The organism is Bacteroidales bacterium, assembly GCA_014860585.1.
In the GTDB taxonomy this organism is placed as follows: domain Bacteria; phylum Bacteroidota; class Bacteroidia; order Bacteroidales; family 4484-276; genus RZYY01.
On the sequence record JACZJL010000109.1, the window covers coordinates 1 to 50578 of the forward strand.

Annotated in this window: 36 protein-coding genes; 15 read left to right on the forward strand and 21 right to left on the reverse strand. The window is 43.9% G+C overall.

The annotated features are described in order from the left end of the window. The coding region (locus IH598_11630) for a hypothetical protein (GenBank protein ID MBE0639161.1) at window positions 1–975 on the reverse strand (975 nt) is incomplete at its 3' end. A gap of 247 nt (window positions 976–1222) precedes the next feature. On the opposite strand from IH598_11630, the gene IH598_11635 reads away from it, so the two are divergent. After that, window positions 1223–1384, forward strand: a complete 162-nt coding sequence (locus IH598_11635; protein ID MBE0639162.1) for a hypothetical protein — start codon at window positions 1223–1225, stop codon at window positions 1382–1384. A gap of 1 nt (window position 1385) precedes the next feature. On the opposite strand, the gene IH598_11640 is transcribed toward IH598_11635, so the two are convergent. The 6 genes from IH598_11640 to pruA all read right to left on the reverse strand — a co-directional run bounded on the left by IH598_11640 (window position 1386) and on the right by pruA (window position 10164). Further along, entirely contained in the window at window positions 1386–2372 is a 987-nt protein-coding gene (locus IH598_11640) for a glycerol-3-phosphate dehydrogenase (protein ID MBE0639163.1), read from the reverse strand. Next, window positions 2365–3897 carry an oligosaccharide flippase family protein gene (locus tag IH598_11645; protein MBE0639164.1) on the reverse strand — a complete coding sequence of 511 codons (1533 nt, stop codon included), beginning with the start codon at window positions 3895–3897 and terminating at the stop codon, window positions 2365–2367. Before IH598_11645 ends, IH598_11640 begins: the two co-directional genes overlap by 8 nt. Then, a complete protein-coding gene (locus IH598_11650) occupies window positions 3890–4849 on the reverse strand; it encodes a YihY/virulence factor BrkB family protein (GenBank protein MBE0639165.1) in 960 nt (319 codons plus the stop codon). Before IH598_11650 ends, IH598_11645 begins: the two co-directional genes overlap by 8 nt. 18 nt (window positions 4850–4867) lie before the next feature. Further along, window positions 4868–5704: a carboxylating nicotinate-nucleotide diphosphorylase gene (gene nadC, locus IH598_11655; protein ID MBE0639166.1), complete on the reverse strand. Its 837-nt coding sequence runs from the start codon at window positions 5702–5704 to the stop codon at window positions 4868–4870. Window positions 5705–5792: 88 nt separating this feature from the next. Then, the gene (locus IH598_11660) at window positions 5793–8246 is read right to left on the reverse strand and encodes a glycoside hydrolase family 31 protein (GenBank protein MBE0639167.1); all 2454 of its coding nucleotides are present in this window, start codon (window positions 8244–8246) and stop codon (window positions 5793–5795) included. Between the two features lie 289 nt (window positions 8247–8535). Next, window positions 8536–10164, reverse strand: a complete 1629-nt coding sequence (pruA, locus tag IH598_11665) for an L-glutamate gamma-semialdehyde dehydrogenase (protein ID MBE0639168.1) — start codon at window positions 10162–10164, stop codon at window positions 8536–8538. Window positions 10165–10517: 353 nt separating this feature from the next. Between pruA and IH598_11670 the strand changes: the two genes are divergently transcribed. Then, complete coding sequence (locus IH598_11670) at window positions 10518–11876, forward strand: alpha-glucosidase C-terminal domain-containing protein (GenBank protein ID MBE0639169.1); 1359 nt, start codon at window positions 10518–10520, stop codon at window positions 11874–11876. Between the two features lie 27 nt (window positions 11877–11903). Here the strand turns inward: IH598_11670 and IH598_11675 are convergent, their stop codons facing one another. Continuing rightward, complete coding sequence (locus IH598_11675) at window positions 11904–13295, reverse strand: T9SS type A sorting domain-containing protein (GenBank protein MBE0639170.1); 1392 nt, start codon at window positions 13293–13295, stop codon at window positions 11904–11906. 550 nt (window positions 13296–13845) lie between these two features. Here IH598_11675 and IH598_11680 point away from each other — a divergent pair. The 3 genes from IH598_11680 to IH598_11690 all read left to right on the forward strand — a co-directional run bounded on the left by IH598_11680 (window position 13846) and on the right by IH598_11690 (window position 19560). Further along, complete coding sequence (locus IH598_11680; GenBank protein ID MBE0639171.1) at window positions 13846–17049, forward strand: caspase family protein; 3204 nt, start codon at window positions 13846–13848, stop codon at window positions 17047–17049. Window positions 17050–17156: 107 nt separating this feature from the next. Further along, complete coding sequence (locus IH598_11685) at window positions 17157–18545, forward strand: aminopeptidase P family protein (GenBank protein MBE0639172.1); 1389 nt, start codon at window positions 17157–17159, stop codon at window positions 18543–18545. A gap of 43 nt (window positions 18546–18588) precedes the next feature. Continuing rightward, window positions 18589–19560: an HrgA protein gene (locus tag IH598_11690; GenBank protein MBE0639173.1), complete on the forward strand. Its 972-nt coding sequence runs from the start codon at window positions 18589–18591 to the stop codon at window positions 19558–19560. 188 nt (window positions 19561–19748) lie between these two features. Here the strand turns inward: IH598_11690 and IH598_11695 are convergent, their stop codons facing one another. The 3 genes from IH598_11695 to IH598_11705 all read right to left on the reverse strand — a co-directional run bounded on the left by IH598_11695 (window position 19749) and on the right by IH598_11705 (window position 22754). Further along, complete coding sequence (locus IH598_11695) at window positions 19749–20684, reverse strand: tetratricopeptide repeat protein (GenBank protein MBE0639174.1); 936 nt, start codon at window positions 20682–20684, stop codon at window positions 19749–19751. A 141-nt stretch (window positions 20685–20825) separates the two neighbouring features. Continuing rightward, complete coding sequence (locus IH598_11700; GenBank protein ID MBE0639175.1) at window positions 20826–22292, reverse strand: hypothetical protein; 1467 nt, start codon at window positions 22290–22292, stop codon at window positions 20826–20828. 99 nt (window positions 22293–22391) lie between these two features. Then, window positions 22392–22754: a DUF2784 domain-containing protein gene (locus IH598_11705; GenBank protein ID MBE0639176.1), complete on the reverse strand. Its 363-nt coding sequence runs from the start codon at window positions 22752–22754 to the stop codon at window positions 22392–22394. 66 nt (window positions 22755–22820) lie between these two features. Here IH598_11705 and IH598_11710 point away from each other — a divergent pair, with 66 nt between their 5' ends. The 6 genes from IH598_11710 to IH598_11735 all read left to right on the forward strand — a co-directional run bounded on the left by IH598_11710 (window position 22821) and on the right by IH598_11735 (window position 31330). Beyond that, entirely contained in the window at window positions 22821–25394 is a 2574-nt protein-coding gene (locus IH598_11710; GenBank protein ID MBE0639177.1) for a DNA translocase FtsK 4TM domain-containing protein, read from the forward strand. A gap of 2 nt (window positions 25395–25396) precedes the next feature. Continuing rightward, the gene (locus tag IH598_11715) at window positions 25397–26050 is read left to right on the forward strand and encodes an outer membrane lipoprotein carrier protein LolA (GenBank protein MBE0639178.1); all 654 of its coding nucleotides are present in this window, start codon (window positions 25397–25399) and stop codon (window positions 26048–26050) included. Window positions 26051–26100: 50 nt separating this feature from the next. Continuing rightward, window positions 26101–26871, forward strand: a complete 771-nt coding sequence (locus tag IH598_11720; protein ID MBE0639179.1) for an ABC transporter permease — start codon at window positions 26101–26103, stop codon at window positions 26869–26871. Window position 26872: 1 nt separating this feature from the next. After that, complete coding sequence (locus tag IH598_11725; GenBank protein ID MBE0639180.1) at window positions 26873–27790, forward strand: ABC transporter ATP-binding protein; 918 nt, start codon at window positions 26873–26875, stop codon at window positions 27788–27790. Window positions 27791–27934: 144 nt separating this feature from the next. Beyond that, window positions 27935–29380, forward strand: coding sequence for a glyceraldehyde-3-phosphate dehydrogenase (locus IH598_11730; GenBank protein ID MBE0639181.1), 1446 nt, complete (start codon window positions 27935–27937; stop codon window positions 29378–29380). 300 nt (window positions 29381–29680) lie between these two features. Beyond that, the gene (locus tag IH598_11735; protein ID MBE0639182.1) at window positions 29681–31330 is read left to right on the forward strand and encodes a CTP synthase; all 1650 of its coding nucleotides are present in this window, start codon (window positions 29681–29683) and stop codon (window positions 31328–31330) included. On the opposite strand, the gene IH598_11740 is transcribed toward IH598_11735, so the two are convergent. The 4 genes from IH598_11740 to IH598_11755 form a co-directional block, all read right to left on the reverse strand. Then, window positions 31325–31795 carry a hypothetical protein gene (locus IH598_11740; GenBank protein MBE0639183.1) on the reverse strand — a complete coding sequence of 157 codons (471 nt, stop codon included), beginning with the start codon at window positions 31793–31795 and terminating at the stop codon, window positions 31325–31327. The genes IH598_11735 and IH598_11740 overlap by 6 nt on opposite strands. 32 nt (window positions 31796–31827) lie before the next feature. Continuing rightward, entirely contained in the window at window positions 31828–34368 is a 2541-nt protein-coding gene (locus tag IH598_11745; protein ID MBE0639184.1) for a carboxypeptidase regulatory-like domain-containing protein, read from the reverse strand. A 10-nt stretch (window positions 34369–34378) separates the two neighbouring features. Next, window positions 34379–36679, reverse strand: a complete 2301-nt coding sequence (locus IH598_11750) for a patatin-like phospholipase family protein (GenBank protein MBE0639185.1) — start codon at window positions 36677–36679, stop codon at window positions 34379–34381. A 294-nt stretch (window positions 36680–36973) separates the two neighbouring features. After that, window positions 36974–38158: a PLP-dependent transferase gene (locus IH598_11755; GenBank protein ID MBE0639186.1), complete on the reverse strand. Its 1185-nt coding sequence runs from the start codon at window positions 38156–38158 to the stop codon at window positions 36974–36976. A gap of 292 nt (window positions 38159–38450) precedes the next feature. On the opposite strand from IH598_11755, the gene purB reads away from it, so the two are divergent. From purB to IH598_11775, 4 genes are all read left to right on the forward strand, one after another. Next, window positions 38451–39806 carry an adenylosuccinate lyase gene (purB, locus tag IH598_11760; GenBank protein MBE0639187.1) on the forward strand — a complete coding sequence of 452 codons (1356 nt, stop codon included), beginning with the start codon at window positions 38451–38453 and terminating at the stop codon, window positions 39804–39806. Between the two features lie 77 nt (window positions 39807–39883). Continuing rightward, window positions 39884–40978 carry an ATP-dependent 6-phosphofructokinase gene (locus tag IH598_11765; GenBank protein ID MBE0639188.1) on the forward strand — a complete coding sequence of 365 codons (1095 nt, stop codon included), beginning with the start codon at window positions 39884–39886 and terminating at the stop codon, window positions 40976–40978. 2 nt (window positions 40979–40980) lie between these two features. Then, window positions 40981–42180: an L-serine ammonia-lyase gene (locus IH598_11770; protein MBE0639189.1), complete on the forward strand. Its 1200-nt coding sequence runs from the start codon at window positions 40981–40983 to the stop codon at window positions 42178–42180. Between the two features lie 286 nt (window positions 42181–42466). Further along, the gene (locus tag IH598_11775; protein MBE0639190.1) at window positions 42467–45187 is read left to right on the forward strand and encodes a hypothetical protein; all 2721 of its coding nucleotides are present in this window, start codon (window positions 42467–42469) and stop codon (window positions 45185–45187) included. Window positions 45188–45388: 201 nt separating this feature from the next. Here IH598_11775 and IH598_11780 read toward each other — a convergent pair whose 3' ends face one another. The 6 genes from IH598_11780 to IH598_11805 all read right to left on the reverse strand — a co-directional run bounded on the left by IH598_11780 (window position 45389) and on the right by IH598_11805 (window position 50490). Continuing rightward, complete coding sequence (locus IH598_11780) at window positions 45389–45619, reverse strand: adenylate/guanylate cyclase domain-containing protein (protein MBE0639191.1); 231 nt, start codon at window positions 45617–45619, stop codon at window positions 45389–45391. Between the two features lie 605 nt (window positions 45620–46224). After that, a complete protein-coding gene (locus tag IH598_11785; GenBank protein ID MBE0639192.1) occupies window positions 46225–47640 on the reverse strand; it encodes an MBOAT family protein in 1416 nt (471 codons plus the stop codon). Window positions 47641–47642: 2 nt separating this feature from the next. Continuing rightward, a complete protein-coding gene (locus tag IH598_11790) occupies window positions 47643–48680 on the reverse strand; it encodes a hypothetical protein (GenBank protein ID MBE0639193.1) in 1038 nt (345 codons plus the stop codon). A gap of 45 nt (window positions 48681–48725) precedes the next feature. Continuing rightward, window positions 48726–49163, reverse strand: coding sequence for a hypothetical protein (locus tag IH598_11795; GenBank protein MBE0639194.1), 438 nt, complete (start codon window positions 49161–49163; stop codon window positions 48726–48728). Beyond that, window positions 49160–49666: a nuclear transport factor 2 family protein gene (locus tag IH598_11800; protein MBE0639195.1), complete on the reverse strand. Its 507-nt coding sequence runs from the start codon at window positions 49664–49666 to the stop codon at window positions 49160–49162. Before IH598_11800 ends, IH598_11795 begins: the two co-directional genes overlap by 4 nt. 47 nt (window positions 49667–49713) lie before the next feature. Beyond that, window positions 49714–50490, reverse strand: coding sequence for a hypothetical protein (locus IH598_11805; protein ID MBE0639196.1), 777 nt, complete (start codon window positions 50488–50490; stop codon window positions 49714–49716). Window positions 50491–50578: the final 88 nt, after the last annotated feature.

Sequence of the window (50578 nt, forward strand, 5' to 3'; positions counted from 1 at the left end):
CCACGCACCATTCAAATATCCAAACAAACCAAGGTAACTTTCATATTCCCTTTTGATATAAAGCGATTCAATGGTAAAGTTATTTCCATCGTAAGCACCGGAGAACGGATTGATTTCGCTACCAATAGGCTCCCATCCCAGCCCGTTAAACCAGGTTTCGGTTTCTGTGGCATCAATATCAGCAGTTTGAAGGAAGAATTTACCACTAAAGGTATTGCCGGCGTTGGTTTCAACAGATAACCAATAAAGATTTTCAAGACTTGCAATCAGGTAAGGATCTTCCTGGGTTCCTGTTCCTTCAGGTGGTATTGGGGTAGGATCATCAAGCGTGGCCGGTGCCGGGCAGCAAGGCGCAGAAACCGTACCCGCCTCAAAAGGATAAGCCGTAAGGCAAAGTTCAGCAGGTCCGGATAACACATCTGTATCATCCGTATTAACTTCATTGGAAAAAACCGGTGAAGATGTATTGGGTTGTGTGGCAGCAAACGGATCATGTTTGCCCTGGTTGTCACCCTGTATTGTAACAGGGTTTGTGCAAATAAGCATCACCGGCAGAAGAAGCAGAGCGGCGATTAACATCCGAAAGTGAGATTGTTTTTTCATAAGGCTTTTTTTTAAGTGTGAGAAAGATACTACATTTTGGATAAGGCTTTTACCTGCAACGTCAAAAATTCCGAGGTGTGTGTTTCCCGGGGATTGGCAAAAAAAATCTATCGTACTTGCGTTGCCCATCGGGTTCGGGAAAACGGTGATCTGATGCTTTCCGGCTTCAGTTTCGATGGTTGCAACGCTGGGGTTGAGATGAAGGGTATCTTGCCCACAAATTTGCAACGAATCGTTTCTTGTGAGGTTGATAACCCAAACTGAGTCAACAATTGAACTAAAGCCTGAACCAGTGAAACTGATCAGGTAATCTTGTCCGTAGGACTGCAACAAGACGATTACCATGAATAGAATGAAAGTAAATTTCTTCATTTTAAAAGAGGTTAGGTTATTACATCATTTTCTTTGGTAATGTGGAAAACATGAAAACACCAACAGGCAAAGCTCACTGCAGATTCATTTATTTTTTAATAATTTTGGAAAAACAACTGATTCGAAAGATACTAAAAAAAAAAGCAATACACATACATTTAATGCAAATAAAAATTACATCGATTGGGAAAGGTTTAATGAAAAACATTTCTAATGAATCTAACAAAAGGTTGTCAATACCAGGAGAGTGCATGAAATGAACAGCATCCATGAGGAATGGGATGGAAAAATAAACGGCAGCAATGCTTCTGAAGGGGTTTATTTCTGGACCTGCGACTACCAGACCCTGGACAGAACGGGAAAAATTGTGAATCGCTCACAGCAGGGAAGCGTGACGATGCTGAGGTAAACTACCCCTGATGATTCAACAGCTTATTGACAAAGGAGGTGATGTCATAACTGCCGTTAAATACCTGGTGCAACTCGCTGAGGATCGGGTATTCATCAGGCTCAACTCCCTTCTCCTGCAATTCCCTGTAAAAAATATTCACAGCAATTCGTCCTTCCAGCACTACCTTTTCGGAAATATTATCGGTGAAAAACCCTTTTCCAATGAGCAAACCCAGTGTGCGGTTGCGACTTAGATCATTCAGCGAAGTCAGGGCAAAATCGCCAATACCGCAATAGTTAAATAGGGTTTTCTTTTTGCCGCCAAAAAGCAGCAGGATATGCCGCATCTCACTCAGTGCTTTCGTGAAAATCATAAATTTGAGGTTGGGCGATTCAAACTGGGCATCTACCACACCGATGGCGATGGCGTAAATGTTTTTTAAAATGCTCAGCATCTCAACCCCCCGGATGTCAGCCGAAAAATCAATATAAACGGAAGTATTTCTAAAAACCTCCTGAAAGACACTGAAAAGCGCCCCCTCATCAGCGCCAAGTGTAAAAGAAGTCGGCTGGTTATTAATGATCTCCCTGGCAAACGAAGGCCCTTTCAGCGCACAAACAGGGTTGGGCAATTGTTCCTTGAGCGATTCAACAATGGTTTGATGCTGGTTACCAAATCCTTTGGCAAGATTTACAATGATGGAGTGGGGATGAATGTTCTGGTTAGTCAAAAAATCAACGACCACAACCGATGGAATGGCCACAAAGACGATGGCTTCATGTTGCAAAAGCGAAAAATCTGTAGCAGCCTTTAACCGGTTTTCCAGCAGAATGTTGGGGAAATATTTTTTATTGATATGCACGGAGTTAATGGTATCGACGACCTCTTTCTCGATGGTGATCAGCGTGACATCCAGCTCCGGCTTCCTGGTGAGTACATTGCCCAATGCGGTGGCTATGGCCCCTGCGCCGAGAAAATAGATCTTTTTTTGTTGTTGATTATTCATTTTTATCTTCCGTGTTTAATGGATTGACTGTGCCAAAGTGTTTAAGATGATCAGCCCAACGTGCGGGATTCCTCCATTTTAACCAGGCGCCTCTCAAACTGTTTAGTTCAACGGGTTCGTAAAACTTAATTGCAAATAAAAGGAGTGGAAAGATGAGGAGTAACATCGTTTTTACCCCAATTCCTGTCCAGAAACCAAGTGATGCCGTCAACGATGCAACAAAGTAAATTGCAACCCCGGAAAGCAGTAATTTTAAAATTCGTGCAAACTCATAATTTATCGGGTAATACCGCTGCGAATAAATATAAAACATGATGGTCATCATTAGGTTAGCCAACACCGATGCCACTGCAGCGCCCTGGATGCCAAACATAGGGATCATCAATAAATTGATGCCGATATTAAACACTGCCACAATCAAAACAATCACAATGGTGTATTTGGTTTTTTTCACATAATGCAACCCCATCGAAATCACGCTGTTCAGGCCCCTGAAGATCACTGCGAGGCAAAGCATGGGAATTACGTTGTAAGCCAGCAGGTATTCATCGTTGGATGCAGCAAAAACAGCAATCACCTCTTTTGCGTAAAAAATCAGAATCAATGCAAGGCCTGTCATGGCATAGGTGAAATAGGTCGTCACCCGGGCAAAGTAGCGGCGGGCTTCAGGTTGGTCGAAAATTTTGTAGGCCAATGGGGCAAAACCCAGCAGAAAGGACTGAACCATAAAGAGGTGGATGACGCTGGCCACTTTATAACCTACTGAATAGATCCCCACTTGGGAATAATCGAGGAAATATTTGATCAGGTACCGATCGCTCAATGCCAGCGCCATGGTAGCTACCGTAGATAAAACCAGCGGAATGCTGAATAGGCTGAGCTCTTTCAACATGGTCATATTGAAAGAAAACCTCATATTTTTCAGTAAAAACGGGAAAGTGCCCATTGTCACCAGTACGTTGCCAAGTAACTGACTCAGAATGATTCCTTTTACTCCCATTTTTAAAATCACGATAAAATAAATGTTAAGCAGAAGGATAGTCACAAATTTGAGGATAACCAGCGAGATGAACAGCAACGATTTTTCTTTCAGCCTGAAAAGTTCAAATGGGACGCGGTTAATCGCTTCCAGCGCCACCCAAAGCCATAAAATCAGGAAATAATCGGAAAAATTACCATGGTCAAAAAAGAGGTTGGAAAACCAGGAATTGAAAGGATAAAAAGCGACGTTGACGATCACAGCGAGCGTCAGTGTAGCGGCAAAAGTCGTAAATACGATCATTTTGCGCCGGTCTTCATTTTGCTCTGCGGCAAACCAACGCATCATTCCGGCAGTAAGACCGAGGCTCACGATGGTAGTAAAAAACTGGCTGGTTACCTCCAGAATTGAAAAGATACCGTATTCAGCCGTGGTCAGGTGAGTGGTGTATAAAGGCAATAAAATAAGCCCGATGATCTTTGTGCTAAGATTGCCAAGGCTATAGATGGCCGTGTGCTTCACGGTATTTCTCAGGTGATCAAGCATCGTTGAATTGCTTTTGGGCTGTTTTGATGCTTACATTCAACTCAAAACCAATCAGCAGAATGATGGAATTGAAATAAACCCATAACAGAAACACCAACAATGTCCCGATCGAACCATAGAGTGCGTTGTAGCGGTTAAAATTCTCGATGTAAAAGTTAAAAGCATAAGTTGTAAGCAACATCAGGGCTGAGGTAAAAATGGCGCCGGTGGAGAAAAACTTGTATTCCTTCTTTTTGGCCGGGGCATAATAATAAAGGAAAGAAATGGAAAACAGGAAAAGGGAGATAATCAACAACCACCTTGCAATCTGGATGAGGATGATAGTAAAATTGTTGGTTAAAAATCCCTGGATGACAAAAAAGCTAAGAACCCTTCCTCCAATCACAAATAGTGAAATAGCCAGTATCACAAGTACCGAGAGTAAAATCACCAGGAAAAGGCTCACCAGTCGTTGTTGGATGAACGACCTGGTTTCCGTAACATGGATGGAGGAATTGAACCCTTCGATGATGGAGTTGATGCCGTTGGTGGAGAAATAAAGCGCAAGGATGAAACCCAGTGAAAGCAGGTCGCTGCGGGGCTGTGTAATGATGTCTTCAAGTGTGGATGAAACATATATCCAGAGCGAGGAGGGAATGACATCTTCGAGGAAACGAAGCAATTCTTCCTGAAAACCGGTGATCGGGACAAATGGAATAATGGTGAAAAAAAACAACACAGTAGGAAAAAGTGCCAGGAAAAAATCGAAAGAAATGGAGGATGCCCGCAATGTCAACCTGCCCTCAAAAAGTCCCTTGAAGAAGAAAATGAGCACATTTAAGAGCGGAAGTCCTTTGTTTCCCGGTAAAACAATCTTTTTCAGCGACTTAATAATGAATGCCAGCCCATCGCGCAGCGACTGAATGTTCTTTTTTCCAAGCAGGGCAAGATATTTATTATTCGGATCAAGCAAAGTAAAGAAGTTTAATGGTTAAAAATCAGCTTTTAAACTCATGTCCAGACTCTTTATCTGGTGCGTCAATGCACCGGAGGAGATAAAATCAACGCCGGTTTCGGCATATTGCCGGATGTTGTCGATGGTAATTTTACCGGAAGCCTCTGTTTCATAACGACCTGCAATCCTATCAACGGCTTCTTTCAGGTCGGCAAGGTTGAAATTATCGAGCATAATCCTGTCAACACCCCCGGTCTCGAGTACCTGCCCGAGTTCATCAAAATTTCTGACCTCAATTTCAATTTTCAGATGTATTGATTTCTCCCTGAAATAATGATGAACGGCATCAATTGCCGCCTTGATGCCACCCGAAAAATCGACATGATTGTCCTTGATCATGATCATATCGTAAAGTCCCATCCTATGGTTGTATCCGCCGCCGGTTCTTACTGCCATTTTCTCCAGTTCACGAAGGTTAGGTGTGGTTTTTCTTGTGTCGAGCAGCCGTGTATTCAGACCTGCCAGTTGGTTGACCATCAAACGGGTGGATGTGGCAATACCGCTGAGCCGTTGCATAAAATTCAGGGCAAGCCGCTCACCAGAGAGTATAGAAATCACTTTACCGGAAACAGAAAAAGCGACATCTCCGTTTTGTACCGACTTTCCATCTTCCATGAAAGAATTAAATTGCAGATCGGGGTCAATGGCTTTGAAAACTTTTTCAGCAATACCAATCCCACAGATCACGCCCTCTTGCTTAACAAGAAGATTGGCTGTACCGGAGGCTGAGATGGGAATTGTTGCCAGGGAGGTGTGATCTCCGGCGCCAATATCTTCCGCCAAAGCATGCTTTATGATTTCATCAATTGTCATCTGAAAAATTTATTTGCAAAAGTAGACAAACCAAACAACACAATCCATATTAGCATCCTGATTGCCGGCAAATTTGCGAAGTAAGACATTACCAGGTAATAACCATTCTTTCACTATCGTTCGGAAAGATAATTGTAGGGCAGGTGATAGTAGACGGATCCCCGTCCGGCGGCTGTTCCGATGCTTTCCGGAAATTCATTGTCATGGGGTAAATTTTTCGTGGCTTTCCATCAAATTTCACAATATCACCCAGGTTGTCAAAGCCATGAAAAACTAACCGGATGTTGTTGAATTTACTTTGATAACTACCTTCGGTTTTTTTGAATTCGACTTCATTGATTCCAGGTTTGTAGATCATTTGCCGTAGGTGATAATTTCCGCTTTCGAAAGCATAGGTTACACCGTCATCTTCATAATATTCCCATGCAAGATCAGTTGTTTGATTGCTTTTGTACAAGTGGATAATGAGTGTATCAGAGGGTTGCTCGCTGGTATGTTGCACCGGCGATTGCATGGGAATCATGCTTCCGGCCGCAACAAAAACCGGCAGTTTGTCAAGCGGACAATCGGTGAAAATTTCCTGTTTTCCGTCAAATTTCTGATCAGTGTAGAAATCATACCATTCGCCCTCCGGAAGATAGGCTTTGGTGATTTCTTTTGTGCTTTCGACAGGGATAACCAACAGGGAAGGGCCAAAAAGGAACTGGTGTTCGTAGGCAGTTGAATAAATCTTTTCATCGGAAGCATAATTGATGGCTAAACTCCGGTTCATGGGCATTCCGTTGAGGGTTGATTCGCGCATTGAGGTATAAACATAGGGCAACAGGTTGTACCGGAGTTGGATGTAGTTACGGGCAACGTTCTCGGTAAACTCGCCAAACACCCATGGTTCCTGACTTATCGAGTTGTAAGTTGTGTGTCCTCTGAAAAATGGAGTGAATGCGCCGATTTGTATCCAGCGTGCGAACAGGTCAGGCGTGCAGTTCCCACCAAATCCTCCTACGTCTGAACCTGTGAACGAAAGTCCGGACAAGCCCAGGCTGCTAACGAGCTTAACACCCACCATCATGTGATGGTCGGTGGCCTGGTTATCGCCGGTCCAGAGGATCGTGTAACGTTGCATCCCTGCAAAACCGGCACGGGTAATGTTCATCGGCCGGCGCCCGTTGAGCAGCTTTTTCGTACCTTCAAAGGTAGCTCGCGCCATCTGCATTCCATACATATTCTTGGCCTGGCGGTAGGTGGTTTTGTTCCCGTTCCAGTCGAATTCGATCAGATTGGGAACCTGTTGACCCCAGGTGGCAATCTCATTCATATCGTTCCAAAATCCTTCAATACCATCCTCAACATAGCCTTTAAACTTTTCGCCCCACCATTTTCTTCCTTTCTCGCTGGTGTAGTCGGGAAAATGACACCAACCCGGCCACACTTGTGCCGTCCAGTCAGTTCCGTCGGGGTATTTCACAAACAGATTTTGCGCCACACCTTCATCATAAGCCTTGTATCCCTTTTCCACTTTAATCCCCGGATCAACAATCACCGCAGTTCTGAAATTTATCGCTTTCAAATCGTTCAACAACTTTGCCGGTTGAGGAAATTCTACCGGGTTCCATGTAAAAATCTTGTAATTGTCCATGTAATGAATGTCAAGGTAAATGACATCGGCAGGGATTTTCTTCTCACGGAAAGTTTGAGCAATGCGCAACACCTCCGTATCAGGGGTGTAGCTCCACCGGCATTGCTGGTAGCCCAACGACCAGAGCGGCGGCATCTCCATACGGCCGGTCAGCCAGGTATAGGATTTCAGGATGTCGGCTATATTTTTATGATAAATGAAATAGTAGTCCATTTCGCCGTCATCAGCCGAAAAATAGGAAAAGCGGTTGTTTGATGCGCCAAAGTTGAAGATAGTTTTGTGGGTATTGTCAAGGTAAATTCCATAATTTAACCCGTTGTGAACTCCAATATAAAAAGGGATTGAAGCGTAGAGCGGGTCTGAGTTTCCGTCATAATGCGGGTTGTCGGTGTTCCAATGCTCGTAAGCTTCTCCCCGGCGATTGAGACTGCCGGTTTTTTCGCCAAGCCCGATGAATTTTTCACCCTCCTGCATCACTTTATAGGTCGTCACTTCCGTGCCAATCCATGAAGTGCCGAACTTTGGATCATCCTCACTGATTACCCTTCCATCTTTGGTTTTAAAAGTGAACCTCACCGGTTTTTTGGTCATGTGCAGCTCCAGAGAATCAGTGGTAATAAAGAATCCGTTGTTGTCCTCGCCATAGTCAAAGTTACCCCGGATCGGAGATCCAACCACCGAAAAAGAAAAATCCGGAATGAACGTTTTGGCAATTCGGATTCGAATTATATTTTGAGAAAAAATGGTAACAATGGCCGAACCATTGGTGGTTTTGATCGTAAATGTTTGGTTAGCCGGGTTTCGCTCCAATTTCGTGAAATCGCCGAGGCTGTTGTTTAAGTTGTTTTGTGTCATTGCTGAAATGCTGAAAAAGGAAAGGAAAAAAGCTAAAACTCTTGTTTTCATGGATAATAAAATATGTTGAAGAATTCGATTTGCCTGCAAATGTACCGGTTTTCTGCAAAGTCTCATGCAATTTTTTGCACAAAGAGCAGTGTTGAATTGACATTACGACCCCCTGAATAAATAAGAGAAAGGCTACGCTAACTTTAGCAAAATGATCACTTCGTCCGATCTTTTACTCTGAATTCAACAATGGGGTGGAAACAACAAAGGGTTTGTTAAACAGCCTGATATTTTACCCAAATATTTTAAACACGAAAACACCCTGTATTTGGTTTTCAACGACTTCTTTTTATTCTTCTTCCATAAACGGATAGCGATAGTCAGTCGGGGCGTCGAACGTCTCTTTAATTGATCTTGGAGAAACCCAGCGTAAAAGATTGAGGTAGGAACCTGATTTATCATTGGTACCTGAGGCTCTTGCTCCACCGAATGGCTGCTGCCCAACGACCGCCCCGGTGGGCTTGTCGTTGATGTAGAAGTTTCCGGCAGCATTTTCCAGCATCTTTGTGGCTGTTTCGATGGCGTAGCGATCGTGAGCGAAGATGGACCCGGTTAATGCGTAGGGTGAGGTTTTGTTCACCAGATCAAGCGTTTCTTCAAACTTCGCGCCGTCGTAAACATAAACAGTGAGCACCGGTCCGAAAATCTCCTCCTGCATGGTCACATAATGTGGATCCTCAGTGCGGAGCACGGTAGGTTCGATAAAATATCCAACAGATTTATCGTAGTTGCCACCAGCCACCACTTCAAGTCCGTCGCTTTTGGCCCGGGCGATGTAACCGGTTATTTTGTTAAATGCGGGCTCGTCAATCACTGCGTTGATAAAATTCCGGAAGTCCTCCACAGTTCCCATTCTGAAAGATTTGAGGTCGGCAACTAAAAGCCTTTTCACTTCCGGCCACAACGACTGGGGAATATAAGCGCGCGAGGCTGCCGAGCATTTTTGCCCCTGGTACTCAAAAGCACCGCGTGATAAGGCTGTAGCTACCTGTGCAGGGTTGGCCGTATGGTGCACCATCACAAAGTCTTTGCCCCCTGTTTCGCCAACGATTTTGGGATAAGTATTGTGAATCATCACATTATCTCCAATCGCTTTCCACACTTTTTTAAACACCTCTGTGGAGCCGGTAAAATGTACTCCCACGAAATCGGGATGCTCCGACATCACTTTCCCACCCACCGGACCGTTCACGTTTACCATATTAATTACCCCATCGGGCAAACCGGCTTCCCTGAAAATTTCCATCAGGACGGCTGCTGAGTAAATCTGCGTGGCTGCTGGCTTCCATACTACCACATTACCCATGATGGCCGGAGATGAGGGAAGGTTCCCTGCAATGGAGGTGAAATTAAACGGTGTCATAGCATACACAAATCCTTCAAGCGGCCGGTACTCCATACGGTTCCAGACACCCTTCGAGGAGTTGGGCTGCTGTTTGTAAATCTCAGTCATGTACTGCACATTAAAGCGGAAAAAGTCAGCCATTTCACAGGCAGCGTCAATTTCGGCCTGGTAAATATTCTTTGACTGACCGAGCATGGTGGCTGCATTGATCTTTGCCCGGTACTTTCCGGCTACAAGGTCGGCTGCTTTAAGGAAAATGCTGGCCTTGTGCTGCCAGGGAAGCGCCTGCCACTTCTTTCGGGCAGCCAGCGCAGCATCAATGGATTGAATAACATGTTCGCGTTCGCCCTGGTAATAATATCCAAGCAGATGGCTGATCTCATGTGGCGCCCTGATCTCTCTTTTGTCCATAGTTCTCACCTCTTCACCACCTATAAACATAGGAATGTCAACTACTTTCGATTTCATTTCTTTCAGCATTGCTTTAACCTTCACTCTTTCGCTGCTGCCTGGAGCATAATTCAATACCGGTTCGTTGAATGCTTTGGGTACTTCAAAAAATCCATGTGGCATAATTTTGCTATTTATTTGATTTATAATTAATTACTAAACAATTTCAAAAGAAGGTAATCAACTGCAAAATTAGATCATTTGATCTAGCAAGAAAGCTTCAAATGACCCCGATGTTCATAAAATTAGTTAAAGCAGGGGATTTAGGGTTGTTTAAAGAGGGTAGGGGAGCGACGGTTTGCAAATCTCCGTTCATTTGTAAATGGCAATGATTCACTTCTCTCTATCTACAAGTTATTGACTCAAAGTGGATGGAATTGCCAAATACTTTTATTTTTGCAGGTAAATTCTTATTTTATCATCATCGAATTCATCGCATAATCGAAATAAATAATTGATAATCAAAACATTTTGACATGAAAAAAATGATCTATGCTCTCCTGGCATTCAGCTTAATCATCTCAGGCTGCGGGCAGACTACAAGCAATAAAGTTAAAGCACCAGTAAGTAAAGTAACACACCCGGAATGGTCCCAAAACGCCAACATCTACGAAGTCAACCTGCGCCAGTACACCGAAGAAGGCACCCTTGGCAGCTTCATCAAACATATGCCCCGGTTAAGAAATATGGGGGTCGATATTCTCTGGTTCATGCCGATTCATCCGATCGGTGAACTGAACCGCAAAGGCACACTGGGAAGCTATTACTCAGTACAGGATTACAAACAGGTGAATACTGAATTTGGCAGTATTGAAGAGTTTCAGATGGTAGTAAAACTTGCCCATGAATTGGGGATGTATGTCATTATCGACTGGGTCGCCAACCACACCGCATGGGATCATGACTGGGTGACCCGCCACCCCGACTGGTACGCGAAAAACGAAAAAGGGGAAATGTTTTACCCGGCTGACTGGAAAGATGTGGTACAATTGGATTATAACAACATGGAGATGCGCGATGCGATGATCGACGCACTCAAATTCTGGATCACCGAAGCTGATATTGACGGCTATCGTTGCGATGTGGCATCCATGGTTCCCACTGATTTTTGGGAAAATGCACGCATGGAACTCGACAAAATAAAGCCGGTGTTTTTGCTCGCTGAAGCGGATAAGGAAGAATTGCTGATGAATGCTTTCGACATGGATTATGGTTGGAAACTTCACCACATCGCCAATGAGATTGCTCAGGGAAAAGCCAATGCCAACGATTTACAAAGGTATTTTGATGATCTCGACATTACATTCCCTCAGGGCGCTTACCGCATGAACTTTACCTCCAACCATGACGAAAATACCTGGAAAGGCACTGAATTTGAACGACTGGGAGATGCCGCTCAAACATTCTTTGTTTTGATGGCCACCGTCCCCGGAATGCCTCTGATTTACACCGGTCAGGAGGCAGCAATGGACAAAAGACTCAATTTCTTTGAAAAAGATGTGGTAGATTGGAAGGATATACCACTACTACAATTCTACCGGACTTTGCTCAACCTGAAGAAGAGAAGCCAGGCGCTCTGGAATGGCAACGCAGGTGGTCCAATCAAACGTATTTACACTCACCAGGATGAATCGGTGTATGCTTATACACGTTCCAAAGAAAACAACACGATATGTGTAATTCTAAATCTGTCTGGCAAAGAAACCTCATTCCAACTGCAGGGCGAAGGATATGAAGCCATATACAAAAACGTATTTTCCGGAGAAGCTCAACCCATCTCCAAAGAGCAACAATTGACCCTTGCTCCCTGGGAATACCTGGTATTAGAGAAATAAACTTCTGCGTTCGACGATCCGGCAGGTTTAAAGAATCATGATTTTCTGGTTGAAACTTACTTTTCCGCCATTAACGGTAACAATATAAAGGCCTTTCAGGTTGCCGGAAATTGTTTTTGAACTTCCCGGTGTTATGCGGGATTGAAACACGGTTTGCCCTGTAATCGAATAAACAGTGACGTCAAAAAGTTGATCAACCAGCGCTGAATCTTTTGCCTCAAGGTAAAGTTTATCGCAGATGATCCTAGCACGGATCGGAATGCCCGGCATAAATTCGTCAATTTCGGTTGAGCCATCAAGATAAAGCCATTGGTAAGCCTGGCCGAATTGTGTGCGCCACAGCAACTCGTTGTGTTGCCCTCCGGGAACTACTTTCAGGTAAAGTTCCGAATCGTCAAAACCGGCAGCCTGCAAAGTGTCCATCATCAGGTTCATCTGCTGAACGAGGCCGCCGCTCTCGTTGGTTCCCCCCATCATATAATAGCGCATCGGGTATACTTTTCCTGTCTGATAGGCAAAAATGTAACTTGAATCGCTGAACCAGAATGAGGGAGAAAAAACACCAGCTTTGCTTAAGATTTCCTGGTATTTCAACCCGATATAATGAGAGATCAGCCCACCGAGTGAACTCCCCATCACACCGGTATGCTCACGTTGTGGCTTTGTGCGGTAATGCTCATCAATGTAAGGCTTAAGTGTTTCTACGATAAATTTTGCATACAGATCGCCATCGCCGCCTCCGTATTGCTGGTTCGGCCAGGGAGTGTATTCGGCTATACGGTAAGTGCCTCCATTGTCAATCCCAACCACAATTGGCACCTCTTTTCCATTGCTAAAAAGGGAATTTAGCGTTTCATCCACCTCCCATTCGCCGGCAAAAGAAGTGTACAGATCGAAAAGGTTTTGCCCATCGTGCATATAGAGCACGGGATAATCCTTTCCTGATGTTTCATAATCGGGGGGAAGGTACAACCAGATGCGACGTGTACGGTTGAGTTGCGGCATAAAAAACGCATTGTCCATGATCACCACATTTTCTGCTGCCGTAGTCCCCGGTCCGCCAAGGTCTTCCCAACTCAGGATGGTTAGCAACAAGGTGTCTTGAGTACCGAAAGTGAATGTCCGGTTGGGCAGGTACCCGCCTGTTTCGTTTCCCTCCACTGTTGCCCAGCTTCCACGGGTAAATTTAAACTGTATAGTTCCTGTGCCGTTGATCACAATCTGGGGTTGCCCGTTTGTGTTGGATTGAAGGATGAAGGTTGCATTTCCCGGGTCCCAGCCGTTGAAACTTCCAGCTATGAAAATGTTATCCTCCGGTGGAGTATTGGCCGGTATCGAAGTCACAATCATGGTTACCTCTGCAGCCCTGGCAAAAAGCACTATGAGGAACATGAACAAAAGAAAGAAAAAGTTTTTCATGGCGTGTGTATGATTATTTGCTATCCATAAATTTGGACAAAAGTACGGAAAAAGGATGTAACTGATTTCTCCAACAGAAGGTCAGGGTGCTTGTAATTTCAAGACTACGTTTTACAACACTGAATTGGTGAAAACAAAATTGTATGCGATGTGAAAAGCGATTCTTCATCTGTGGATGACTTTCAAGATGAAAGGATTGCAAAATGAGTGTTTCAAATACAATATGAAAAATGACAAGGTCAGGTTTCCCGCCCTCTGTTTTCATCAAGTCCAGCCTGCTATTGCCAAGCTCAAAAAGCACAACTGAAAATCAATATTTATTCTTTCACATTCAAATGCAGTCTGATTTTTTCCAAATTTTTCAATCAATCGCAGCTCTGAACTAACTTTTTCTACTTTTGTGCTCGTGCAGAATGTCATAAATCATGCTTCAGCACTCTGTTTCGGGGAAATTAATCATTAAATCTTTCATATGAAACGGCTCTTTTTCTTCGTGTTATCTTTTCAACTTTTTGTAAACGGGGGATTACTGTCTCAAAACCCTCAGATTATGGTTCAGATGAGGCACAGTGATGAGGTGAATTCAGCGGTGTTTGCTCCCGACGGCAGGGCTGTAGTTTCGGGATCAGCTGATAACACGGTCAAAATCTGGGACACCAAAACCGGATACCAGACAGATACTTTAAACATCAGGTTGTATGTATCCACTGTGGCGGTTACACCTGACGGCTCAAAAATCCTGGTAAGCACTTCGCGTAACCTTATTGTACTTGATTACGAATCTAAGAAAACGTTATTCAAAATCCCGGACCTTAAGAGTGCAGTCCATATTCATTGTTCAGCCGACAGCAAATATGCTGTATTGTCTTGTACAGATGATGTGAGCAGAATTGTGGACCTGGAGGCAGGCAGGGTGGTTTCACAACTTTATTATGAATATGTGGAATGCTCGGTTTTTTCGCCGGATATGAAATACCTTGTAATTTGTGGCGTCAATCGAATTAACGGTGGACTGGGGATACCTGATCTTTATGACATTGAACTTATCCGGGCGCCAAAAAAGATTGGAACACTTGGGTTTGATAACTGCCATGCAGTAACCTTCTCACCTGATGGCAAGTACCTGGCTGCGGGAACTCACAATGGTGCAATTATGATCTACAATATGAAGAGTAAGAAAAAGGAGGGACGAAAGATCGGCAATCATTCTCCAAATAAGGATTATTATGTCAGTTGCATAAGTTTCACGAAAGATGGAAAATACCTGATTTCGGGCTCACAGGATCATACAATAAAAATATGGGATCCTTTAACTGGTAACCTGATCAGAACACTGGATGACTTTACCGATGATATTAACTCAATAGATATATCACCTGATTCAAAGAAGATGATTTCCACGTCCTTCGAAAATGTGATCAGGTATTGGGATATTGAATCAGGAAAAGAAGAACAGGTATTTAAATCGGAGGCCTCGGTGGTTTATGCAGTGGATATTTCGCCCGATGAAAAGTTTTTCATTGCCGGGTGCGGGGATAAGACGGTCAAACTATTCGACAACTATTACGGGAACCTTGTAAGAGTAATGGAAGGGCACAAGTACCTGGTGAAATTTGCCTGTTATTCACCCGATGGCAAATATATTTTAAGCGCTTCAACAGATAAAATTACAGATGATTATCAGGGCGATGTAATTCTGTGGGATGCAGCATCCGGACAACAATTAAAATATTTCACCTGCTCAGGCAGTGTTAACTCAATTGATTTTTCACCGGACTCAAAGCAGTTCCTGGTCTATGATTTTAACCCATTTGTTTATAACGTTTTAAACGGTGAACAAAAATCTTTGAATTTTTCTGACCTGGCAGCCTGGATGCCTGATTCAAAAACAATTTTGGTGGCCATGAATACCAGCTCAGAAAACCTGCGGCTAAGAATTATGGACCCGGTTTCGGGCAACATCCTGAAAACAATGTACGACTTAGGTTCTGGCGGTATTACCTCGCTATTTTTATCGCACGACAGGAAATTTGCTGCCATAACTTCTGACAATAAGCTCACTGTCTTTAATACAGCAAGCGGCAAAGTCGTTTCAACCCTCGACATAGATTCCTATTATGCCCGATCCATTGCTTTTTCATACGATGCTTCCCTGCTTGCTGTTACATCCTTTAAAAGAGTTGATTTCTGGGAAATTGCAACAGCTACAAAAATCAGAAGTATCGGGCTTCATCAGAATTTTGTGGAATCCATCAAGCTAAGCAAGGATGGTAAAACAATGCTGACCGGTTCGCAGGATGGAACCATCAGAAAAACCAACCTGACCAACGACCGGTCAATCGCTTTTATCGGCGACGGCACAGGGAAGGAGTGGATCATGTTTGACAATGACGGATTCTGGGACGCTTCAACAAGGGTGGGAAGTCTGGCTACACTTAATATTCCGGGTAAAATTGCAGGGGTGGATCAGTTTGCTGCATGGACCAACCGACCGGATAAAATTTTTGAAAAATTTGGTCTGCGAGACCAGGAATTGATCACCCATTACAAAAATCAATACCTGAAACGTCTGAAAAGGCAGGGACTCAATGAAAGTCAGCAAACTGACCTTTCTGACATTCCGGTTACAGAAATTAACGAGATGACTCAAAACGGGAAAAATGTTACTTTAACGTTTTCATTTACAGACAACTCGAATGCGATCACTTCGTACAACATTTTTATGAATGATGTACCGGTTTTTGGGGCAAAAGGAAAACTGTTGGCTGATAACCGGACTGCTATTGTTGAGGTTGTTGAGCTGACTGCAGGCGAAAATAAAATTGAAGTCTCATGCACCAACAGCCGCGGGATTGAAAGCTACCGGGCATTAACATCAGCAAAATACGAGGGTGAAGTGGCCAAAAACCTTTATTTTATTGGGTTTGGTGTGTCGAGGTATCAATTTTCTGAATTAAACCTGAAATATGCCGACAAAGACGCCACCGACCTCGAAAAAGTGATGCAGGGAATGAAGGGTAAAGGTTTTGAAAATGTATTCACAATGACGCTTTTAAATGAAGATGTGACGCCGGCGGCGATCAAAAAAGCAAAGGAATTTGTACAAAATGCAAAACCCGACGACACCTTTGTCCTGTTTATTGCCGGCCATGGTATGCACGACAAAGACGCCGACGCCACCTATTATTATCTGACTTCCAATGCCGACCTCAATAACCTGAAAAACACCGCTGCCGATTTCGAAACCATCGAAGACTTGTTGCAGGGGATTCCTCCCCGCAACAAACTTTTCCTCATGGATGCCTGCGAAAGTGGTGAAATGGATGAAGAATTCCAAACCAGCCAGATTGCCCAGGCTGACCTGAAATGGATGCAATCACGCGGTATGAAAAGGATCGAAACGAAATCAACCGTGCAGCCAACCCAATCATCAGGCCGCAGCTATCTTGCACAGAAAGACCGCTTCATTTACAACGATTTGATCCGCCGAAGCGGCGCCATCGTCTTTTCCTCTTCAAAAGGAGGGGAACTGAGTTATGAACGCAGCGATATCGAAAACGGGTTGTTTACCGAATATATTCTAAAAGCCTTTACTACTGACGTAGCCGATACCGACAGCAATGGCCTGGTCAGTACCAGTGAATTGAGGGATTATGTTTCAGCGCAGGTGGCTCAAAGTAGCGGTAACCTTCAGCATCCGACCGTTGACAGGGATAATATATTCCAGAAGTTTGATTTTCAGGTGACAAAATAAGCAGAGTTGAGGTTGACTTCACAAACACAATTGTCATTTAATTTGCCGAAAAAACTAACTTTGCAGGAATTAAAACACCGCAATTCATTCACTAAATTGAAATAACAATGTTTAAACCAGAAGTTTACAAACAACGGCGCGATGCGCTGAAAGCTAAAATGAACAGGGGAATCGCCTTCTTTCCCGGAAATGAAGAATCGCCGATGAACTATGCTGCCAACACGTTTCACTACCGCCAGGACAGCACGTTTCTTTATTTTTTCGGTCTCGATATGCCCGGTCTTGCCGGTGTGATTGACCTTGACGAAGGAAAAGATTACATTTTCGGAAATGATGTGGAAATCGAAGATATCATCTGGATGGGACCACAGCCATTGATGAAAGACAACGCCATGAAGGTGGGAGTAGAGCACGTTTACCCGCATTCCGAACTTGGTAATTTTCTCAAAAAAGCAATGAATCAGGGCAGAACAATTCATTACATCCCCCAATACCGCCCGGATAACAAAATCCTGCTGGAGTCGCTCACAGGAATCAAAATTGCTGACCAGAAAGAGCGCGCTTCAGTTCCCTTGATCAAAGCTATTGTTGATCTGAGGAACATTAAGGATGAAAATGAGATCGCAGAATTGGAGAAAGCTGCAGCCATCGGTTACGACATGCATGTGTTATCAATGAAAATGGCCAAACCGGGCATCCTCGAACGCGAAATAGCCGGCGCCATCGAAGGATTGGCACTATCGGGAGGCGCCAGCGTTTCGTTCCCAATAATATTGTCGCAAAATGGAGAAACCCTCCACAACCACGATCACAGCCAGGTATTACAGGCCGGTCGCCTCATGATTACTGATGCCGGTGCAGAAACAACGATGCATTATGCCAGCGATTTTACCCGGACAATACCAGTTGGCGGAAAATTTTCGCCCAAACAACGGGATATTTACCAGATTGTACTCGACGCCAACAATGCAGCTACTGCTGCTATCAAACCCGGGGTTACCTACCAGAGTATCCATCTGCTGGCCGCACGCGTGATTGCTTCCGGTCTGAAAAATGTCGGACTGATGATGGGTGATGTGGATGAAGCGGTGCGTCAGGGTGCGCACGCGATGTTCTTCCCTCACGGTCTCGGTCACATGATGGGACTGGATGTGCACGATATGGAAAACTACGGCGAAGACTTCGTTGGTTACGACGAGGAAACCAAACGGATAAAACAGTTCGGAACGGCCTACCTCAGGCTGGGACGCAGATTGCAAAAAGGTTTTGTTCTTACCAATGAGCCGGGAATTTATTTTATACCCGCGCTCATCGCACAATGGAAAAATGAAGGTAAGTTCAGGGAATTTATCAACTACAGCAAGGCTGAAGAGTACATTGGATTTGGAGGAATCAGGATCGAGGACGATATTCTTGTAACCGAAACAGGCAGCCAGTTGATCGGGAAAAGAATCCCGGTCACTGTGGAAGAAATTGAAGCTACGATGCGCGGGTAAGTTTTACTTGGCATTTTAGAACGAAACGACAATAATAAAATAAATGGCAAAGACGACATTTTGGGACGTAATCGAAAAGACTGTTGAGAAAGTTGGAACACCACTTTCTGCAAAAGAAATTTGGGACAAGGCAAATGAACTTGGAACCCTTGGCGACCTTTCAACTTCCGGCAAAACACCTTGGGCAACAATAGCTGCTTATTGTTACACCGACATTAATAATAACGGTGAGAATTCAACGGTAATTCAAACAAGCGAGCGACCTGCTCAATTTTTTCTTAGAAAGCTTGCTAACAAAATTGACTTACAAAAGGTTCAGCAACAAAAAGACTCAGAACTAGCTAAAAAAGAAAAGCCTGAAGCCAAGAAATTTAACGAGAGAGACCTTCATTCTCTCCTAGTAGCTTATGCTTTTGGTAATAGTCATTTTAAGGCCAACTTAAAGACTGTTTTTCACGAGAATTCTACGAAAGCGACTAAGGGACAAAATGAATGGTTACATCCTGATCTTGTTGGAGTTTATTTCCCTTTTCGCGACTTCAAGTCTGAAACACTTGAAATACAAAATCATCTTTCAATTACATCAATAAAACTATTTTCTTTTGAGCTAAAAATTTCTCTGAGCTTCGGAAACCTCCGACAATCATACTTTCAGGCTGTTTCAAATTCAAGTTGGGCAAATGAAGGTTATCTGGTGACATTAAATATTGATGATGATCCCACTTTTAAAGATGAAGTAAGAAGACTAAACAATGCCTTTGGCATAGGGATAATTAAACTAAATCCTGAGAATATTTTTGAAAGTGAAATTTTATTTCCGTCAAGAATAAATCAGGAAATTGACTGGGATACAGTAAATCGATTAGCTAACGAAAATTCGGATTTCAGTGACTTTCTTAAATTAATCACAGAAGACTGTAAGCTTGGAAAAGTGAAAAGCCAGTATGACAAGGTTTTAAAAATGGAAGAATTAATGAAATATGTTAAAGACAAAGGGATTAACAACACAAAATAACAGGCATTTGAATAAATGCAGGTGAAGTGGCTTATTCAACCAAAATGTTACTCTATGGCTTTTGAAAAAGCTTACAGGCATTCGGTTCTGCATCAGCTGCTAAGCAAAGCAATCTATTGACATACAAAGCTAAAATCACAAAAGTTTAGAGCTATTGTCCCGGTCAATTTCCATAAAAAATTCAGCTTTCACTCCTCCGGTTTTCCTTCGATTTGGAGAATCAGGTCTTCCTGCTGACGGATGCGTTCACGCAATATAGAGATGTAGGTTTGATTGAGTGAGTCGGGGAAAATCCTGAAGGATTCTTCAGCCCAAACAAGCGCCGGATCGAGTAAACCTTCCATTTCGGCAGCAAGAGCAAGGTTGAAGGCAGCTCTTGCTTTTTTTGTCCGGTCCGAACTTTCTAAAGTAGTTTTCCAGTTTAATGCTGCATCAGTCCAGTTGCCTTCTTCAACCTGCGTATAGCCCCTGCGTATATGCCTGTCCCCGGCTTTAAATATGATGCGCTGAGTTTGCACAAAGTGAGGGGATATCCTGGCGCCGAAAGAAAAGGCAGATTCTTCGGCGGCAGTTTTGAGTAAATCACGGCCAGTTAAATAAAGTCCCTCTTCACTTGTTCCCCAGAAACCCTCAATCCTGTAATAAAGGGTATCATTAATCAGTTTCTGGTCCACTAACCTTGAAGAAAATGGATGAATAAAAAGCCAGCGACTGGTAAGAAATATTGTATAGAGACTATAATACCCCCCAAAAATGCTGGTATAAACCGAGTAATCAATCTTTTTGTCCATTGAACTGAGCAGAATGAGGGCATCAGCTTCATTTTCAATGCACAACGTTTTAATATTTTCGATATGACCGGTGGTAAAATCATCCGGAATTCCTGGAAGAGGAAATCCCAAACTATCGACGGTGACTGCAGAAAACCGGTTGTTGTAGTTAAGCATTCCCGCCAGGTTTTCAACAGCAGCGCGCGCATAAGCCGTGTCATAATACACCGTATCAAAATAGTCGGTGCCATAAATTTCATAAAGGGTATTTTTATTGCCCTCGTTTTCGCTCATATTATTTGCAATAAGCACCTTTTGAATGGACTGAGGAACAATGATTTTAGCCGGTTCCAAAACCTCAATATTGAAAACTTCATAGGTTTTACAGGAAATCATTACCAGGAGCAAACTCGCTAAGAATGCAACTTTAATAGTGATTCTCCACTGATTGACCTTGGTCCGGATGGTATTCATTGCTGCTGGTCAATAAGTTGATTAACGTGGTTTCCGTTCAATCACCGGAACCCATTCATACGCCCCAAGGTCAGGGGTTTTGGTTCTGTCTTCACCCTGGATGTCAACCGGAACTGTAATGGCTATCTCCGGGCTTCCTATGTTTCGGGCAGGCGAGAGGCTGTCGAGTTGCAGGTCGTTTTCCTGGTAATTAACAAATACAGGATCTTCGTTTTTGAGGGAGTTAATGTATATGGCAGGGTCTGAAATGTCCATTTCGGTTTTTAGCAGACAATGATCGAATTTTACAAGAAAATCTTCCCCCTGACTGTCCATAACCACTTCTTCCCGCTGGTTTCCGTAAATAATGCTGTTGGCAAAGTTGGAATTGAAAGGAAATATAACCGGCTGGTTGTCCTGGTTTATATAGTAATTATTGAGATAGACCGACGGCGTGTTGCGGATGCTGTAGTTCCAGTAATTACCAATGGTCGTGTGCCTGAAGTCATAGGAACCCCCAAGGGTCAGCGCCACGGCATATTGCCCGCAGTTTGTGATTACACAATTCTGAGCTGCTATGAGGTAGAACCGTGAAAGTATCCCTGCACCGGACATGTTTTCAATCATCGTATTGTTCAGGTAGAGTTGATTGCCCATAAACTCTTGCAGGGTTTCCACCTGCAATCCGATAAATCCATTCCTGATGATTGCATAATTGATCACATTGTCCACGGCGCCTTCATTAATCCAAATTCTGTCCCACTGTCCCGGCAGATATTGATAAAAACCATCCATGCGGTCGCTTTGAAAATAGACCGGCTCTTCCAATGTTCCGAGTACTTTAAGTGAGCCGCCTTTGTAAATCCACAATCCGGAACCTGAGTGAAAATGAACTTTTGTTCCCGCCTCAATAGTCAGGCTACCGGTCGAGTCAACCACAGCATAGCCATAAACGACGATTGGAAGGTCATTGGCCCAGGTTGTATCTGCACCTTCGCCTGCAACAATTTTGTATTTCGGAAGCCCCGGCCGCTCAGTATCCCAAAGAATGAATCTTGCATTTTGTCCCCAGGCGACCAGGTCAACATCCTGAACATTACCATTGGTTTCAAATACGATAGAATCGCTAACAATGAAAGGGAGCGTAGCATCGGAAGGGTCAATGGTGACCCTGGCGAAGAGGAAAAGACTATCATTCCCGGCGATTTCCACATCGTTGAATTGCATTCCCGACTGACCATCCACATTGATCGAATATCGGGAATCAGCTCCATTTGCCAGTTTAATGGAAGAAATTTTTATTCGCTCTTTTGACGTATTGTACACCCTGATTTGTTGGGTTATCGAACCAACGGTGACAAAAACAGTGTCGAAAATAATGGTATCGGAAGAGAAGGCCAGTTTCACCGATGGACTGGTATTAAAATCTTCATCCTTCTGGCAGGCTGTATTGATCAGAACCAGCGCAAGGAATAGAACAACCAGGTAGTTAAAATGCCGCAATGCCATTGGAAAAAGGCTATTAATTTTTCAAAGTCAAAATTACCTCACCACTTACGTTTTTTTTGGTTGTTTATTGTCAAAAGAGGAATTCAACCGGTCTCCGATTTACTTTTTACTGTTGAAAATGATCAATCCGTAAATCACCAGATTGACCACGATCACCAAAGTTCCCAAAATGATTTGTAGTTCACGGGTAAACGCATCAGGATAAATAACCGGAACAAGGTAATGCTCAACAAAACCGCCCTCAAAGCCTGAACTTCCTTCCAGGTGACGGAAATGATTTTCGAGGGGTGTGAGGGGGCAGTACCAGCCCATCAACTCAATGAGCACTCCCCAGGCAGCAGCGGGCAGATGCAACAGCGCAATCCATCGCTTTTTCATGACAAGCAATCCGCCTGCAACCACAAATGCAACAAAAAGCAGGTGAATAACCAGTATCAGATCGGCAAGAATTTGATAAATCATGGCAATAAAAACAGGAATAATCATTTAATATTACCTTTGCGACTGTTTAAAGAACTAAAAACCAATATGCCGGTAAAAAGCAACGTATTAAAAACCAACAAGCTGAAGGAGCCCCCCCCGGGTCAGAAAAGGAGAAAGAAGAGTACTCCGGTGAAATCCAGGAAACGGTTTTTTAACAGACGCCAGGTTCAACAAGTTTTTGGCCTGTTCATTATCCTTCTTTCCATTTTCCTTGGAATTGCCTATGGCTCTTACCTGGATACATGGAAACCCGAAGACACGGTTTTCAATATGAAGGTTTGGGACATTCTAACGTCAGGCAATGTTACAGTTCATAACCTGATGGGTAAGCTTGGAGCCGTGAGTGCCTATTATTCGATAAAAAAAGGCTTTGGTGTCGCCGCTTATCTTTTTCTTTTCTTTTTTCTGATGGCCGGGATTAAATTGTTGTTACCAAAATCAAATGCTCCCGTATGGAAAACATTTCAGATTGTACTCATTGGAATACTGTGGTTTCCGGCCACTTTTGCCTATGTTATGCCCAATGTGATGGATGGGATTTTCCCGGGTACTTTCGGCATTTTTGTCGAAAACTGGCTGGTGAATTACCTGGGAAAACCCGGCACCGGATTGATCCTCTTTTTTGTGCTCATCGTATTTCTTATTGTTATAGGCTTCTTTACCTTGTTTAATTTCAAAATCCCTTCTTTTAAATTATTTGGCCGGAACGGAAAAAATGGGAAGGAAAAGAATGGAAACGGCAAGCAGCGCAGGGAAGATAAATACAATGTTGAAGAGTATGCAGTTGATGAGGAGGATGAAGATGATGATGATGAAAATGAGAAGATAAGGAAGGACAAAGGGATAAACAGCATGATCGGAAAAAAAACCAATGGAACAAATAAAGTTCTCCCCAATCCTTTGCAAAAATCTGGCAGTCCGAATGTCATCGAACTTGATCCCGGAATTCCGGTGCGGGAGAGACCATTGAAAAATTCAGGATCGGTGGACTTCACCATCGAAAATCCAACAGACATTTCGGATACACAGCAGGTGAAAAAAGAAGAGCCCCCTAAACCAACTTCCACAACCATCAAATCACGTTATGGAGTGGAAAGCCTTTACGACCCGCGCCTCGACTTACCACATTACCAGTTTCCAACTTTCGATTTACTGAACGATTATGGCAGCGATAAGGTGAATGTTAGGAATGAAGAGTTGATTGCCAACAAGCAAAAAATTGTGGAAACGCTGAATCATTACAGTATTGACATCGAAAAGATCAAAGCGACCATCGGCCCGACAGTGACATTGTATGAGATCATCCCGGCGCCGGGGATACGCATATCGCGAATCCGTAACCTTGAAGACGATATTGCATTGAGTTTGTCGGCTCTCGGCATCAGGATTATCGCACCGATTCCGGGAAAAGGGACCGTTGGTATTGAAGTGCCAAATCAGAACCCTGACATCGTTTCGATGAAGTCGATTCTCGCGTCAGAGAAATTCCAGGAATCCAAAGCAGAGTTGCCTTTCGGGATGGGAAAAACTGTTTCCAATGAAGTTTTTATCGCCGACCTCACCAAGATGCCCCATATCCTTATGGCCGGCGCTACGGGTCAGGGGAAATCGGTCGGCCTGAATGCCGTCATTACTTCCCTTTTATATAAAAAACATCCTGCTGAGTTGAAGTTCGTGATGGTTGATCCCAAAAAGGTGGAGTTAACCCTGTTTTCAAAGATCGAACGCCATTACCTGGCCAAGTTGCCCGATTCCGAAGAGGCCATAATCACCGATACACGAAAGGTAGTTCGTACCCTCAATTCGCTTGGGATTGAGATGGACACGCGTTACGAGTTACTTAAAGACGCCCAGGTGCGGAATATTAAGGAATACAATTCCAAGTTCCTGGAGCGTAAACTCAATCCTACCGAAGGTCACCATTTCATGCCTTACATCGTGCTGGTAATCGATGAATTTGCCGATCTGATCATGACAGCAGGAAAGGAAATTGAAATCCCGTTGACGCGCCTTGCTCAGCTTGCCCGCGCGGTGGGTATCCACCTGATTATCGCCACGCAGCGCCCTTCTGTAAATATTATTACCGGCTCCATCAAAGCCAACTTCCCGGCACGTGTCGCTTTCAGGGTGATTTCAAAAGTTGACTCACGCACCATTCTCGACAGCCCCGGCGCTGACCAGCTGATCGGACGTGGCGACATGCTGCTTTCAACCGGAAGTGATCTTATCCGGCTGCAATGTGCTTTTATTGATACGCCTGAAATTGACAGGCTGACCGAATTTATCGGATCACAGCGCGCCTATCCCGATGCCTATCATTTACCCGAGTTTTCCGATGAGCAGGACGAGCACATCACCGAATTTGATCCTTCAGAAAAAGACCAGCTGTTTGAAGATTCAGCGCGGATTTTGGTGCAAACCCAGCAAGGTTCAACTTCATTATTGCAACGCAAATTGAAAATAGGATACAATCGTGCAGGACGAATCATTGACCAATTGGAAGGCGCCGGTATTGTCGGTCCATTTGAAGGAAGTAAAGCCCGTGAGGTATTAATTAAAACTGAGTTGGATTTGGAACAGTTTTTGAAAAATATGGACAATAATTTTAATGGTAAATAAACATGAAACAATTGATCATCAGCTTTTTTGCATTTTTCGTTCTCACCTTCCCTTTAGCGCTGCAAGCCCAATCGCGTGACAAACAAGCCTCAGAAATCCTGGAAGAGGTAACCCAGAAAACAAAAGCATACAAATCCATCAGCATCGAATTCAGCTACCAGATGGAAAATCCGGACGCCAATATCAACGAAACCACGACCGGAAAAGCCACAATGAGTGGCGACAAATACCGTCTCGAAATTGCAGGACAAACCATTATTTCTGATGGGAAAAACGTGTGGACTGTGCTCAGCGATGCCAAAGAAGTGCAGATTAACGATGCTGCCGAAGGTGACGACGTTTTTACCCCTACAAAACTGCTGACAAGTTACAGCGATCAGTACAAATCGAAGTTAATCCCCAAAGTCACTACCCTTCACGGCAAAAATGTCCACGCACTTGAGCTTACCCCCAATCAGAAAAAATCATTCGATAAAGTTCATCTCTTTATTGAAAAAGATAAAATGCAACTTTTTGTAATTGAGATTTTTGACCAGAACGGCAGCAAATACACCTATAAAATCAACCGTTTCGATACTGACCTCCCTGTGGATGATAAGTCATTTGCCTTCAGCGACAAAGAATTTCCCGGCTTTTATGTCATCGATATGAGGTAAAGTCATTTTGGAGCAACGACAGATTTTAACACTTCATCAACTCCGGATACATGAATAGATACCTCACTGAGATTTCAGCGATCACTTTTCTTATTCTCAAAGGATTGATCCGGACCCGGCGCAGTATCATTTTCTGGGTGATCTTCCCTTCGTTGATGCTACTGCTTTTTGGGCTGATATACGCCGGAGCAGATAATGCCGCAAAATCATTCGATTACACCGCACCCGGAATACTGATTGGTGCTGCATTGTTTTTCAGTTGCCTGGGTGGGACTACAGCGCATGTGGTGGCTGAACGCGAGCGAAGGACGCTTCGCAGGCTGCTGCTATCACCGCTGAAGCCTGTTTCCTATTTTTTGGGAATAGTATCTGCCCAGCTTGTGATTGCTTTCGGCCAGACAATTATTGTATATGGCATCGCTTTTTTGTTTGGGGGCAGGATTTATGGGTCAATATTTCTTTGCCTGGCAATTATTGTTTTAAGCGTTTTTTCATTTGTGGGGATGGGATTTTTTTTCGGTGCAAGGTTTGCAAAACGGACTGAAGATGTAAACGGCCCGGTAGCAGCTTTCGGTGTTCCGCTGCTTGTGCTTGGAGGAACCTTTTTCCCAATTTCTATTATGCCGCCTTATTTACTCAAAGTGGCGTATCTCAACCCGATCTTTCACATGAACCAGGCGCTTAAAGGGGTTTCTGCTGCAGGTTACGGTGTGGATGATATCTGGACCAATATGTTGTTCCTGATCATATTTACGCTGCTAACCCTCCTTTTAGGGGTTCATTCGTACAGGAAATTACTCTCAAAAGAAAAAATGACTTAGTATGTTAGCAGTTGAAAATCTCAGGAAGTCATTTGACAGCAAAATTGTCCTTGATGGATTAAATTTCACCATTGAAAAAGGTGAACTGTATGGACTTCTCGGTCCGAACGGCGCAGGAAAAACCACCGCCATCAATATACTTTGCGGTTTATTGAAGGCTGATGAAGGAATGATCAGGATAGCAGGTAAGCCTCCTTCGGAACTGACGAAAAGTTTGCTGGGAGTAGTCCCCCAGGAAATTTCAGTTTACAAGGATTTGACCTGTAAAGAAAACCTGGTTTTTTTCTCCAGGATCTATGGTCTATCCCGGTACGATGGAATTGCGAAGGCAGAGGAACTGATTGACCTTTTTCGCCTCGAAGAGTATGCAAACACCGAGGTTCACAAACTCAGCGGAGGCTGGCAGCGCAGGGTTAACATTGCCGTTGCACTGGTCCATTCACCAACCATTCTGTTTCTTGATGAACCCACTGCTGGACTTGACATCGAAGCCCGTTTCGAATTGTGGAAACTGATGGATCACCTTAAAAGTAAGGAATTAGCCATTCTGCTTACTACACATATTCTTGATGAGGCTCAGAAACTCTGTTCCCGAATTGGAATTATTCAGGAGGGAAAGATCGTTGCTGAAGGCTCGCTTGATGAATTGCGAAAAATTGTTCCCGCAGTCCAGCTTGCCTTTGTCAGAACTGAAAATGAAAACCTTCTCCGTAAAAAAGCAACCTCGTTTGGATGGGAAATTCGCGAATATGCAGGCAAATTGACATTATGTTTACCCGAAATTTATCAATTGAACGAAATCGTCAGTAAACTGGCTGATGTTCCCATCTCAGCCATCAGCCTCCACGAGGTCGGCCTTGAGCAGGCTTATCTCGAAATTACAAAGCAAAACCTTCCTGAAAACATAAAACAAGGGTAGTCCACACCCGGCAGCATTTTTTTTTATCGTTTTGATTTTCTGCAATTAATTTATTTACATTTGCCTTGCCTTAACCGGCCGAATGTTCTTAATCTGTTAATAGAATCTAAGTTAATCAATTTCAATAAATTAAACAAAGAAGTTATGGATAGTTTTGACAAATCATTAAAGTCGTGGATTGATGATGAGAAAGCTGCAGCAGAATTTATCAATGTACTCGGGAAATTATGGTTCGAAAAATCAATTGAATTAATTTGTTTGCGTAGCCAACTCATTGACCGGGGTCCGGGAAAAATTCTGAACAAACATGTACGTGCCGAGACTATTTTAAAAAAACCGGTTCGGATTCAGGATTCGCTTGTAATTGCCAAAGCTATTCTTGCTGAAGATGTTGCGCCGGCCAGAATTGATATCGGCAGATTAAACTCAGAGTGGACTGATGAAAAAGACAATTACAGTAATGCCAATGAGTTTGTTGTTGACAAGCTGAAAGAATTTATTGGCGCTCCGCCACGTAGTACACGCACCCAAGATGTTGTCCTTTATGGATTTGGCCGTATCGGACGTTTGCTTGCACGGGAGTTGATCAAAACGGCCGGCAACGGATCCCAACTTAGATTAAGAGCGATTGTTACCCGCAGTAATACCCCCGAGGATCTTAAAAAAAGGATTTCGTTGTTCAGGAAAGATTCTGTGCATGGGGCTTTCAATGGTGTTGCCAACGAAGACATCGAAAACAGCTGCTTTCACATCAATGGACATATCGTCCATATGATTTCGGCTAATTCCCCCGAAGATGTTGATTACACTGCTTATGGGATTAAAGATGCACTGGTTATTGACAATACCGGTGTTTGGCGCGATCGCGACGGATTGGGAAGACACCTTAAGTCAAAGGGAGTCAGTAAGGTGCTTCTCACGGCGCCTGGAAAAGGAGACATTCCAAACGTGGTTTATGGTGTGAATCAGCAAACGCTTAATCTCAAAGATGAAACCATCTTCTCGGCTGCATCCTGCACCACCAACGCCATTGTTCCGGGTTTACAGGTGATTTTGGACAGTTTGGGTATCATCAAGGGACATATAGAAACCATCCATTCCTACACCAACGATCAGAATCTGCTCGATAATTACCATAAAAAATCGCGCCGCGGACGTTCGGCGCCGGTCAACATGGTGATCACCGAAACCGGTTCAGGCTCCGCTGCTTCCAAAGCCATCCCGGCCCTGAAAGGTAAGCTGACCTCTAACGCCGTCAGGGTTCCCACACCTGATGTTTCGCTGGCTATTCTTACCCTTGAAGTAGAAAAACCAACTACTGTGGACGAGGTAAATGACCTCTTTTTACAGGCTGCACTCAAAGGCAAACTGATCGAGCAGATCAGGTACAGCAACTCTACCGAGTTTGTTTCATCAGATGGCATCGGGGATTCATGTGCATGTATTTATGATATGCCGGCTACCAAAATTTCGGAAGATGGCAAAACTGTAATCGTTTACCTATGGTACGACAACGAGTTCGGTTACACCTGCCAGGTCATCAGGCTTGCCAAGCACATCGGCCAGGTAAAGAGTTATCGCTATTATTAAGGTTTTATTCTCATAATTTTTGTCGAAGGGCGATCCCACAAGGTCGTCCTTTTTTTGTGGAAGTTGAATTCTCCGGTTCATGCGCTATTAGCAGTTGGGGAGATGTTATCAGGATGTCAGGTTATCAGGTTGATGTCATAGTTATTTTCAAAGGCCCGTTTTATCTTTTCGCTAATGGCCTGTGAGCTTTGGAAGATAAAATTGATTGAAATTGAAATCTAAAAGGGATAAAGTTCCCAATATCACCTTCAAATTCGAATCAAAGCATTTACTTTGCAGTAAATTTTAATTGCTGGGCAAATGGCTGAGACAAAATACATTTTTGTAACCGGAGGCGTTACTTCAAGTTTAGGAAAAGGAATCATTTCTGCATCTCTGGGAAAATTACTGCAGTCCCGTGGTTATTCCATTACCATCCAGAAACTTGACCCATATATTAACATCGACCCCGGGACGCTGAATCCTTACGAACACGGTGAATGCTATGTAACTGAAGATGGCGCTGAAACCGATCTTGATCTGGGGCACTATGAGCGGTTTTCGAACGTACCCACGAGCCAGGCCAATAACGTAACCACAGGCAAGATTTACCAGGCAGTCATTAACAAGGAGCGTCGCGGAGATTTTCTCGGATCAACCGTGCAGGTGATCCCACATATCACCGATGAGATCAAATACCGGGTTAAACTACTTGGCAACAGAGGTGAGTACGACATTGTGATCACTGAAATCGGAGGCACGGTAGGTGATATTGAATCGCTACCCTATATTGAGGCTGTGCGTCAGATGCGTCGCGAGCTTGGCAGCAACTGCGTGGTGATTCACCTTACCCTGGTTCCCTACCTGGCTGCCGCTGAAGAACTGAAGACAAAACCCACACAACATTCTGTCAAGACAATGCTCGAGCAGGGAGTGCAGCCGGATATTATTGTCTGTCGCACTGAACGGCCACTTAGTCATGCACTCAAATCGAAAATTGCCCTTTTCTGTAACGTGGACGACAGTTGCGTGATCGAATCCATTGATGCAAAAACGATTTATGATGTGCCCCTGCTCATGCTCAAAGAAAGACTTGATATTGAAGTATTACGCAAACTAAAACTACCGTCAGATCAGGAGCCCAGGCTGAAGACCTGGGAGGAATTTTTGAGAAGGATAAAAAACCCGACATCAGAGATTACTATCGGTTTGATCGGCAAATACGTTGAATTGAAAGATGCCTACAAGTCGATCAGCGAATCGTTCATCCATGCCGGGGCCGAAAATCATTGCAAGGTGAATGTGAAGATGATTCATTCGGAGCTGATCGAAGAGGGGGAGAACGAAAACCTGCTGAAAACCCTTGATGGAATTTTGGTTGCACCCGGTTTCGGTTCACGCGGCATTGAAGGTAAAATCAATGCTGTCCGGTATGCACGGGAGCATGATATACCGTTTCTGGGTATCTGCCTTGGGATGCAATGCGCAGTGATTGAGTTCGCCCGTAATGTACTCGGTTTGGAAAAAGCCAACTCTACTGAGTTCAACCAGAAAACCCCCTGGCCTGTAATCGACATGATGGAGGATCAGAAGAAAATATCAGGGCTTGGCGGTACCATGCGGCTTGGCAAGTTTGACTGTAACCTGGCTGCAGGCTCAAAAGCCTATGAAGTTTACTTCACCGAAAACATCTCAGAACGCCACCGGCACCGGTATGAGTTCAACAATAAGTTTTCCGACGATTTCACAAAAGCAGGCATGATACAATCAGGTATTAACCGGCAGGGAAAACTTGTCGAAATCATTGAGTTGAAAGATCACCGTTGGTTCATCGGTGTGCAGTTCCATCCTGAATACAAGAGCACCGTGGATAAACCCCATCCGTTGTTTGTCAACTTTGTGAAAGCCGCTAAAGAATTTGCTGCTGAATTCAGAGATAAAGATAAAAAGAAAACTCCGCCATCGTTATAGTTTATAAATAATCCGGTTATTCTGCAATTGTAACTTATTCATCTTTTTCCCTGCCTGGTTCATTTTTGAATAGCCGGAAAACAAAAACACCGAACCCAGCATTCCAATGGCTGTCCCGATCACTGCGATATCCTTTTTCCCATCATTTACCGCCATCACAGTAATAATACCCCCAGCAACCATTAAAGTTGTTCCGGTAAAAAAATGTCCTGTTGCCCTGATGATGTCTTCTCCGGGTGTAGTATAGAAATTATTGACCAGGTAGGCAGCAACATTTTCCAACGCATATGCATCAAAGACTTTATTTCGCCCTGAGAACCTTGAGATGAACAGCGAATCACTGGTAACAGTCTGTATTGTACATTCAATACGATCGCCAGATTTCAGGAAAACCACGTCAATGTCAGATTGTGCTGACGCTGGAAGAAAGCAACTTAGCAACACGGCTAACAAGAGAATCTTCATCTTCAATCGCTTTTAGTTTATGATTTCTGATTTTATAGATTAGGAAAAGTAAATTGTACTGATTCTGTGACTTTTAAATAATAGGCTTTTCCCGGAGTAAGCCACTGTAAAGTCTGGATTTGCTGATCAGGCCAGAATATGCCAAAACCGGCAACTTCCTGAATCATAATTAATCTTCGTCCTAAAACAGATTGCATACTGGCGCTGCTAACAGGCGTTTCGGACAGCACCGGGATAAGGTTCCAGCCCTCTGTCAGCGAAATGGTTTTATTCTGAACCGGGGAACCAACAATATTTAACTGGTTTGCCTCGCTGAGTTTGATCAGATAGCCCCTGCGGGCGTTCCAGGTTTCGAGGGTGTTGATGTTGAGCGCCGGATGATAAATTCCGTCATCACCTTTAATTAAAATAAGGTCCTGAGTGATAGGTGCTGTAAGGATTTCAATCTCCGGATTTATGGGATGAACATTCGATGAAATGCCGGCCCAGCCTGCATTTAAACTGATCTGTTGTTCCAAAATACATGAAATCAATGCTTTCCATCCGGAAGCTGTTGCTGACACATCTGATTTGAACTGAAAAGTCAATTTCCCTGATGGATTTGTTGCCATGATGGTTCCGGGCGAATTTGTCCCGCAGTAAGTTCCGATCAAAGGGGCGCTGGTGTTTGCACCGTCAAATATTTTCAGCCAGTCGTAACTGCAGGTGGAGTGCGGTTCAAGTGAAAATTCGAGAAAATCTGCTTTCACCATTGCCCCGGTGGTTTCTGGCGAAAAAGTCAATGTCAGGTTTGAGTTGTTGGGATAATTTCCGGATGCCCCGCCGGAATCGTAAAACAAACCATTGCAGGTAGTTATTGTTGAATTGCTCATCAGATAAACCGGGCTAACCCGGATAAAATCCTCAAAAATCTTAGTCGCTGTTTCTCCGTCGCTGTTGGTAATGGTGAGTGTCACATCAAAACTTCCCGCAGCATTATATTGAATTCCACCCGGATTTCGCTGTGAGGATGAAGCAGGCTGTCCTCCCTGGAATGACCATTGCCACGAAACCGGCCTGCCAAATGATTCATCGTTAAAATCAACTGCAGAGCCGGTAATTACATGATTCTCAGAAGCACTTATTTGGGGGTCTAACTCACCGGCATCCAGTTGAACATTCAGTGTTGTTTTATTATAACGATTTACATTAACAGCTGTAACCGTCACGGGTAAGTAGCCGGGCGCCGTAAACGTCAGGTTATAGGTACCGGCTTCCAGCAACCTTTGGTAAAATCCGTGCTCGTTTTCTGAATAAATATGCGAATTATCAAGGTCGTGTCCTTCAATGGAAATTTTTGCAACAATCGGATCTCCGGTTTCGATATCGGTAACTGTGCCTGCAACACCATACGTAACTTGTTTGATGTAATTCAACAGCGACCGGTAATTCCAGTCCCAATGGACTGGCAACTGAGTTGGGGGGAGTTTTTTGGTTTTTGATATTTCCATGGTCAATTCCCGGCAATTATGGAAATAATTCATGTAGTCCTGCCTCCCGCCTGAAATGGTGTACCAGGCATAGCCGTTGGTGATCCCGTTATTAAATCCATCCAAATAGGTTGAAGGAGAATAGATGTGCACTGTGTCCACATACTCGCGACAAACATAAATCCACCAGTTGTTGTCGGCTGCCAGCCGCGACCAGGTGTCCCAGGGATAATTCAACACCTCCTCTCCACCATGTGTGTTTCCGGACATTACGAAGTTGTTGTCTTCAGCCAGTTGCATAAAGGCGATGGTTTCCGGTTGCCAGGCTTTACCATCCGGGTGGGGGCCATCTTCCGGATCAGGATAATTCCGGTTCAGGTCAACATTATTGGCATTGTATCGCACAGCCGCGTTCACAGTGCTGTTGCCGCCTTTGTAAGTCCCGTCAGGGTTTGAAAGTGGATTGATCCAGATTTCCACATTGTCAAGCAAGTAGGTTACTTTTGGATCAGCGCCGTAATTGGTGAGCAGGTAATCAATCAGGCGCAGAAAAAGTACATACCCGGTCAATTCGTCACCGTGGATGGTTCCGGTGTAAAGAAACTGTGGTTCGGGTTCACGAACGGAGACATTTGTCGAAATTTTTGCCATCATCAGTTGCCTGCCCTGCACCGATGTTCCGATGCTGAACACCTGGCATAACGACGGATATTGGGTGGCAAACTGGTTCATCATGCTGATGTAGCCTTCATAAGTCGGGTAAAAATCCCAACTGGTAATTTGCCTGACATCTACCTCATCAAGCATAGTGAATATCGCTTCATCGGCAGGCTCTTCAAATACACGATAGGGAAGGTTAAATGTGAGAAATTGTGCAAACTCTTCTGCATTAGCATAGGCTACAACCTGATTGCCGTTCACGTTATCGATGGAAACAATTCCCGAGATTTTATTGAGCAGGTCGCGGTCATCAACTTCGAAAGTAAAATAAATTCCGGGAGTTTGAATAAAATCGATACCGGTGTTTTGCAGGATTGACCCTTTTTCCTGGCTGAATGCAGGAATGAAGGCTGTAATTGATAAAATGATAATTAGAATTCTCATTATCTGGTAGTTATTCGAGTGCGCGTTTATTAAAGATCAGGTACCCAATATTAAATGCAAAGAAAAACTTATCTTCAGGATTATCAAAATAATTCACCGAAAATGAAATCGGACAAAGAAATGTATTGTAAACAAGCGCGACTGAACCTGCATAGTACCTGTTTGCATATTCCTCCCCAAATACAGGTGTGTGATCTTGATTTTTAAGAATTTGCTGATAAGGCTGAAAAAGGTAGTTTTCGAACCTGAAGTCAAAATTTTTGGAAAGCTGAACAACAGCTTTAATGCCTGCAACGCCGTAATTGTAAGCCCTGTAATTGGTCAGAAAAATAGTTTTGCTTTCGGGAATATGCATGAATGCAGGCGCAGCAAGAAGACTTGAAGTATAGTTCGTGAAAAAATCCTGGTTGGAGAGCATCGCTTCACCATAAAAACCGAACCTGAACGGCCCTAACCGTTTAAAATAATTATCCCATACCATCCGGATCCTGAACCAGCTGTGGTATTGATCATTGTCCGGTATTTCGTTGGACAACGATCCGCTTTCGAATTGCTCCTTCCCGGAAATCAGATGCATTTCCAATGAAAAGTTCGATCCTGCATTGGCATACTGCTTCCGGTTGAGCGTGTTATGTTCCCACCTGATGCAGGCTTTAGTGAAATTAAACTTGGTAACATCGGCTGTATCTTCCCTGGTGAACAGATTGGACTGATAGTAAATATCTTCTGTCTGGCCAAAAGCAAAACCGGCATCAATCTTTGCTTTTGTGGAGGTGGGGACTCCCCCGGATATTCTTATATATTTTTCATTTTGAATAAGATAGGAGGGAGTGATGTCTTCGATAAAATGGATTGTGCTTGTAAAGTAATCAAAATGATTGTAAACGACTCGCGTACTGAAATAAAAAGGAGTTCGTGAGGGAAGTTCCAGTTTTGCTCCAAGCAGAACTGATGAATAGAATCGCCCGAAATAGACGTTTGCAGCTACATTCAAACCTTGTGTGAAAAGGTATTTGTAGTTCATTTCCACGAATCCGAGGTTGGCCACACGGGTGGATAAATTTCCCCCGAATTTTACATTGAACCGGTCCGACTTGCTTAGGTTAAGATCGAGATAGTACTTCTGCTTGTTTTCCTTTAAAGTCAGCGAAGGCATGCCGACATTAAAAAAGCCGTCAGCAGCTATCCGATAGTATCCCACCTTGACATCCTTGAGGGTAACTGTTTGTAGCTTATGAAACAACAACCTGTTCAGATAAGCCGCTTCATACTTGTTCAAATCAGCAGTGTTCAGGCTATCGATAAAATAAGGAAGCATGCGGGTAGTAAATGCTTTCCTTCCCTGTTGCACTTCTTCCGCAGTTCTGTATTGTGTGATCATCTCTCTGATATTTGACATCTGACGGTTGGTTTCCACATAACCACTGTCTATCAGTTGTGCAGCCATTGAAAAGTCGGTGAGGTTTGGCTTAACCAGGTTGGGCTTGATGATAATACCGTTTTCGACTGATAAATTGAAGTCGGCATCAGTCATCAGCATTTTTTGCACCTGGCTGATGATGTCATCGGGGTCGGGGCTTGGATAATTGCGTGATACCTGACTTCCGATGATCAGATCTGGTTTAAAAGCTTCGATGGCAACGTCCTGAGGGAAATTATTATACATGCCACCGTCGAAGAGCAACCGCCCTTCAATGCGAATTGGTTTAAAAACAAACGGGAAAGTCAGTGAAGCCCTTACGGCATTCCCAAGGTCGCCACGACTGAGAATCACAGGCACGCTTTCGTCAATGTCGGAGGCAACGCACCTGAATGGAATAAACAAACTGTCGAAATCATTGCCTGCTGCTGCATTGGCGGCAGCAAAGAGCTCCATGATTGCGAAATCCATTTCCTCAGATGATACAAGGCTTGAAGGGAGAATTCGTGAGATTCGCTTTGAGAAGTCAAAATCCAGATTGATCCAGGATGCATCCGGCTCACTCTCACGAAAAAAATTAGTGAATTTCGGATTGGGCTCTCCGGTTGACCACCTTTTCATTTCGGCGGATGTAAGAAATACTTCAATTTCAGCAGGGGAATACCCAGCCGCATAGAGCCCCCCAACAAATGCACCGATTGAAGAACCGGCAATATAATCAATGGGGATGTTGTTTTCTTCCAATGCTTTTAGCACACCAACATGCGCTGCACCACGCGAGCCCCCACCGCTGAGGACTACAGCAACTTTTTGAGCTGAAGCCTCCTGGCTTATCCACAAGAACAGCAAGAGGATGACTATTTTGGAAATTATCGAAAACCGCGGGTACATTGTATGTAGGTTAATGGCTTCAAAACAGAAAATAAAAGTAGATATTTTTTTCTCATACCAAAAAAAAGAGGCTGTCTTAAAAGTATTTCGTTTGGATTTTCAACGTTTTTTAACCCTTGATCCCTAAAGGGAGAACGTTGAAAATCAGGCTCCCTTTTCCCATTGGGATCCCTACGGGAAGGGACGGGGTATTCCTGATTTTCAACGATTCGGGTTAAATACAGACTTTTGAGACAGCCTCTTTTCAGTTGATGTTTTGAGTTCATGTATCATCAGCCAGCAAGAAAGTATGGACTATGCTTTTTCCAGCGCCTGGTCAAGATCGGCAATGATATCTTCCACATTTTCAATTCCAACGGCAAATCTGACAAGTCCGTCAGTAATCCCGGCTTCGATCTTTTTCTCGTGTGAGATTTTGGAATGAGTCATTGATGCAGGGTGCTGAATCAGCGATTCCACGCCACCTAAAGAAACTGCAAGTAAAATCAAACGTACGTTGTCCATCATCCGTTTACCTGCAGCCAAACCGCCTTTCAACTCAAAAGATATCATCGAACCCGGGCCATCCATCTGTTGTTTAGCCAATTCATACTGAGGGTGTGACTGAAGACCGGGATATTTAACCCAGGCCACTTTCGGGTGATTTTCAAGATATTCCGCAATTTTCATTGCTGATTCCTGAGCACGATCAATGCGAAGGCCGAGGGTTTTCAATCCACGATGTACCATGTAAGCCTGGTGGGGGTCCATATTACAGCCCATATTGGTCATCACCGGTTTGATCAGTTTGTGGTATTTTTCATTTGCTGAAATGATCATCCCGGCAACAATGTCCGCATGGCCATTGATGAATTTCGTCATGGAATGAACCACGACGTCTGCACCTAATTCGATTGGTCGCTGAAGATAGGGGCTGCAAAAAGTATTGTCCACCACCAGCGGAATGCCATGTTCATGAGCAAGTGTTGCCAGCGCTTTCAGGTCGGTGATGCCAATTGTCGGATTGGCGGGTGTTTCGGTGTAAATCATTGTGGTTTCAGGGCGAATGGCTTTGCGAACATTTTCGATGTCAGTTGTATCAACATACGAATATTCAACGCCGAAGCGGGAGAAAACAGTTTCCATAACTCCCCTGGCCGGGCCATACAATGAATTGTGGCTGACGATGTGTTTTCCTTTTCCAAGAAAAGCAAGATAAACAGTGGTAATGGCAGCCATTCCGGAGGAGGTAGCAATTCCGGCAAAACCGTGTTCAAGGTTTGCAACGGCTTTTTCAAGGGCTTCAATGGTCGGGTTTCCCAAACGAGTGTAAATATACCCGCTTTCTTCACCAGAAAAGCAAGCGGCGCCGTGGTCGGCGCTCTTAAATTTAAATGTGGAAGTCTGATAAATCGGTACGGTGGCACTTCCCAGCGGATCGTCAAACTCGCCGGCATGAACCTGCCTGGTGAGAAAACCAAGATTTTTTGCGTCTTTCATTCCAATTGTTCTTTTGAAAAAATGAATTAGTGAATTGCTGGCAAAAGTAGCGAGATTAATCCGATGTTTAGAGTTAATTCTTTGATTGTTAGCGCTAAGAGTTGATTTAGTGAAACTTATAAGAATAATTTAAAATGCTTTCTTAATAAACGCCTGCCTTAGAATCAGTTTGTTGATTATTTTTGTGGCAATATTTACTTCTTGCAAACGATTGGTTTACAAAATATCTGCAAAGGACACACCTTGCCAACTGCAAATAAATTTTCCAAATCAACAATTAAAATCGTGCATCATGAACTTCGATCAATTAAACGCCATTTCGCCGGTTGACGGAAGGTACAGCGATAAAACCAGGCCGCTTCAGGATTATTTTTCAGAGGCTGCACTGATCAGGTACCGCCTTCGTGTTGAGGTTGAGTATTTCATCAGCTTGTGCCAGCTTCCGCTTCCGCAGCTTCAGGATGTGGAACATGTTGTTTTTGAGCAACTCAGGTCTGTTTACAGGGAATTTTCGATTGAAGAGGCACATCGGGTAAAAGCGATCGAAAAGATCACCAACCATGATGTTAAGGCTGTGGAATACCTGCTGAAGGAAAAATTTGATGAAATGGGGCTTGGAAGCTACCGGGAGTTCATTCATTTCGGGTTAACATCCCAGGACATCAACAATACGGCTGTTCCAATTTCGATGAAAGAAGCATGGGAAAATGAGTTGCTTCCAAATTTTGAGAAACTGGTGAAAAAACTGCAGGTACTGTCTGAAGAATGGAAAAACATACCGATGCTTGCCCGAACCCACGGTCAACCGGCATCGCCGACTTTGCTCGGTAAGGAAATCCTTGTTTTTGTTGTCAGGCTGGAAAAGCAGCTAAGATTACTTCAAACCATTCCGTTCTCGGGAAAATTCGGAGGAGCTACCGGCAATTTTAATGCACACAAAGTGGCTTATCCTTCAATAAACTGGATTGAATTTGCTGACAATTTCCTAAATAAAACACTGGGAATTCATCGGCAATCAGTTACCACACAAATCGAACATTACGACGATATGGCCGCTTTCTTCGATGGTTTGAAGCGCATTAACACTATCCTGATTGACCTGAACCGCGATTTATGGAGCTATATTTCCATGGATTATTTCAAGCAAAAAATCAAGCAGGGTGAAATAGGCTCATCAGCCATGCCACACAAAGTCAACCCTATTGATTTTGAAAATTCGGAAGGCAACCTGGGGTTTGCCAATGCTATCTTTGAGCATTTATCTGTCAAACTCCCGGTTTCAAGGCTTCAGCGTGACCTCACCGACTCCACAGTAAGCCGTAATACCGGCGTTCCTTTTGCTCATACACTGATCGCCTGGCAATCGCTGCAAAAAGGACTTGATAAACTGGTTTTAAACGAAGAGAAACTTCATAACGACCTCGAAGATAATTGGGTAGTGGTTTCCGAAGCCATTCAAACTATTCTGCGTCGCGAAAATTACCCCAATCCTTATGAAGCCCTGAAAGATCTCACACGAAATAATCAGCGGATTTTCAAGGATGACCTTCACAGATTTATCGAATCCCTTGAAATTTCTGATGAACTAAAAGATGAACTGAAACAAATCAGCCCGTTCAATTATACCGGAATAAACCTGATGGGGTAGGGGAACTGAATTCAATTTCCTGGCAAATTCACTACATTTGCCGCCTTTTAGCAAATGAACTAAATTAATCAGAAAATATGAAAAGATGTTTGATTGTAACCGGAGGCGGCGACTGCCCCGGCTTGAATGCAGTGATCAGAGCAATTGTAAAACGTGCTTCCAAAGAGCGTGAGTGGGAAATCGTGGGAAGTATAGAAGCTTTTAACGGGATTTTGCGCGAGCCCACTGAAATAGTAATCCTTGATGAAGAAAAAGTTGCCGGCATTCACTATCGTGGTGGCACCATCATACAAACAACCAACAAAGGAGGTCCTTTTGCCTGGCCGGTGAAGAACAAAGACGGCTCCTGGACTACCGTTGACCGCTCGGAGGAGATGTTGCGAAAAATGCAATACCTGGGAATTGATGCAGTCATCAATATCGGAGGTGATGGTTCACAGCGGATCTCCAAACAATTATTCGACATGGGGTGCAACATCATCGGGGTGCCAAAAACCATTGACAACGACCTGACAGCCACCGACTCGACCTTTGGTTTTCAGACTGCTGTGCAAATAGCTACAGAAGCCGTTGACAAGCTGGTGACCACCGCTGCCAGTCACAACCGGGTGATGATCCTTGAAGTGATGGGACGCTATGCCGGTTGGATCGCCTTGAATGCTGCTGTTGCCGGAGGAGCAGAGATTTGTCTTCTGCCGGAATTTCCTTACGATGTTGACAAAGTGCTCGAACATATCAATCACAGGTTTGAACGTAACCGCGGCTTTGTAAACCTTGTGATATCTGAAGGTGCACGAGCAATTGGCAAAGATTATTCCACGTTGAGTGATGAAGAAATCGGTTATGAAAACCGTCGTCTCGGGGGTGTTGCCATCGTGCTGATGAATCAACTCAAGCAAGCCGGCTGCGAACACAGCATCAGGACAACAGTGCTTGGCCACCTGCAGCGTGGTGGTGTGCCTATCGCCTACGACCGTGTCCTCGCTACTCAGTTCGGCGTAAAAGCTTTTGAAATGGTGCTTAAAGAAGAATTTGGCCGCATGGTTTCTTACCGACATCCAGAGATTACATCTGTTTCGCTTGAAGATGCCCTTGCTCAGCCTAACCTGGTTGAGGCTGAAACTGCTCTGATGAAAACAGCCCGCGGGATTGGGATCAATTTCGGGGATTAGTTATGGATTCGATCACAAAGATTTTCAAGATCGGATACGGCCCATCGAGCAGTCACACTATGGGACCACGCAAAGCCGCCTGTCAGTTTAAAGAAAAATTTCCTTCTGCTGAAGAATACCGTGTGACGCTATTTGGCAGCCTTGCCGCTACCGGAAAAGGTCACCTGACTGACGTTGCCCTCATTGATGAGTTTAAGCCGAAAAAAGTCGACATCATCTGGAAACCGGAAATTGTAAAACCCTTTCATCCCAATGCAATTTTATTCGAAGCCCTCGATAGAGAGTGTAAACTGATGGGGGACTGGACTGCATATAGCGTTGGTGGCGGTGAAATTGCCGATCCTGAAATGCCCCGTTCTGTCGAAAATGACATTTACCCGCACACCAAAATGATTGATATCCTGAACTGGTGTCAGGAAAATGGCAAGCAGTTCTGGGAATATGTTGAAGATCATGAAAATGAGGATCTTTGGCCTTACCTCGCCGAAGTTTGGAAAGTGATGCAGAAGTCAATTAAAAGAGGGTTGGAAAATGAAGGTGTGCTGCCCGGCTCAATCAAACTTTCGCGCAAGGCATCCTCATACCTGATCAAAGCCAATGCGTTCAAAGGATCACTGAAGCGTCGCGGGTTGGTCTTTGCTTACGCCCTGGCTGTAGCCGAGGAAAATGCGAGCGGTGGAAAAGTAGTGACAGCTCCTACCTGCGGCTCGTCAGGTGTGATTCCGGGCGTTTTGTTTGCTTTGCAGGAGTCACTTAAATTTTCCGATCAGAAAATATTGCGCGCCCTTGCAACCGCAGGATTGATAGGGAACCTGGTAAAAACCAACGCTTCCATCTCAGGCGCCGAGGTGGGTTGCCAGGGCGAAATCGGGACGGCTTGCGCTATGGCTGCTGCCGCCGCTGCCCAGCTTTTTGGCGGTTCAGTAGCACAGGTGGAGTACGCAGCCGAAATGGGAATGGAACATCACCTCGGTTTGACCTGCGACCCAATCGCCGGGCTTGTTCAGATTCCATGCATCGAACGCAATGCCTTTGCAGGCTCAAGAGCATTGGATGCCACCATTTTTGCTGTGATGTCGGATGGAAAACACAGGGTGTCTTTCGATAAAGTGATCGTTACCATGCGCAGAACCGGAAAAGACCTTCCCAGTCTTTACCGCGAAACCTCCGAAGGCGGACTGGCAGTTGATCATCTGGGGTGATTCGAAATGGTTTTGCAGTTCGATTAACTAGTGCAGTAAAGAATGTGTATTACAGAATGTGCCAGCAATAGTTAAAAATCTAAGTCCCAACTTACCTCATTGAACTTCATTAGATTTTTTTAAGAAAATAAGTGTGTCAATTTATCACCAGTTGGTGTGCTTTTAAGAGACTCACTTATGTACCTATTTAGATTTATTATTTATTGCACGGATTTGTTGGCATTTATTTAATACTGAATTACCTTTGTTTTATTTAAAGATTTAGTAACCATTAATGTCAAGTCAAATGAAAACAAAACCAGCCCTGTTATTAGTGATTTTAGGATTAGTAAGCATTTTTTTGACAAGTACCAAAAACCCAAAAGATGAACAATACATTGTGATCACTTGGAATGACCTGGGGATGCACTGCAGTAACATGGATTTTTCGAAAATTGCTGTACTGCCGCCGTATAATAATCTGACCGCTTATGTGATTAAAAAAGGGTCAGCCACGACATCACCCGAAATTCTTACCACCGGTTATACAGTTAACTATGAGGTTCCGGGCAATACGTATTCGGTTGGCAAAACCAATTTCTGGAGTTATGAAGATTTACTTTTTGGGGTTAATTTACCCGATAATATTGGGCTAACTGGTGCTGGATTAAATGGGCAAATGGAGATAAGGGAAAATTCGTTTTTCATCGATGGAGTTCCAATAACACCTTACACCGATGCAAACCTGGTTACCGAAGACCCATACCAGTTGGCTCTGGTTCAAGCTTACGACGGAAGCGGAAATCTGCTAGCAACAACACAAAACGTTATTCCGGTTTCAAACGAGATGAATTGTGTAAGTTCTGGCTGTCATGCCAGCGAAACAGCCATTTTAAATGCACATAATTCCGAGGGAGGTTTTGACCCCTATAATACACCTATTTTATGTGCCAACTGCCATTCATCCAACGCCTTGGGTAAGCCGGGAGTGGAGGGGGTTCCTTCTTTTTCGGAAGCCATGCATGATAAACACAAGGATAAAACCAATGATTGTTATCAATGTCATCCGGGGCCCAATACACAATGCTACAGGGATGTAATGCATGCCGAAGGAATGGTTTGTCAGGATTGCCATGGATCTGTTGCAAATGTTGCTCTAACCATCCAAAATGGCAGACAGCCCTGGTTGCAGGAGCCATCCTGCGGAGCCCTGGAATGTCATGGCCAAACGCACGCCGAAGAACCCGGTAAACTTTTTCGCAATTCGAAGGGACATGGGGGGTTGTATTGCAGCACCTGCCATGGTTCGCCGCATGCCATTTTACCCAGCGAAAATAACAGAGATAATCTGCAAAACATCGCCCTGCAGGGCTTTGCCGGAACACTGCGCGACTGTTCGGTTTGCCATGGGATTACACCTGAAGGACCCGGGCCTCACGGATATACACCACAACCCGGTGGCGGAGAAGATTTCGTTGTAATGGCCTGGAATGATTTGGGAATGCATTGTGCAAACAAGGATTTTTCGAAAATTGTGGTTCTTCCACCGTACAATAACATCAAAGCAGAGCTGATAAGAAAAGGAACCGAAACAAGCTGGCCCGAAGTGGTGACCACTGGTTATCAGGTTACCTATGAGATTCCTGGAAACACTTATTCAGTGGGCAAAACAAATTTCTGGAGTTATGAAGACCAAATATTTGGTGTTAACCTGCCTGACAACGTTGGATTGACCGGCGCCGGTTTAAGCGGAGATATGGCCATCAGCGGAAAGAGTTTTTTTGTTGACGGCGTGCCTATCGCACCTTTCACAGATGCAAACCTTGTTGTGGAAGATCCTTATCAACTGGCGCTAATTAAAGCATTCGACGGAACCGGCAGACTTTTGGCCACCACACAACCGGTGATTCCGGTATCCAACGAAATTAACTGTGTGAGTTCAGGATGCCATTCGAGTGAAAATGCAATTTTAAATCAACACAGCGACGATGGAGGTTTCAATCCAAACAACACACCCATACTTTGTGCAGAATGTCATGGTTCGAATGCCCTTGGATTGCCGGGAACACCGGGCTTAGGTTCGCTATCCCTGGTAATTCATGAAAAGCATAAAAGCTCAACTAATGATTGTTATAAATGCCATCCCGGCCCAAACACACAATGTTACCGCGATGTAATGCATGCAGCAGGAATGGTGTGCCAGGACTGTCATGGGAGTATGGAACAAATAGCTTCATCCATCGAAAATGGAAGAATACCGTGGCTTCAGGAACCATCCTGCGGTTCAATTCAATGTCATGGTCCGGCATATGCTGAAAATCCAGGAGAACTTTTCCGCAATTCAAAAGGTCATGGCGGCTTATATTGCAGCACCTGTCATGGTTCACCTCATGCTATCGTTCCGACAACGAACGACCGGGATAATGTTCAGAACATAGCACTTCAAGGCTATAAAGGAACATTAAACAACTGTGCAGTTTGTCACGGTAATATCCCGGCTGGAGCCGGCCCTCATGGTTTGCCAGGGCCGACTGTTGCCGAGCAAAGCATCCAACTTCCCGGCGGATGGAGCGGCATTTCGTCATATTTAATACCGTTAAACAAGGAAGTTAATTATATTTTCGAGCCGGTGATGGATAATTTTATTCTGTTGACCAACAACTACCAAACATACTGGCCTAATCAGGCGGTAAACACCATTGGTGACTGGAAATCAGACCAGGGGTATATTGTAAAAATGCAAAATCCAGATGTTCTTCCTTTTAAAGGAATTGTTGAAGCCAACAAGTCGCTATCACTTAGTAGTGGGTGGAATATCATGCCCGTACTGAGTAATTGTCCTGTTACCGTAGATCAACTCTTTGCTGCCTACCCAGTTCAACTGGTAATGGTGAAAGAGGTTGCCGGATGGAAAGTTTATTGGCCAGGAATGGGTATAAATTCACTTCAAACGCTTAGCCCCGGAAAATCCTATTTCGTGCTAACAAATATCCCTGTTAGCATTGTTTTTCCAGCTTGTGTAAAATAATTTGAAAAAGAATATTTTGGTGGATTAATCAGTCTCACATTTAAAAGCTAACTTTTTTAAAGCAACTATTCCGTTTTTTTGGTTTATCATCTCAGCAAGAGTGTTTTAAGTCAATATAGTATTGATCTGAAGAATACTTTAGAGATTGTCCTTTTGGAATGATGAAAAGCTAATAACTGATCAATAAATGGAAGCAGGTAATTATTCCACAACCTCGTAAATTTTGAGCTCTCCGGATTTATTTTTCAGGCTGACGTTACCTAGTTCTGCACACTTGAAAAATTGCCTGATCTCTTCATAACTTTTTTCACTGATCACAATCTGGCCGGGTTTTGCAGCGCTTTGAAGCCTTTGGGCTGTGTTTACCGTATCGCCGATTACGGTATAATCCAACCTGCGAATGGTGGACGAACCAATATTCCCGCTGACCATTTCGCCATAGTTGATCCCAGTGGAAACTTTTGGTTTGAAATTAACGCTGCCTGCTTCAGGTAGCTCATTTATTTTGTCTCTTACGGCCGACAGGCGTCAATAGCCCTGATGAGAAGTTCCCATCATAAGCGCTCAGTTTCACTCTTCAATCCTACTGCAGGAAAGAATAAAAGCAGGATTTTCAAATTTGATGTTGCCCTGGCCGTCATTTCCTTTGCCAGCTCATTAGGATCACTATCGCTGTAATCATCAATCAGTAGCAGAAAATGTTCGGGAATCATCTCAAGCAACAGAATAGCGATTGTTCCGACGCCAATGTCGCCATCAATGCATTCTCAACCAGTGGTGGCGCCAAAAATCAGGATGCCATGCTGGTCGAGGAGATTATTCATCGTATCGACGTCAAGTTTGATGGGGATAAATACCCAAGCCAGCGTTGGCTTAAAGCCGTCTGCCATGCAATGGCTTAATTATGAGCGGATTTCTTCGGCAGATTTTCCTTTGTTAGATTTTGCTTTCATAGGTCTGGGTTAACTTTCATTAGCTAACAAATTCGAGTGTTTATTGTTTGTCAGGCTGCATGCTGTTGTACCCGAAAACTCTTGTTAAAACTGAAAATATATGAATTGCTCTTCACTACCCTGTGCAATGGTCAGCAGGATGAAAAGGCAAGCCCAAATGATACCAAGAATCCAGGGAGACATATTGTGAGCTACCAACTTAAGGCTTCTGTTTCGCATGAGCCAATGAACAAGAAACAAAATGCCCACCAAAACAAAGACTTTGATCAGGTCAAAATATTCAAGTACTTTTTCCCCATCAACGTTAAGGAAAAGCATTGATTCGATCATCCCTGCTGCAGTCTGAAATTCTCTTGCCCTGAAAAACACCCAGGTGAAATTGACCAGAGTAAAAGTGGCAAAAGCCAGTAAAATTCCATTCCAAACTGTTACTTTGACAGGGATGTATTGTTTTAGAACCCTTTCTATCACAAGATAAACACCATGCAGCATTCCCCAAACAACGAAAGTCCAGGCAGCGCCATGCCAAAGTCCGCCCAAAAGCATGGTTAACATTAGAGCAACGTACATCCTGGTGAGGCCAAAGCGGTTGCCACCAAGAGGGATGTACAAATAATCGCGCAGCCAACTGGAAAGAGAGATGTGCCAACGCTTCCAGAAATCGGAAAAACCTATGGCGCCATAAGGATAAAGGAAGTTATCGGGAAGGATGAATCCCAGCATAAGCGCAATTCCGATGGCAGCAGTGGAATATCCTGCAAAATCGAAGAAAATTTGCCCGGAAAAGGCAAGTGTGCCTGCCCATGAATCCCAGAAATTCAACACTTTACCGGCATTGAATACGCTATCGGAAACTCCGGAAAGCAACGTATCAGCCAAAACAACTTTTTGAAATAAACCCAAGGTCAGCAGAAATAACCCCCAGACAAACTGGTTGATGGTGGCTTTGCGGGGCTCATAAAACTGGGTGATCAGGTCTTTTGCCCTTACAATCGGACCTGCAACCAGTTGAGGGAAAAAGGTAACATAGAGGGCAAAATCGAGAAAAGTCCTCGCCGGCTGGATTTTTCTATAGTACATGTCAATGGTGTAGGACATGGTCTGGAATGTATAAAACGAAATTCCCATCGGAAGGATAATATCGAGCGGCCTGGCCTGGAAAGTAATACCGACAGCATCGGCAAGGAAGATAAAATTCTCAAGCAGGAAGTTGTTGTATTTGAAAAATGCCAGAAAACCAAGATTAACGAACATACTTAACAGCAACCATAGTTTTCTTGCTTTTGGTCGTTCCTCTTTAAAGAGCTTATTTCCAGCCACCCAGTCAACCATTGTCGAAATCCAAAGCAACAAAATCAATGGAGGATTCCATAATCCGTAAAACAGGTAACTGGCCAACAGCAACATTCTTTTTTTGAAATTCCAGCTAAAAATTGGAGTGTAGTAAAGCGCTAACACTGCAATGAAAAAGAAGATAAAACCTATTGAATTGAAAAGCATGGTTAGTTGTTTTTGTGTTTTGTAATGGCTCCATCGGAAACCAAAATTCTGGATAGTTCCTGTGTGAAGATTTCCGCATCAGGCGCCGATAAATGTGACCATTCCGGACATTCAAACCGGTTGAGCTGGTCATAATCTTCAAAGTGATAACCTTTGGCTTTTGATTGAAAAACAAGTTCATCCCAAAATTCATTTCTGGGGAAATACATATTTTCGGCAGCCCGCAATCCCCCACTCGAAGGACATTTTACCAGGATCAGGTTTCCCCCGCGTGCCTGGAATTTTGCTGCATCCTCCAGAAAGAAGGCCATGGTAGATTTCTTATCGGGTGGAGGCGCATTTTCACCAAAAAATTTCCACACCCGGATTATACTGTTGGCAAAGGCGGTATCGGTTGCAGTTTTTTCAGACATTCTGACATTTCTGTCGACCGCCACGTGCGAAAAGTTACGGAACGGTGGTTTTGGATAGGCGCCAGTTCTGTTCCCAATGCGGATGCGTCGGAGCAACGACCTGAGATCAATATCGTCGTACCATTGTTCTTCACTGATCGAAACAAAAGCAAAGTTCTTTTCCAGCGGCAGACCCGACCAATGGTTGAGTCGTTGTGCGAAGGTTCTGCTGTGATAGTGGTCAACCTTTGATTGCGCCCGTTTCCAGGGTGGCGCCTGAGGAAAGGTTGTGGAAAAGAACAGTCCCTCTGTTACGCCAACAATCACAGTGCCGGAGAAGTCAGTATTTTCGACAATATCTCTGAATACCGGCAACGGGCTTGAACCGGGGCTGGCAAGCATAAGCGGCCTTCTCCCGACCTCGTTTTCCCAAACATCCAGTTGAATGCCAAATAGTACACGGGATGACCCGACTATTACAAAGTCAGATTGATCCATGGTTTTCAGTTTAGCTCTCTGGACAGCCCAAAGTTCTTTGTCGTCGTTAATATCAGGATATTTCCCCTTTGAGCGCCAGTAAATTTCCCACAAGGTTAGGCTCACGATACTCAAAACAAGGGCTATGATTAGTGATTTTTTGAGATTCATCATCAGTGATAAAATTGGTTATTCATAATTTGTTAAATGGCCATTTCAGGCTCCTACCCATTTTTCAAAACTTGCATTGACCTCACCTTCCGGGTATGTCCAGTCAGGTTCTAAGCGCAACCCACCTTCCTTTCGCCAAATAAAATCCATTGCTTCAGCAATATCGTTGAGATGATGAATTTTGACCAGCAAAAGAACCTGGTCTTCCAATTCCACTTTTCCGATGTCAGATGAAATGTTTTGGGCAAGGAGTGCATTGAAGATAACTTCAGCCTGGCGCTCATCGTAAGTGGCCCAAACTATTCCATGGTTACCGGAAAGAAGGGCTTTTTCATCCAGCGTGACATCAATACCAAGGGGAGTTCCCGGGGGTAGTTCAGGGATGTTTTTGTTGCTCAGCGACTTCCAGGAAACAGAGATACCCGGACGGAGTATGATTTCTCCATCCAGGCTGAATATCCCTATTTTTTTAATAAGCTTCAAGGTGTTTGAGATTGGGCTTCCAGTTTGTAAAGTGCAAGGGCAATTTCGGCGTTGTTCCAGTAGCCGTGCTCACGCACAACCTTTTGATTGATGAACCTCAGGGTGATGTGCAGTGGTATTTTGAATTCTTCACCGGTTGCTTTCAAAGTTCCCTTCCATAATCCCCAGTAGTTAACCCAGGTTTCGCCTTCATCGGTGATCACCATTTCGTAAAAACTTTCTTTATCTATTAAACGAATGGACGAGAAGAGTTCATGGTCTTGCTTATGTTCTTCAATTGCAGCATCAATCGAGATTCCTTTTTTCTCAGGTACATTGTTCTGGATTTTTGCTGTGTCGGCATAATGCGACTTCATTGCATCCCAATCCGCATCAACGTAAGCTTTAAGGATTGACTTGGTGACTTCGATTTCAGGGGAAGCTGAGAAATAGCGCACCGGTTGATTTGTATTGCATGCCGTAAAAAGTACAACTGCAAAAAGTAAATAGATGACTTTTTTCATAAGAATCTATGTTATTTGTTTGTAAACGAATTGATAAAAAAAAGTACTTATTTCGTTGGTGGATTATGACTCAGGTCTGTATCAAGTTTTAACAGATATGACCATGATTCTTTAATTGACTCGCGGAATTCGGACTGGAGCTGATCTCTTTTTTCTTTTCCGTTAGCTTTTTCATAGATGTCCCACACATTGTCCCTGTCCACATCCAATGCGGCAAAGTTGGCGAAAGGAGTGGCTACAAAGAAATCAGCAGCATCTTTACTGCCACCCATAAGGCTGTACCAGTATCCGCGTGATGATCCTTCGGCCTGTTTTGTAGCATCCGACACCTGTTTAACGATTTCTCTGAATTTCGTTCCATTGTTTACCTGCCATGAGGTTACCCACAACACCTGGTCGGGATTGGGATACGCTTTACTGAATTCCGGCATGAACCTGGCAAAATTGCTTTCGGAGGTTTCGATGTGCGGATAGATCAATTCACGGCTTAAATCACGACAGTTTTTCCCGTCATCATCGGTTTCATCCATTTCGGCCCAGTTGGCCATTCTCGAAGTTAAAATGTACACATTCCCTTCGCCATTTATTCTTTGCCACATATTCCAGGTCCATTCGCCCTTGTTCTCAATGTAGCAAGCTTTCCATGCTTTTACGCCTTCGCGGAACTGGAGGTCATGGCCACGTTTTACTGTGAATTCGGTCATCGAAAGGATGAACCCTTTTTCGGCTTCCTGCGCCTTAACTCCATTGCTGAATAGCGTTGATGTAGCAATAAACACCATTGCAAATAATAAATTTGCCATTTGTACTCTGATCGTTTTCATAATTGATATAATTTAAAAATGCCTACTCTTTGATAAAGGATTTTCGGCTTGCTCCTTTGTTCAAATGAACTGCGGCAAAAGTACTTCG

Coding starts and splice junctions, on each gene's coding strand:
- IH598_11640 (MBE0639163.1), bottom strand. CDS start 2,372: ATGAATAATCAACAACAAAAAAAGATCTATTTTCTCGGCGCAGGGGCC.
- IH598_11645 (MBE0639164.1), bottom strand. CDS start 3,897: ATGCTTGATCACCTGAGAAATACCGTGAAGCACACGGCCATCTATAGC.
- nadC (MBE0639166.1), bottom strand. CDS start 5,704: ATGACAATTGATGAAATCATAAAGCATGCTTTGGCGGAAGATATTGGC.
- IH598_11660 (MBE0639167.1), bottom strand. CDS start 8,246: ATGAAAACAAGAGTTTTAGCTTTTTTCCTTTCCTTTTTCAGCATTTCA.
- pruA (MBE0639168.1), bottom strand. CDS start 10,164: ATGCCACATGGATTTTTTGAAGTACCCAAAGCATTCAACGAACCGGTA.
- IH598_11670 (MBE0639169.1), top strand. CDS start 10,518: ATGAAAAAAATGATCTATGCTCTCCTGGCATTCAGCTTAATCATCTCA.
- IH598_11675 (MBE0639170.1), bottom strand. CDS start 13,295: ATGAAAAACTTTTTCTTTCTTTTGTTCATGTTCCTCATAGTGCTTTTT.
- IH598_11680 (MBE0639171.1), top strand. CDS start 13,846: ATGGTTCAGATGAGGCACAGTGATGAGGTGAATTCAGCGGTGTTTGCT.
- IH598_11685 (MBE0639172.1), top strand. CDS start 17,157: ATGTTTAAACCAGAAGTTTACAAACAACGGCGCGATGCGCTGAAAGCT.
- IH598_11690 (MBE0639173.1), top strand. CDS start 18,589: ATGGCAAAGACGACATTTTGGGACGTAATCGAAAAGACTGTTGAGAAA.
- IH598_11700 (MBE0639175.1), bottom strand. CDS start 22,292: ATGGCATTGCGGCATTTTAACTACCTGGTTGTTCTATTCCTTGCGCTG.
- IH598_11705 (MBE0639176.1), bottom strand. CDS start 22,754: ATGATTTATCAAATTCTTGCCGATCTGATACTGGTTATTCACCTGCTT.
- IH598_11710 (MBE0639177.1), top strand. CDS start 22,821: ATGCCGGTAAAAAGCAACGTATTAAAAACCAACAAGCTGAAGGAGCCC.
- IH598_11715 (MBE0639178.1), top strand. CDS start 25,397: ATGAAACAATTGATCATCAGCTTTTTTGCATTTTTCGTTCTCACCTTC.
- IH598_11720 (MBE0639179.1), top strand. CDS start 26,101: ATGAATAGATACCTCACTGAGATTTCAGCGATCACTTTTCTTATTCTC.
- IH598_11725 (MBE0639180.1), top strand. CDS start 26,873: ATGTTAGCAGTTGAAAATCTCAGGAAGTCATTTGACAGCAAAATTGTC.
- IH598_11730 (MBE0639181.1), top strand. CDS start 27,935: ATGGATAGTTTTGACAAATCATTAAAGTCGTGGATTGATGATGAGAAA.
- IH598_11735 (MBE0639182.1), top strand. CDS start 29,681: ATGGCTGAGACAAAATACATTTTTGTAACCGGAGGCGTTACTTCAAGT.
- IH598_11740 (MBE0639183.1), bottom strand. CDS start 31,795: ATGAAGATTCTCTTGTTAGCCGTGTTGCTAAGTTGCTTTCTTCCAGCG.
- IH598_11745 (MBE0639184.1), bottom strand. CDS start 34,368: ATGAGAATTCTAATTATCATTTTATCAATTACAGCCTTCATTCCTGCA.
- IH598_11750 (MBE0639185.1), bottom strand. CDS start 36,679: ATGTACCCGCGGTTTTCGATAATTTCCAAAATAGTCATCCTCTTGCTG.
- IH598_11755 (MBE0639186.1), bottom strand. CDS start 38,158: ATGAAAGACGCAAAAAATCTTGGTTTTCTCACCAGGCAGGTTCATGCC.
- purB (MBE0639187.1), top strand. CDS start 38,451: ATGAACTTCGATCAATTAAACGCCATTTCGCCGGTTGACGGAAGGTAC.
- IH598_11765 (MBE0639188.1), top strand. CDS start 39,884: ATGAAAAGATGTTTGATTGTAACCGGAGGCGGCGACTGCCCCGGCTTG.
- IH598_11770 (MBE0639189.1), top strand. CDS start 40,981: ATGGATTCGATCACAAAGATTTTCAAGATCGGATACGGCCCATCGAGC.
- IH598_11775 (MBE0639190.1), top strand. CDS start 42,467: ATGAAAACAAAACCAGCCCTGTTATTAGTGATTTTAGGATTAGTAAGC.
- IH598_11780 (MBE0639191.1), bottom strand. CDS start 45,619: ATGGTCAGCGGGAATATTGGTTCGTCCACCATTCGCAGGTTGGATTAT.
- IH598_11785 (MBE0639192.1), bottom strand. CDS start 47,640: ATGCTTTTCAATTCAATAGGTTTTATCTTCTTTTTCATTGCAGTGTTA.
- IH598_11790 (MBE0639193.1), bottom strand. CDS start 48,680: ATGAATCTCAAAAAATCACTAATCATAGCCCTTGTTTTGAGTATCGTG.
- IH598_11800 (MBE0639195.1), bottom strand. CDS start 49,666: ATGAAAAAAGTCATCTATTTACTTTTTGCAGTTGTACTTTTTACGGCA.
- IH598_11805 (MBE0639196.1), bottom strand. CDS start 50,490: ATGAAAACGATCAGAGTACAAATGGCAAATTTATTATTTGCAATGGTG.